Below are 49194 nucleotides of genomic sequence, written 5' to 3' on the forward strand. Positions count from 1 at the left end.
ACCGTCGCCGCCCTGGCCGCGGAGGAAGTGCTGCGAGGCTGGGGCTGCCGGCGCATCGAGTTCGTCGTGCCCGCCGACGCCACGCCCGCGCTGCGGCTCAGCGCGGCGCTCGGCTACACCGAACGCGCCCGCCGGATGCGCAAGGAGCTCACGACACCGCCCGCACTGCCTCCCGGCAGCGTCGACCGGCCGCTGGACGACGCGGAGTACCCGGCCTGGCTCGCGGCAGCCCAGGACGAGTACGTACAGGCCATGACCCGGCAGGGCGCTTCGGCCGAACGCGCCGCGGAGCTGGCGGACGCCGACCACCGGCTGCTGCTGCCCGACGGCCCGCACACCCCGGGGCAGAGCCTGCGCGTGCTGCGCCATGAGGGCACGGACGTGGGCACGGTCTGGACCGTGCTGCACGCACCGGGGCAGCCGGGCGGTTACGTGTACGACGTGCGGGTCGCGCCCGAGCACCGCGGCCGCGGCCACGGGCGCACCCTGATGGGCATCGCCGAGCGGGAGTGTCTGGCGGCGGGCAGCCGCCACCTCGGCCTCAACGTCTACGCCGACAACCCGACAGCCCGCGGGCTGTACGAGTCCCTCGGGTACCGCGTCATTGACCACCGGCTCTCGAAGCCGCTGCTGTGAGCGGCCGCCGGGCCGCTCGGCCGTGAGCCGCAGCCGAAGTCACTCGGCGGCCAGCAGCCGGTCGGCGATCTCCTCGACGCGGGCGCGCAGCCCCTCCTGGCTCTTGCCGCCGTCCAGCCGCTCGCCGCCGATGACGTACGTCGGCGTGCCCGTGACACCGATCGCCTTGCCCTCGGCCTGGTCCGCGTCGACGATCAGCAGGTGCCGGCCGTCGATCAGCGCGGTGTCCAGCTCCTCGGCGTCCAGGCCCACCTCCCCGGCCACTTTCACCAGCAGCTTCTCGCCCTGCTTCGCCAGCTCCTCGGTGCGCCCGAGGACGGCCTCCACGTACTCCCAGCCGCGGCCCTGCTCGATGGCTTCCTCGGCGGCCTGTGCGGCGGCGTAGGCGTGCTTGTGCTTCTCCAGCGGGAAGTGGCGCAGCCGGATCTCCAGCCGGTCGCCGTAGCGCTCGCGCAGCGCGCGCAGGTCGTCCAGGGCGGCGTGGCAGTCGGGACACTGCAGCTCGCACCAGACCTCCAGGACGGGAGAGGCGGGCGCGGCGGGGGAGGAGGCGTCGTTCATGGGGCCAGTCTTCCAGCCCGCGCGGCCTCCGCCGAACCCGCGCCCGGGCCCCGCCGGACCGGCACCTGAGGAGGATCCGGACCCCGAGATGACCCCGAGGGCGGGCCCGGCCGTGGCCCCTGCGCCGGGCGAGGGGGCAGGATGGAGGGAGAACCGTCCACGGCAGGAGGACCCGATGCTGACCTCGACCGTCTGCGCCGCGCTGTCGGCGGCCGGCCTGGGCATCGCCGCGCTGACCGCCTTCCGCCGGCGCTTCCTCGCCGCGACGCGCATCGCCGCCTTCGCGCTGATCCCGATCGGCCTGGTCATGACCGGTGTCATCGACTGGATCACCGGGCTGGTCCTCAAGCCGACGGTGTGGGCGGGCTTCGGCGTACTGGCGCTCTCGGCCCTGCTGTTCCTGCTGAGCCGCTTCGCCGAGCGCCGCTCCGGCCGGCGCAAGGAGCGCCGCGCGGCAGCCGCGGCACAGCACGGCGGTGCGGTGGCCCCCGGCGCCTCGGCGCCCTCCCTGGGCACCGGCCAGGAGACCGCCCCTCGCCCCGCGGCGAAACCGGCCCGGCAAGGCGGCGGCGCGAACGACGATTTCTCCGATATCGAAGCCATCCTGAAAAAGCACGGGATCTGAGGAACTCCCCCTCCTGCGGGGGAATCTCCCGCGCCTCGCGCCGATCACCTGCGCCATGATCTCCGCGAGATGAACGATGAGAGCCTGTGTCTGAGCCCTGGTCGGATCAGCGCACGTCGTCTGGTGCGTGCGATCGCAAGGCGCCGGAGCGCCCTCGTAGCGGAGCTACTAGGGCGTTTCGGCAACGCCGCGAGCGTGCGTGCCAGACGACGGACGCCCGGCCAGGGCTCAGATACAGGCTCTCAGTACGCCCTGACCCGGGAGAACACTCCCCGGGCCCCTGAAGCCCGCGGCTGTCTCTTCGCGCTGTCCCAGCCGCCCCTGATGCTCTTCCTCACCGTGATCGGCGTCCTGCTCCTGCTGGGCGCCGTGCACGACCTGTTCCTGCTGTGAGCGCCGGTGGCCGCGCCTCCGGCGGGCGGAGTCAGCTCGCGGCCTCGCGGCGGCGCGCCCGGTACGCGGCGACGTGCAGACGGTTGCCGCAGGTCCGGCTGTCGCAGTAACGACGCGAGCGGTTCCGGGAGAGGTCGACGAAGGCGTGCCGGCAGTCCGGTGCCTCGCAGCGCCGCAGCCGCTCCCGCTCCCCGGCGACGACCAGGAACGCCAGCGCCATCCCGCCGTCCGCCGCGAGGTGGTCGGCGACCGAGGCGCCGGGCGCGAAGTAGTGCACGTGCCAGTCGTACCCGTCGTGGTCGGTCAGCCGAGGGGTGGTGCCGGCCGCCGCCACCAGCGAATTCAGCAGCTCGGCCGCGCTGCGGTCGTCGTCCGCCGCGAAGACCTGGGCGAATCTGGACCGTACGGAGCGCACGGAGGCCAGGTCACGTTCGCCGAGCGTGCCCACATCGCTGAAGGCGTTGCGCGCGACGAACTCGTACAGGCCCGGCACGTCGGTGAGGGCGTCCGGGGCCGACGGGGCCCCGCCCTCGGGCGCGGTGTTCAGGAGGTCGACGACTGCCTCCAGCGCGCACCGGGTGTCATGGGTGATCATCACGGGTCGCTCCCAGGCCGGGAGGGGCGGATTCTGCCGCCCCCCGGGATCCATGTGCGGTGGCCGGTGATCTCCAGCGATCGGCCGGCCGCCCCCTTGCCGAATGGTCGCCGACTCTAGCGCCTCCAACAAGGCCCGGCGGCCACCGGTGCCGCAGGTTTCCCCGGCTCCCCGGTGCCCGTCCGGGCCGGTCAGTACGGAAGCGGCGCCGCCGCCGCGGTGGTCTCCGCGGCGACGGCGCCGGTGCTTGCCGTATGAACTTGTCCGTCCTGCGCCGTCTCCCCGAGTCGGACGGCGCGAGTGGTGAGCGGTTGACGCGGTACGCGGCCGCGGGTCTCCTCAGCTCTCCGCGAGGATGTGGGAGAGCTCTGTGTCGAGATCGAAGTGTCGGTGCTCGGTGCCGGGCGGGACCGCGGCATCCGTGCGCTTGAGGAAGGATTCCAGGGCCCGCGCCGGGGCTTCGAGCAGAGCCTCGCCCTCCGGAGAGCTCAGGGCGATGCAGACGACTCCCTGACCGTGGCTCCGGGACGGCCAGACGCGGACGTCGCCGGTGCCGGTGGGCCGGTGCAGGCCCTCGGCGAGGAGATCACGAGCGAAAACCCACTCGACGGTCTCCTCGGCTCCGGTGTGGAAGGTGGCGTGCACGGCATAAGGATCGGCCGTGTCATACCGCAGGCCCGCAGGTACAGGCAGTGAGGACTCGCTCGACACAACGAGGCGCAGGTGCAGCTCGCAGCTGACCGTGGTGTTCATACGCCAGGGCCTTTCGCTCAGTGTGCGCTCGGGGGTTCGCACGTCGGCGAAATCGACATGCCACCTACGGTGGCGTTGTAAACCCCTCTGACTGTTTTGGGTGGCTTCAGGTACCTCTTACGGCGGAGTCCGGGATCCTCCCGAGCGTTCATGCGAGGGTGCGGGACGTCGGGTAGGTTTGCCGGTATGAATGCGGAGAGTGACGAGCGTCAGGGTGCCGTCGGAGGCGCGTCGACACAGGGCGCGACGGCGATCCCGCAGAAGCTGGGGTCCAAGGCGCCGCATTTCGTGAAGCGCTCCCGGCCCCTCCACATGAGCTGGCAGGTCGGCATCTTCATCATCGGCCTCGCGGTGGTCGTCGGCGGCATCATCATGCTGCCGCTGCCGGGCCCCGGCTGGCTGGTGATCTTCGCCGGCATGGCGATCTGGGCGACCGAGTTCGTCTGGGCGCAGCTCGTGCTGCGCTGGACCAAGCGCAAGGTCACCGAGGCCGCCCAGAAGGCCCTGGACCCCAAGGTCCGCCGCCGCAACATCATCCTCACCTCGATCGCCGTGGTGATCGTCGTCGCGGCCCTCGCGGTGTACGTGTGGAAGTTCGGCTTCGAGATGCCCTGGCACATCACCGAGTGACCGCGGCCCGGCCGCACCCTGGTCAGGAGCCCCGCTGACATGCGGTAATGTTGGCGGTGCGCCGGGCCGAGAGGCACGGGCGCCCGGGGCGATTAGCTCAGTGGGAGAGCGCTTCGTTCACACCGAAGAGGTCACTGGTTCGAACCCAGTATCGCCCACCCGGATCGAAGGGCCCGGAGGTCTCGTACCTCCGGGCCCTTCGGCGTATCCGGCCTTCCGGTGCCCCCGGCGCGGCACACTGGATCCATGTCCGCCTGGCCGCTCCGCCCCCACCACTACCGCTTCCGCAGCGTCTGGCTGCTGGACGCGGCGCCCGGCGTCGTCTACGCCGTCCTCGAACGGACCGAGTCCTACCCCCGCTGGTGGCCTCAGGTCGCCGAGGTGCACCGGACCGACGACAGCTCCGGCACCGCCCGCATCCGCTCCGTACTGCCGTACAGCCTGCGCGTCACCGCCCGCGAGAGCCGCCGCGACCCGCGCGCCGGCGTCCTGGAGACGGCGCTGCACGGCGACATCGACGGCTGGGCGCGCTGGACGGTCCGCCCGTACGGCACCGGCACCCGCGCGCTGTACGAGCAGGAGGTCGAGGTCCGCAGGCCCTTCATGCGGCTGCTGGCCTACCCGGGACGCCCGTTCTTCCGCCTCAACCACACGCTGATGATGCGGGCCGGGCGGCGCGGACTGGCCGCCTGGCTGGCCCGCCACCAAGAAATTTGAAGTGAAGCCGCCGCGACCTGTATTGTTCAGGTCGTTCGCGAGGGACACCCTCCCCGAGAACCCCGGGCGATTAGCTCAGTGGGAGAGCGCTTCGTTCACACCGAAGAGGTCACTGGTTCGAACCCAGTATCGCCCACCCGGAGAGAAGGCCGGACCGTCAGCAACGGTCCGGCCTTCTGCGTATGTTCACGTCGCACTTCCTTGTACGGTCACGCCGCGGCAGGCAGGTCCGGGCGGAGCGGCCAGTGCGGGTCCACCGCCTCCTCCGTGCCGTTGCGCGCGAACCACGCCTGCAGGCCCCGCGCTTGGGCCGCGTGCCACACCGCCTGGAGTGCGTGCAGCTCCGCCACGCTCAGCCCTTCGAGCCGCGTCGCGAACGCCTGCCCCAGCGCCCGTACGACCTGCAGTGACGCCGTCGCGTCCGCCGCCGCCTCGTGCGCCCCCGACAGCTCGACGCCGTAGTGCTCGCACAGGTCCGTCAGCGTCCGGCGGCCCTTGCGGTACCGGTCCAGATGCTTGTCCAGCACCCGCGGATCCAGCACGCACAACGACTGCGTACCGAGATACGCCGCCAGCGACGACGCCCGGTGCCGGCGCAACTCGCGGTCCAGCAGCGTCAGATCGAACGGCGCGTTCATCACGACCAGCGGTCGCCCCGCCATCGCCTGCTCCGCCAGGGCCCGCGCTATCTCCTCCATCACCGGCGCCGGCCAGCGGCCGTTCATCGCCAGATGCCCGGCCGTCAGGCCGTGCACCGCCGTCGCCGCCTCCGGGATGTCCACACCCGGATTGACCAGCCAGCGCGTGACCCGCGGAGTCGAGCGCGGCGTCTCCTGGACGACCAGGGCCGCGGAGACGATGCGGTCCCGCTCCACATCGATCCCCGTCGTCTCGGTGTCGAAGGCAGCCAGCGGACCGTCGAACCAGCACGGCATAGTTTCAACTCCTCGTGCTCCTGCGGCGGGTGGCCTGCCCCGGGCCTCCCGAGCTGGTGATACCCGGCCGCCGCGGTTGTCGAACCGCCTTAGTTTGTTGACCACTTGACACGGAGACAACACAGAGGGGACCGCAGCCCCACGCGCGGTCCGCCGGACCGCCGTGCGGCCCGGACCTCCCCACACCCCCACGCACCCGACCGGCACCACCGCAACGCCCGGAAGGCACTGGAGCGATGACGCTCGCGCAGCCCGAACCGGGTGGGTTCCTGCCCGAGCGACCGGTACCGCTGCGCGGCCAGCTCGCCACCACCGCCTCCATGGAGACGCTCCAGGTGGGCTATCTCCACGCCGTGGCCGCGGCCGCCGGCTGCTCGCTCGCGCAGCCCTTCCCGGACAACGGCATCGACTGGCACGTCAGCCACGGCTCGTCCGGCCACACCATCGACGACGAAGTCACCATCAAGGTGCAGCTCAAGTGCACCTATCAGGTACCGCCCCGCCCGCCGGGGCCCAGCTTCGGCTTCACGCTGGACAACGACCACCTCGTGAAGCTCGCCCGTACCCCCGTCGCGGTGCACAAGATCCTGGTCGTGATGCTCGTACCGCGCACGCAGGAGGACTGGCTGCGCGCGAGCCACGACCGGCTCGAACTGCGGCACTGCTGTTACTGGATCAACCTGGCCGGCCAGCAGGCCACCGGCAGGCGCAAGACCACTGTGCGGATACCGACCACGCGGATCTTCGACGACCGTGCGCTCATCGAGATCATGACGCGGGTCGGGGCGGGAGGGAGACCCTGATGTACCGGCCGACCGACGAGCACCCGTTCCCCGTTCCGGACCCCGCCCGGGTCGATCCGGCCGTCCTCATCGCCCTTCTCGGCCGGAACGGCTGGCACCGCCGCGGCGGCATCCAGGGCCGGTACGGCCGCTGGACCCCGCCCGGCGGCACCGCCGGCACCAGCCTCCTCGTACCCGAGTCCGCCCGCTACCCCGACAGCGCCGACCTGCTCGCCGAGGCCCTGACCGCGCTCGCCCGCAGCGCCGCGCCCTCGGCCCGCGAAGTGCTGGTCGGTCTCGCGCTGCCCAGCGACGAGGTGCGCTGGGAGCGCGACATCCCCGACGAGGGCTCCGGCGCGACCCTGTGGACCGCACAGGAACAGCTGCGCGCCGCCGCCCGCTCCCTGCTGGCCGCCGGGGCGCTCGGCACGTACGCGCGGGCCGGCTACCACGGCGCCCGGCACAAGCGGCAGGCCGAGGCGCTCCTGGACCAGGTGCTGGTCGGCCCGGCCCCCGCGGGCCGCAGCCTCACCGCCTACGTGCCGGTCACCGCGGGGCGCGGCACGGTCGCGGGCCTCCAGCGGGCGCTGCACGCCGCCCGCGACGCCACGGACTACCAGCGCGCCACCGGCCGTATGGAGGCGTACCAGGCCGCCGTCGAGCTGGGCGTCTGCCACGAGCTGACCGAGGCGCTGATCTCTCTGGTGCGCGGCGCCGAAGGAGTACGCATCGTGATCCAGTGGTCACCCGCCGAGGGCCCGCCGCCGGGCTGCCCGGCCCGCCCCGAGCCCGTCGAGTTCACCCCCGGCGACCTGCCCGCGCTGCGGCAGGCCGCCCAGCGGTACGTACGGGACGAGCCCTCGCTCGCCGTGCGGGTGACCGGCACGGTCGTACGGATGCGCCGCGAGCGGCCCGACGGCGCCGGCGCGGTACGGCTGCGGGTGCTGGCCGGCGCGGACGTGGCGCAGGTCAGGGTCGCCCTCGGCGAGGAGGACTACCGGATCGCGGGCCACGCCCACCTGCTGGGGCTGCCGGTACGGGTGACCGGGCGGCTGGAGAGCCGCGGCGGCTTCCGCCGGATCACCGGGGCCGCCGGCGTCACACCCGTACAGGTCGACGAGGCGGAGCGGGACCGGCTGCTGAAGTCGCTCCAGGAGAACCTGGACCACTTCGAGGAGGCGTGCGGGGGAGAGTGAGCGCCGCGCCGCCGCCGCGCGTCAACGGTGCGCGTACAGATCACGCAACAGAGCGATCTCCGCGCCGTGGTGGATGACCTCGCGGTTGATGTGCAGCACCAGTGTGGCCATCGGGTACTCGGCGTACGGCCCTTCGGCGGGACCGCACGGCCGCGCCAGGTCCGCCTCGCCGAGCCCCCGCACGCCCGCGTGCCACGCCGCGTACACCTTGTCCAGCTGCTCCAGCGCCTCCCGGGCCGTACCCGCGTACGCGAATTCCTGGTACGTCATCGCCGGCCCGCCGAAGTGGTGGGCGACGCGCATGCCGAGCACGCCTACGATGATGTGGGCCAGCCGCCAGGCGATGGTCGTCACCGGCACGGGCGTCGGCGCGGGGAAGGCGAAGTCGACCGTGAAATCGCCGGAGCCACCGCCGACGGGCGCGCTGCCGGTGCCCCGCCGCCGTACGTTCCAGGCGCCCGGCGCCGGCTCCCAGAAGTACTCCTCGTCGCTCAGCCCGGACAGGCGTTCGCGCAGCTGGTAGCGCCAGTGAAAGTCGAGCTGCTCGGACAGCTGGTCGTTCCAGTCGATGGTCATGACGCGACAGTACGGGCGCGGGGCGCACGGCGCCCGGAAATGCCCAGGACGGGAGCCCGGCAAACAACCGTTTCGCGAGGCGGCCCTGTGGCTCGGTACGATTCGGGGAGCGCAGCGATCGCTGCCGCCCAGCAGACATACGTCAGGAGAGACCGGTGTCAGACGTCCGTGTGACCATCCAACGCGATTCCGAGCGGGAAGAACGCGTGGTGACCACGGGCACTACGGCCGCCGACCTCTTCCAGGGCGAGCGCGCCATCGTCGCCGCGCGGGTGGCCGGAGAGCTCAAGGACCTCGCGTACGAGGTCGCCGACGGCGAGACCGTCGAGCCCGTGGAGATCACCTCCGAGGACGGCCTGAACATCCTGCGGCACTCCACCGCGCACGTGATGGCCCAGGCCGTGCAGGAGCTGTTCCCGGAGGCCAAGCTCGGCATCGGCCCGCCCATCAAGGACGGCTTCTACTACGACTTCGACGTCGAGACCCCGTTCACCCCCGAGGACCTCAAGCGCATCGAGAAGAAGATGCAGGAGATCCAGAAGCGGGGCCAGCGCTTCTCGCGCCGGGTCACCACCGACGAGGACGCCCGCGAGGAGCTGGCCGCCGAGCCGTACAAGCTCGAGCTGATCGGCCTCAAGGGCAATGCCGGCGAGGCCGCCGAGGGCGCGGACGCCGAGGTCGGCGCGGGCGAGCTGACCATCTACGACAACCTCGACGCCAAGACCGGCGACCTGTGCTGGAAGGACCTCTGCCGAGGCCCGCACCTGCCCACCACCCGGAACATCCCGGCGTTCAAGCTGATGCGCTCCGCCGCCGCGTACTGGCGCGGCAGCGAGAAGAACAAGCAGCTCCAGCGCATCTACGGCACCGCCTGGCCGACCAAGGACGAGCTGAAGGCGTATCTGGAGTTCCTGGCCGAGGCCGAGAAGCGCGACCACCGCAAGCTGGGCGCGGAGCTGGACCTCTTCTCCATCCCCGAGGACATCGGCTCGGGCCTGGCGGTCTTCCACCCCAAGGGCGGCATCATCCGCCGGGTCATGGAGGACTACTCGCGGCGGCGCCACGAGGAGTCGGGGTACGAGTTCGTCTACACCCCGCACGCCACCAAGGGGAAGCTGTTCGAGAAGTCGGGCCACCTGGACTGGTACGCCGACGGCATGTACCCGCCCATGCAGCTCGACGAGGGCACGGACTACTACCTCAAGCCCATGAACTGCCCGATGCACAACCTGATCTTCGACGCGCGCGGCCGCTCGTACCGTGAACTGCCGCTGCGCCTCTTCGAGTTCGGGACCGTGTACCGCTACGAGAAGTCGGGTGTGGTGCACGGCCTGACCCGCGCCCGCGGCTTCACCCAGGACGACGCGCACATCTACTGCACCAAGGAGCAGATGGCGGACGAGCTGGACGCCACGCTCACCTTCGTCCTGGACCTGCTGCGCGACTACGGCCTCACCGACTTCTACCTGGAGCTGTCCACCAAGGACCCGGAGAAGTTCGTCGGCTCGGACGAGGTCTGGGAAGAGGCCACCGAGACGCTGCGCAAGGTCGCCGAGAAGCAGGGGCTGCCGCTGGTCCCGGACCCGGGCGGCGCCGCGTTCTACGGCCCGAAGATCTCGGTGCAGACCAAGGACGCGATCGGCCGTACCTGGCAGATGTCGACGGTCCAGCTGGACTTCAACCTGCCGGAGCGGTTCGACCTGGAGTACACCGCGCCGGACGGCTCCAAGCAGCGTCCCGTCATGATCCACCGTGCCCTCTTCGGCTCCATCGAGCGCTTCTTCGCGGTGCTGCTGGAGCACTATGCGGGCGCCTTCCCGGTCTGGCTCGCGCCCGTCCAGGCGACCGGCATCCCGATCGGCGACGCGCACGTGCCGTACCTGGAGGAGTTCGCCGCGGAGGCCAAGAAGCAGGGCCTGCGCATCGAGGTCGACTCGTCCTCGGACCGGATGCAGAAGAAGATCCGCAACGCCCAGAAGGCCAAGACCCCGTACATGATCATCGCGGGTGACGAGGACGTCGAGAAGGGCGCGGTCTCCTTCCGGTACCGCGACGGCTCGCAGGAGAACGGCATCCCGAAGGACGAGGCGATCGCCAAGATCCGCAAGGCGGTCGAGGAGCGCGCCCAGGTCTGACCCGGGCCACGACGCGAGGATTCGGGGGGCGGTCCACCAGGGCCGCCCCTCACCGCGTCCGTACCAGGGAATATGCTGCGTTTCATGACGACTGAGCCGGAGCAGCAGATCGGAGTCGGGACACAGGACGCCTTCCAGCGCCTGTGGACGCCGCACCGGATGGCCTACATCCAGGGTGAGAACAAGCCCACCGGCCCGGGAGCCGACGACGGCTGTCCGTTCTGCACGATCCCGTCGAAGTCCGACGAGGACGGCCTGGTCGTCGCCCGCGGCGAGCACGTGTACGCGGTGCTCAACCTCTACCCGTACAACGGCGGCCACCTGATGGTCGTGCCCTACCGCCACGTCGCCGACTACACCGAGCTGGACGACGCCGAGACGGCGGAGCTGGCGAAGCTCACGAAGCAGGCGATGGCGGCGCTGCGCGCGGCCTCCGGCGCGCACGGCTTCAACATCGGGATGAACCAGGGCGGGGTCGCAGGCGCCGGCATCGCCGCCCACCTGCACCAGCACGTCGTCCCGCGCTGGGGCGGCGACACGAACTTCATGCCGGTGGTCGGCCACACGCGGGTGCTGCCCCAGCTGCTCGCCGACACCCGCGCGATGCTGGCGGACGCCTGGCCGGCGGTGTAACGGCCGGTTCTCGCGCCCGGGGCCCGTACGGAAGCTTCCGTACGGGCCCCGGGCGTACCGCGCGGCGGTCACGCGTCGTAGACGTCGGCCTTCTTCGGAGCGACGTCCTGCACCGCGCCGCTGAGCACCAGCGAGCGGTTGTCGAAGCGCTCGGTGTCCACGCCGTACTCCTTCAGGACGCCCATCGCGGCGGAGTGCACCACGCGCAGTACGGGCGTGGCGGCGCGCAGCGCGTCGTCCGCCATGAAGCGGTGCCGCCAGGGCTTGTCGGCCCAGGCGTGGCGCAGCCCGAAGGGCTCGGGCAGGGTGAGCTTGCCGCCGAGGAAGTCCAGGACCGGCGGGAACCAGGTCAGCGGGGCGCGTGCGGCGAGGCGGACGACCTCGTCGGCGTCGATCAGCGGGAGCTGTCGCTCCTTGGTCTCCCAGAACTTCACGACCTTCGCCTCGGTCACGGTCTTGGCCTTGGGCTTGGTGGTGAACAGGCCGTGGACCGGGCCGAGGGCGTGCCCCGTGACCTCGATGCGCAGCGTCTCGTGCAGCACGGTCACGGTGATCATCAGGGTGAGGACGAGCTGGCCGTCCCAGAGGACGAACTGCACGCCGAGATAGTGGCGGTTGCCGCTGCCGAACTGCTGCTCGTTGCAGATCCGCTCTATCTCGTGCGGGCGGATCTGGAAGGCGTCGGTGTCGGTGCCCTCGGGGCGGGCGACGGCGTCGGCGTTCTCGCCGATGGGGGAGACGATCCAGTGGCGTACGGAGGGCGGCTGGCCGAAGCCGCCGGTGTGCAGCGGGCTGCGCTCCAGGAGCTTGAGCCGGTCGTGGATGGCGCGGATGACGTCCCAGCTGCGGAAGGGGTGGATCTCGCTGTCCGGGTCCGCGGGCCGCAGCTCCTCGGCGAGCTGCCAGCTGCCCCAGCGGGTGCCCATGCCGAGTATGCCCTTGGGGCCTGCGTAGAAGACGACGTTGGCGGCCTGCTCGGCGGTGAGCTTGGCGAGGTTCTGGCGGAGGCGCTCGGCGGCGGTCTGGTTCGGGTCCTGGGGCACGGCCTCGGGGATCTTCGCGCCGACGCCGCCGCCTTCCAGGAGACCCTTCCACGCGTCGCGCAGGTCGGTGGCGGTGCGCTCGCAGATCCGCTTGGCCCACCACCAGCCTATGACCGGGGCGATCAGCATCAGCCGGAGGTAGACCGTCCAGAAGCTGTTGAACGGGAGCTTGATCAGGAAGATCAGGGCGACGCCGCAGAGCGCCACGAGCAGCACCGTGCCCAGCGCGCTCTTGCCCTTGCTCGTGGCCTTGTCCAGGATCCGCTTGAGCTGGAAGCCGCCGAGCCAGAGGAGCACGCCGGGCAGGAAGAGCACCCCGAAGACGGCCATGAGGACCGTCAGTTTGGTGTCCCGCTCCTTGCGGATGCGGTTGGCGGCGAGGCAGTGCTCGACGACGGTCTGCGGCTCGGTGCCGAAGGACTGGATGAGCGGCTTGCGGCCGCCGCCGAGCATCCGGAGCTGTACGGCGCGCGAGAACGCCTCGCCGAGATTGGGCTCGAACAGCGAGAGCTTGGGCTTCTTGATGCCCGACTTGCCGGCCTCGGAGTCGGCGTCGGAGATCGTGGCGAGCTTGCTGTCCCGGTACGCGGCCGAGGCCAGCGCCTGGGTGGCGGCGGTCTGGCCCGCGCCGCCGGAGAGCGGGACCTGCGCTCCCGGGCTGAAATCGAAGCCGTCCATCGTCGTCACCAAGGCCCCCTCGCCGCCGTCTGCCCCTGCCGTTGGGCGTGCCCCGCCGAACGCCTTTAAGCGCCCTTCCCACCGGCCGCCCCCGGCACACCTCTGAGCTGCGCCCTCAGCGTACAGGCGACGTGCAGCCGGCGTACCGCCCAAGGGAGTTGAGTCCCCCTCGTCGGGCGGTACGCCGGTCCTTCCGCGGGTCGCCGGGGGCCGAACTAGCCGCCGTTCTCCGGCTTTTCCCGCTCTTCGCGGATTTTGACGGCGAGTTGCGGCGGCATCGGCTCGTGCCGCGCGTAACTGCGCTGGAAGCGCCCGGTGCCGTGCGAAAGTGACCGGAGATCGACGGCGTAGCGGCCGATTTCGATCTCCGGGACCTCGGCGCGCACCAACGTCCGGCCCGCGCCGGACTGTTCGGTGCCCACGACCCGGCCGCGGCGCCCCGACAGGTCGCTCATCACCGGGCCCACGTAGTCGTCGGGCACCAGGACGGTGACCTCGGCGACCGGCTCCAGCAGGTGGATGCGGGCGTCGGCGGCGGCCTCGCGCAGGGCGAGGGCGCCCGCGGTCTGGAACGCGGCGTCGGAGGAGTCGACGGAGTGCGCCTTGCCGTCCAGCAGCGTCACGCGGATGTCGACGAGCGGGTATCCGGCCGCGACCCCGCGCGCCGCCTGGGCCCGTACGCCCTTCTCCACGGACGGGATGAACTGCCGGGGCACGGCACCGCCGACGACCTTGTCGACGAATTCGATGCCGCTGCCGCCCGGGAGCGGCTCGACCTCGATCTCGCAGATCGCGTACTGTCCGTGCCCGCCCGACTGCTTGACGTGCCGGCCGCGCCCGGTGGCCTGCGCGCCGAACGTCTCGCGCAGCGAGACCTTGTGCGGTACGGCGTCGACCTGTACTCCGTACCGGGCGCGCAGCCGTTCCAGTGCCACGTCCACGTGCGCCTCGCCCAGGCACCACAGGACGACCTGGTGGGTGTGGGGGTTCTGCTCCAGGCGCATGGTGGGGTCCTCGGCGACGAGCCGCGCGAGGCCCTGGGAGAGCTTGTCCTCGTCGGGCTTGCTGTGTGCCTGGATGGCGACCGGCAGCAGCGGGTCGGGCATGTCCCAGGGCGCCATCAGCAGCGGCGCGTCCTTGGCGGAGAGGGTGTCGCCGGTCTCGGCGCGGGAGAGCTTCGCGACGCAGGCCAGGTCGCCGGCGACGACCTTGGTGACCTGGCGCTGCTGCTTGCCGAAGGGGGCCGACAGGGCGCCGATGCGCTCGTCGACGTCGTGGTCCTCGTGGCCGCGGTCGGCCAGCCCGTGCCCGGAGACGTGCACCGTCTCGTCGGGGCGCAGGGTGCCGGAGAAGACCCGTACGAGGGACAGCCGGCCGACGTAGGGGTCGGAGGAGGTCTTGACGACCTCGGCGGCCAGGGGCCCCGCGGGGTCGCAAGTGAGGGCGGGGCGTGGCTTGCCGTCGGGTGTGGTGACGGCGGGGGTGTCCCGCTCGGCGGGAGTGGGGAAGCCGCCGGTGATCAGCTCCAGCAGTTCGATGGTGCCCAGGCCCTCCTTGCTGCCGTCGGCGGCGGGCGCCGCGGCCAGTACGGGGTGGAAGGTGCCGCGCGCGACGGCGGTCTCCAGGTCGCCGATGAGGGTCTTGATGTCGATGTCCTCGCCGCCGAGATAGCGGTCCATGAGGGACTCGTCCTCGCTCTCGGCGATGATCCCCTCGATGAGGCGGTTGCGGGCCTCCTCGATGAGGGGCAGCTCGCCGGACTCCGGATCGCGCTCCTTCCTGCCGCCGCCGGAGTAGTCGTACACCCGCTGGGAGAGCAGCCCGATCAGGCCGTGCACGGGGCGGTGGCCGTCGGCGCCGGCCTCGCCGTACAGCGGGAGGTACAGCGGCAGCACGGCGTCGGGGTCCTCGCCCCCGAAGGCCGTGCGGCAGGTCTCGGTCATGCTGTCGAAGTCGGCGCGGGCCGCTTCGAGGTGGGTGATCACTATGGCGCGGGGCATTCCCACGGCCGCGCACTCGTCCCAGACCATTCGGGTGGCGCCGTCCACGCCGTCCGCCGCCGAGACGACGAAAAGGGCCGCGTCCGCTGCCCGCAGACCGGCCCTCAGCTCCCCGACGAAATCGGCGTATCCGGGGGTGTCCAAGAGATTGATTTTGATCCCGTCCCATTCGACCGGGACCAGGGAGAGCTGTACGGAGCGTTGCTGCCGGTGCTCGATCTCGTCGTAGTCGGAGAGGCAGCCGCCGTCCTCCACCCGGCCCGCCCTGTTGACCGCGCCCGACGCCAGCGCGAGGGCTTCGACCAGGGTGGTCTTCCCCGATCCGCTGTGGCCGACCAGCACCACATTCCGTACGGAGGAGGGGTGGTCGACCGCCGCTGCCCTGCCGGCGGCTCCTGGATGTGTGCTCGTCTTGTCGCCCATGTGTCTCGCCTCCAGGTCGACACTCTGCGGTGTTCCGAGCTTTCCACCGAGGTCATGGTGCGTCCATACATCGCACAAGGGACGATAGGGGATCTTGGGGGTGGCCGGGGATCATGCGGGACAAGCCCGAACGGGTGCACAGGGCACCCGTGTACGGCCGCCAACTGCCCCCTTCCGCCGTGGTCATGGCCTTCTGCGCGATCCGAGCCGGGTGCGCCGGGCGGGTGGCGGGGGAGGCTCCGGCGCGCCCCGGGGGCGGCCGTGAGCCGTGGTGCGTTCGCAAAGCGCCGAGGACGCCTGGCTACGATGGGCCAGCCGGTGGCCCCACTGACCGCGCGGCCCGCACACAACCTCCGGGAAGGCCATGCTGAACAAGTACGCGCGTGCGTTCTTCACGCGTGTTCTCACGCCGTTCGCCGCCCTGCTCATCCGCCTCGGCATCAGCCCCGACGTGGTCACCGTCCTCGGTACCGCCGGGGTGGTCGCCGGCGCGCTGGTCTTCTACCCGCTGGGCGAGTTCTTCTGGGGCACCGTCGTCATCACCCTGTTCGTCTTCTCGGACCTGGTCGACGGCAACATGGCGCGGCAGCTGGGCCGCTCCAGCCGCTGGGGCGCCTTCCTGGACTCCACCCTCGACCGCGTCGCCGACGCCGCGATCTTCGGCGGCCTCGCCCTCTGGTACGCGGGCCGCGGCGACGACCTGCTGCTCTGCGCGGTGACGATCTTCTGCCTCGCCTCAGGCCAGGTCGTGTCGTACACCAAGGCCCGCGGCGAGAGCATCGGCCTGCCGGTCGACGTCAACGGCCTGATCGAGCGCGCCGAGCGCCTGGTGATCTCGCTGGTGGCCTGCGGTTTCTCCGGCCTGCACAAGTTCGGCGTGCCCTGGATCCAGAATCTGCTGCCGATCGCCCTGTGGATCGTGGCCGTCGGCAGCGCGGTCACCCTGGGCCAGCGGGTGGTCACCGTACGCCGGGAGTCCGCCGAGGCGGACGCCGTGGGGGGAGAGGGCGCGTGAAGCTCGACATCGGAAAGCTGCTGGACACGGGGAAACTGACCGACGCGCTGTACGGCCTGGGCTGGGCCACGGTCAAGAAGCTGCCCGAGCCGGTCGCCGTACGGCTCGGCGAGCGCCTCGCCGACACCGTCTGGAAGCGGCGCGGCAAGGGCGTACAGCGCCTGGAGGCCAACCTCGCCCGCGTCGTCCCCGACGCCTCCCCGCAGGCCCTCTCCCGGCTCTCCCGGGCCGGCATGCGCTCGTACATGCGGTACTGGATGGAATCCTTCCGCCTCCCGGCCTGGAGCCGCGAGCGGGTGGCGAAGGGCGTGGACGTCACCGACGTGCACCACCTCACCGACGCGCTGGCCGGCGACCGCGGCGTCATCCTGGCCCTGCCCCACATGGGCAACTACGACCTCGCCGGCGTCTGGGTCACCCGCACCCTCGGCGTGCCCTTCACCACCGTCGCCGAGCGCCTGAAGCCCGAATCCCTCTACGACCGGTTCGTCGCCTACCGCGAGAGCCTGGGCATGGAGGTGCTGCCGCACAACGGCGGCGCGGCCTTCGGCATACTCGCCCGGCGGCTGCGCGCCGGCGGCCTGATCTGCCTGGTCGCCGACCGCGACCTGTCCAGCTCCGGCATGGAGGTGAAGTTCTTCGGCGAGGCCGCCAAGATGCCCGCCGGACCCGCGATGCTCGCGCTCCAGACCGGCGCACTGCTGCTGCCGGTCACCTTGTGGTACGACGGTACGCCCGTCATGCGGGGCCGTGTGCACCCCGGCATCGAGGTACCCGAGACCGGAACGCGCACCGACAAGGCCGCCGCGATGACCCAGGCCCTGGCCGACGCCTTCGCCTCGGGCATCGCCGAGCACCCGGAGGACTGGCACATGCTGCAGCGACTGTGGCTCGCCGACCTGGAGCCGCGCGGTGCGGGCGCCCGAGAGACGGAGACGTCTTGAGGATCGGGATCGTCTGCCCCTACTCGTGGGACGTCCCGGGCGGCGTCCAGTTCCACATCCGCGACCTCGCCGAGCATCTGATCCGGCTCGGCCACGAGGTCTCCGTACTCGCCCCCGCGGACGACGAGACACCGCTCCCGCCGTACGTCGTCTCCGCCGGACGTGCCGTACCCGTCCCGTACAACGGTTCGGTCGCCCGGCTCAACTTCGGCTTCCTCTCCGCCGCCCGGGTACGCCGCTGGCTGCACGACGGCGCGTTCGAGGTCATCCACATCCACGAGCCGGCCTCCCCGTCCCTCGGCCTGCTGGCCTGCTGGGCGGCCCAGGGCCCCATCGTGGCGACCTTCCACACCTCCAACCCGCGCTCCCGCGCCATGATCGCCGCGTACCCGATCCTGCAGCCGGCGCTGGAGAAGATCAGCGCGCGGATCGCGGTGAGCGAGTACGCCCGCCGGACGCTGGTGGAGCACCTGGGCGGGGATGCCGTGGTGATCCCCAACGGCGTCGACGTGGACTTCTTCGCCCGCGCCGAGCCCAAGAAGGAGTGGCAGGGCCGCACGATCGGCTTCATAGGCCGCATCGACGAGCCCCGCAAGGGCCTGCCCGTCCTGATGAAGGCCCTGCCCGCGATCCTCGCCGAGGTCCCCGACGCGCGCCTCCTCGTCGCCGGCCGCGGCGACGAGAAGGAAGCCGTCGCCGGTCTTCCCGCGGAGCTCCGCTCCCGCGTCGAATTCCTCGGCATGGTCACCGACGAGGACAAGGCGCGCCTGCTGCGCAGCGTCGACCTCTACGTCGCCCCCAACACGGGCGGCGAGTCCTTCGGCATCATCCTGGTCGAGGCGATGTCCGCTGCGGCGCCCGTCCTCGCCAGCGACCTCGACGCCTTCGCCCAGGTCCTGGACCAGGGCGAGGCGGGCGAACTTTTCACCAACGAGAACGCGCCCGCGCTCGCCGCGGCTGCCATTCGGCTTCTCCGCGACCCCGCCCGCCTCGCCGAACTACGCGAACGCGGCAGCCGCCATGTACGCCGGTTCGACTGGTCGACGGTGGGGGCGGACATCCTCGCCGTGTACGAGACGGTCGCCGACGGGGCGGCGTCGGTGGATACGGATGAACGGGTGGGACTACGGGCGCGGTGGGGCCTGGCCCGCGATTAGCGGGTCCAGGGGCGCGGGGAACTGCGCGACCGGCCACGACGGCGCGGCAGTCGGCCACGGCGCCCCGCGGCCACGGCGCGTGCCGGCTCGGAAAGCACCCCTGTGAGGCCACGGTAACGTGACGCCCCGTGACCTCTCTCATCTGGATCCTCGTGGCGGTCGTCGTCATCGGTGTGTACCTCAGCTGGACGGCGGGGCGGCTGGACCGGCTGCACGCGCGCATCGACGCGGCCCGCGCCGCGCTCGACGCGCAGCTCCTGCGCCGCGCCTCCGTGGCGCAGGAGCTCGGCACGTCCGGCGTCCTCGACCCCGCCGCCTCGATCGTCCTGTACGAGGCGGCCCACGAGGCACGGCAGGCCGAGGAGGACCAGCGGGAGGTCGCCGAGAGCGCGCTCAGCCAGGCGCTGCGCGCGGTCTTCGGCGAGGCGGAGCAGGTCGACGCCGTACGCGCGGCCCCCGGCGGCGAGCAGACGCTCGCGGAGCTGAACGCGGCCGTGCGGCGCGTCCCCATGGCCCGCCGCTTCCACAACGACGCCGTACGCGCGGCCCGCGCGGTCCGCAGGCACCGCGTCGTACGCTGGTTCCGGCTCGCGGGCCACGCCCCGTTCCCGCTGGCCTTCGAGATGGACGACGAGGCCCCGGCGGCGCTCGGGGAGCGCACGGCGGCCTGAGCTTCGTACCAGTACGGCGGCCTGAGCCCCGTACCAGTACGGCGGCCAAGGGGCGGCCCACCGGGTCGGGAGGGCCGCCGGGGCCGCTCCAAGAGCCACCGCCCTGCAATTGGCCCTTTCATCTCCCGTACACAAACGGTTCCCTAGGTGCAGTAGCACAGCCACCCGCACTTAGTGAGGTCAATCGTGAGCACGCCCACCACGCCCCAGTCCCCGGAGACCGGAACCGCCCGCGTCAAGCGCGGCATGGCCGAGCAGCTCAAGGGCGGCGTGATCATGGATGTCGTCACGCCGGAGGAGGCGAAGATCGCCGAGGACGCCGGTGCCGTGGCGGTCATGGCCCTGGAGCGCGTCCCCGCGGACATCCGCAAGGACGGCGGCGTGGCACGGATGTCCGACCCGGACATGATCGACGGCATCATCAACGCCGTCTCCATCCCCGTCATGGCCAAGTCCCGCATCGGCCACTTCGTCGAGGCCCAGGTCCTGCAGTCCCTCGGCGTCGACTACATCGACGAGTCCGAGGTCCTCACCCCGGCCGACGAGGTCAACCACTCCGACAAGTGGGCCTTCACCACCCCCTTCGTCTGCGGCGCCACCAACCTCGGTGAGGCCCTGCGCCGCATCGCCGAGGGCGCGGCCATGATCCGCTCCAAGGGCGAGGCCGGCACCGGCAACGTCGTCGAGGCCGTCCGCCACCTCCGCCAGATCAAGGCCGAGATCGCCAAGCTGCGCGGCTGCGACAACAACGAGCTGTTCGCCGCCGCCAAGGACCTGCGCGCCCCGTACGAGCTGGTCAAGGAGGTCGCGGAGCTGGGCAAGCTGCCGGTCGTCCTCTTCTCCGCCGGTGGCGTCGCCACCCCCGCCGACGCCGCGCTCATGCGCCAGCTCGGCGCCGAGGGCGTCTTCGTCGGCTCCGGCATCTTCAAGTCCGGCGACCCGGCCAAGCGCGCCGCCGCGATCGTGAAGGCCACCACCTTCTACGACGACCCCAAGATCATCGCGGACGCCTCCCGCGACCTCGGCGAGGCCATGGTCGGCATCAACTGCGACACCCTCCCCGAGGCGGAGCGGTACGCGAACCGCGGCTGGTGATCACTTCCATGACGAGCACCACCCCCACCATCGGTGTGCTGGCGCTCCAGGGCGACGTACGCGAGCACCTCACGGCGCTCGCGTCCGCCGACGCCCTGGCGCGCCCGGTGCGCCGCGCCGAGGAACTGGACGAGCTGGACGGCCTGGTCATCCCCGGCGGCGAGTCCACGACCATGTCCAAGCTGGCGGGCATCTTCGGCATGCTGGAGCCGCTGCGCGCGTTCATCCGTGCGGGCAAGCCGGTGTACGGCACCTGCGCGGGCATGATCATGGTCGCGGAGAAGATCCTGGACGGCCGCGCCGACCAGGAGACCTTCGGCGGCGTCGACATGATCGTGCGGCGTAACGCCTTCGGGCGGCAGAACGAGTCCTTCGAGGCGGCGGTCGACGTCGCCGGGATCGACGGCGGACCGGTCGAGGGCGTCTTCATCCGCGCGCCCTGGGTCGAGTCGGTCGGCGCCGAGGTCGAGGTACTGGCCGAGCACGGCGGCCACACGGTGGCCGTCCGGCAGGGTAACGTCCTCGCCACATCCTTCCACCCGGAACTCACCGGCGACCATCGCGTCCACGCGTTCTTCGTGGACATGGTGCGTCACACCGCGTGAGCGGGTCCCGGTAGGATCTAGGCGTTCGTTTTCAGAAATTGGTTACGCGAAGGAGACAGGCGGATGTCCGGCCACTCTAAATGGGCTACGACGAAGCACAAGAAGGCCGTGATCGATGCCAAGCGCGGCAAGCTCTTCGCGAAGCTGATCAAGAACATCGAGGTCGCGGCGCGCATGGGCGGCGTGGACATCGAGGGCAACCCGACCCTGTACGACGCCATCCAGAAGGCGAAGAAGCAGTCGGTCCCGAACAAGAACATCGACTCCGCGGTCAAGCGCGGCGGCGGCCTGGAGGCCGGCGGCGCCGACTACGAGACGATCATGTACGAGGGTTACGGCCCGAACGGTGTCGCGGTGCTCATCGAGTGCCTCACCGACAACCGCAACCGTGCCGCCTCGGACGTGCGCGTCGCCATGACCCGTAACGGCGGCTCGATGGCCGACCCGGGCTCGGTGGCGTACCTGTTCAACCGCAAGGGCGTCGTCATCGTCCCCAAGGGCGAGCTCTCCGAGGACGACGTGCTGGGCGCGGTCCTGGACGCGGGCGCCGAGGAGGTCAACGACCTCGGTGAGTCCTTCGAGGTGCTCAGCGAGGCCACCGACGTGGTCGCGGTCCGCACCGCGCTCCAGGAGGCCGGCATCGACTACGACTCGGCCGACACCAACTTCGTCCCGACCATGCAGGTCGAGCTGGACGAGGAAGGCGCGAAGAAGATCTTCAAGCTGATCGACGCGCTGGAGGACAGCGACGACGTCCAGAACGTCTTCGCCAACTTCGACGTCTCGGACGAGGTCATGGCGAAGGTCGACGCCTGAGGCGCCACGGCGACGGCTGAGGCGGACGGCCGGTACGTACACGGCCGGCACGGCTGACACGACGGGTCGGCAGGGGGACACACCCTGCCGGCCCGTCGGCGTTGTCAGTGCCACCCGATACTGTGCTGAGCAGGGGATCTCCGGCCCCCGTGGTGGGGGTGGAGGGCCGAAACGGTACGGCGCCGGGTGGTGACAGCGCGGCATGAGGGGAGGGGAACACCCGTGAAGGTGCTGGGCGTGGACCCGGGGTTGACGCGCTGCGGCGTCGGCGTCGTCGAGGGGGTGGCCGGGCGGCCGCTGACGATGGTGGGGGTCGGCGTGGTCCGCACCCCGGCCGACGCGGACATCGCGCACCGCCTCGTGCTCATCGAGCGCGGCATCGACGAGTGGCTCGACGAGCACCGGCCCGAGTACGTCGCCGTGGAGCGCGTGTTCAGCCAGCACAACGTCCGTACGGTCATGGGCACGGCCCAGGCCAGCGCGGTCGCCATGCTGTGCGCCGCGCGCCGCGGACTCCCGGTCGCGCTGCACACCCCCAGTGAGGTCAAGGCCGCCGTCACCGGCTCGGGCCGCGCCGACAAGGCGCAGGTCGGCGCGATGGTGACCCGGCTGCTGCGGCTGTCGGCGCCGCCCAAGCCGGCCGACGCGGCGGACGCACTGGCGCTGGCCATCTGTCATATCTGGCGCGCCCCCGCCGTCAACCGCCTCCAGCAGGCCCAGGCCCAGGCTCGGACCGCGGTGCGGCGCGCCCCGCCCGCCGCGCGCCCCGCCGGCACCCCCCGCGCCTCCGCGCCGGACCGCACCCCCGCCCCCGTACGCTCCACCCGCATCCCGAAGGGCACGTCATGATCGCCTTCGTCTCCGGCCCGGTCGCGGCCCTGGCTCCCGACGCCGCCGTCGTGGAGGTGGGCGGCATCGGCATGGCCGTCCAGTGCACGCCCAACACCCTGTCCGGGCTGCGCATGGGCGAGCGGACGAAGCTCGCCACCTCCCTCGTCGTACGCGAGGACAGCCTCACGCTGTACGGCTTCGCGGACGACGACGAGCGGCAGACCTTCGAGCTGCTGCAGACGGCGAGCGGCGTCGGCCCGCGGCTGGCGCAGGCGATGCTCGCGGTGCACTCCCCGGACGCGCTGCGCCGCGCGGTCGCCACGGGCGACGAGAAGGCGCTCACGGCCGTGCCCGGCATCGGCAAGAAGGGCGCGCAGAAGCTGCTGCTGGAGCTGAAGGACCGGCTCGGCGAGCCGGTCGGCAGCGCCGGGCCCGCGGTCGGCAGCCCGGTCACGGCCGGCTGGCGCGACCAGCTGCACGCCGCGCTGATCGGCCTCGGCTACGCCACCCGGGAGGCCGACGAGGCGGTGGGCACGGTCGCCCCGCAGGCCGAAGCGGCCGTGGCCGAGGGCGGCACGCCGCAGGTCCCGCAGCTCCTGAAGGCGGCCCTGCAGTCCCTGAACCGGGCCCGCTGACCGGCGCACGCGCCACCCGGCACTCCACCCACCCGACGACGCGAGGCAGTACGCAGTGAACTGGGACGACAGCACCGACACCGCGGACGGACAGGAGCCCGGCCTGCCGCCGGGCGGCGCCGACCGGCTGGTGGGCGCGGACGCCGACGGCGAGGACACGGCCGTCGAGGCCGCGCTGCGCCCGAAGGACCTGGAAGAGTTCGTCGGCCAGGAGCGGGTGCGCGAGCAGCTGGACCTGGTGCTGCGCGCCGCCCGGGCGCGCGGCGCCACCGCCGACCACGTACTGCTCTCCGGCGCCCCGGGACTCGGCAAGACCACCCTTTCGATGATCATCGCGGCCGAGATGGGCGCCCCGATCCGCATCACCTCCGGCCCCGCCATTCAGCACGCCGGCGATCTGGCCGCCATCCTCTCCTCGCTCCAGGAGGGCGAGGTGCTCTTCCTCGACGAAATCCACCGGATGTCGAGGCCCGCTGAAGAAATGCTCTATATGGCGATGGAGGATTTCCGGGTCGACGTGATTGTGGGGAAGGGGCCGGGGGCCACCGCCATTCCGCTCGAACTTCCGCCTTTCACGCTGGTCGGGGCCACGACGCGGGCCGGTCTGCTGCCGCCGCCGCTGCGCGACCGGTTCGGATTCACCGGGCACATGGAGTTCTACGCCCCGAATGAGCTGGAGCGGGTCATCCACCGCTCGGCAGGGCTGCTGGATGTCGACATAGAGGCGGAGGGCGCCGCCGAGATCGCCGGGCGGTCGCGCGGTACGCCCCGTATCGCCAACCGCCTGCTGCGCCGCGTACGGGACTACGCCCAGGTCAAGGCGGACGGCCTGATCACGCGCGAGATCGCGGAGCAGGCGCTGGACGTGTACGAGGTCGACGGGCGCGGCCTGGACCGGCTGGACCGCGCGGTGCTCACGGCGCTGCTCAAGCTGTTCAGCGGCGGTCCGGTGGGCCTGTCGACCCTGGCGGTGGCCGTGGGAGAGGAGCGTGAGACGGTCGAGGAGGTCGCCGAGCCGTTCCTCGTGCGCGAGGGGCTGCTCGCGCGTACGCCCCGCGGCCGCATCGCCACGCCCGCCGCATGGACGCACATGGGGCTGGTGCCGCCGCAGCAGATGACGGGCGGAAACGGACAGCAGGGGCTGTTCGGGACGTGACGGCGCGGGGACTCGCCGGGTCAGGAACTGCGGTGCCATCCTGGGCGTTGTTCCACTGGTGCGGACTCGCTTAGACTCCGCCGATGCCGTCCGTACGGTCCGGCATCCAACCCCCGTATACCAGGCCGCGGCTCCGCGGTCGTGCGAAGGAAATTCCGTCCCGTGAATATCGTGACTCTCCTCCCGTTCATCGTGCTCATCGGGGCCATGTTCCTGATGACCCGCTCTGCCAAGAAGAAGCAGCAGGCGGCCGCCCAGATGCGGAACGAAATGCAGCCCGGCACCGGCGTCCGCACGATCGGAGGCATGTACGCCACCGTCAAGGAGATCCACGACGACGCGGTCCTCCTCGAGGTGGCGCCGGGCGTCCACGCCCTCTTCGCGAAGAACGCCATCGGCGCCGTGCTGCCCGACGACGAGTACAACCGCATCATCGACGGCGCCGAGCAGGGCTCCGTCGTCCCGGACGACCTGTCCTCCCTGACCGGCGCCTCGGCCGTCAACGACGGCGACGACGACACCACCGGCAAGGGTGACGTCGCCGAGAAGATCGACCTGGGCAAGGAGACCCCCGCCGAGAAGGCCGCCGAGCCGAAGGCCGAGGAGCCGAAGGCCGACGAGACCCCGGCCGAGGACGCCGACGCCGAGGCCGCCGAGGCGAAGGACGCCAAGAAGGACGGCGGCGCCGACGCGAAGTAGGCGCGCACTTTCACGGAACCGCGGTGCACCGGGAGCGGTGCTCGCGGTTCCGGGACCGTCTAGGCTCCGGCGGGGGCACGTCCCCACAAGACTTCGTGGCCGTCCGGCACTGACCTGACGCGGGCGGTTGGACAGGGAGATACGAGAAGGTGGCAGCACCGAACAAGGGCCGAAGGTCGCCGGCGGCCCAGAGCAGGCCGGGGCGCGCCCTGATCCTGATCGTGGTCGTCATCGCGGCGCTGGTCGGGGGGATGTTCTACTCCGGCACCATGACGCCGCGACTGGGCATCGACCTCGCGGGCGGTACGAGCTTCACGCTGGCGGCACAGAACCAGCCGGGCAAGCCCAACGCGATCAACGAGACCAACATGAAGACCGCCGCGGGCATCATCGAGCGCCGTGTCAACGGTCTCGGCGTCTCCGAGGCCGAGGTCCAGACGCAGGGCACCAACCACATCATCGTGAACATCCCCAAGGGGACGGACGCGAGGCAGGCCCGCCAGCAGGTCGGTACCACCGCCCAGCTCGGCTTCCGTACGGTGCTGACCGCGGCGGCCGGCGCGAAGGCGCCCACGCCGGGCGCCTCCGAGAGCCCGAAGGCCGGCGGCGGCGAGAAGGAGAAGCAGGGCGGCGCCGGCAGCGCGTCGGCCACCCCCTCCGGCAAGCCCGCCCCGCAGGGCCGCGCCGTCGGCGACGCGCTCAAGAAGGACGACGCCCCCTCGGGCTCCGCCAAGCCCACCGGTTCCCCCAGCGCGCCCCCGGTCCAGCAGCCGCCCACGGGCGCCAACATCCCCGCCGCGCTGCAGAAGAAGCTCGCGGCGCTGAACTGCTCGACCAAGGAGAGCCGTTCCGCCGCGGCCGAGCAGGCCGCCCGAGCCAAGCCCAGCGACTCGATCGTGGCCTGCGAGGACGACGGCAAGACGAAGTACGCGCTCGGGCCGGTCAAGGTCGAGGGCACGGACGTGGACGACGCCAAGGCCAGCTTCGACCAGCAGGGCGGCCAGGGCTGGCTCGTCCAGATGAACTTCACCTCCGCCGGCGGCAAGAAGTTCGCCGACGTGACCGGTGACATCGCCACCAAGACCCCGCCGCAGAACCAGTTCGCCATCACCCTGGACGGCGAGGTCGTCTCGGCCCCGCAGGTGAGCAGCGCGATCGCGGGCGGCAACGCCCAGATCACCGGCGGCTTCACCCAGCAGTCCGCCGAGGACCTGGCGAACATGCTGTCCTACGGTGCGCTGCCGCTCTCCTTCAAGATCGCGGACGAGACCACCGTCACCGCGGCCCTGGGCGGCGAGCAGCTGAACGCGGGCCTGATCGCCGGCGCCATCGGCCTCGCGCTGGTCATCATCTACCTGATCGCCTACTACCGCGGCCTGTCCCTGGTCGCGCTGGCGAGCCTCGTGGTCTCGGCGGTCCTGACGTACACGATCATGACCTTGCTGGGCCCGGCCATCGGGTTCGCGCTGAACCTCCCGGCCGTCTGCGGTGCGATCGTCGCGATCGGCATCACGGCGGACTCGTTCATCGTGTACTTCGAACGCATCCGTGACGAGATCCGCGAGGGTCGTACGCTGCGGCCCTCCGTGGAGCGGGCCTGGCCGCGCGCCCGGCGCACGATCCTGGTCTCCGACTTCGTGTCGTTCCTGGCCGCGGCCGTGCTCTTCATCGTCACCGTCGGCAAGGTCCAGGGCTTCGCGTTCACGCTCGGCCTCACGACCCTGCTGGACGTCGTGGTGGTCTTCTTCTTCACCAAGCCGCTGATGACGCTGCTGGCCAAGCGGAAGTTCTTCTACTCGGGCCATCCCTGGTCGGGTCTGGACCCCACGCGTCTCGGCGCGAAGCCGCCGCTGCGCCGCGGCCGGCGCACCTCCGCCCCCATCGAGACGAAGGAGGCGTGAGATGTCCAAGCTCGGCAACATCGGCGCCCGGCTGTACCGCGGCGAGGTCGGCTACGACTTCATCGGCAAGCGCAAGATCTGGTACGCCGTCTCGATCCTGATCACCATCACGGCGATCGTGGGCCTCGGGGTCCGCGGTCTGAACATGGGCATCGAGTTCTCCGGCGGTGCGGTCTTCACCACTCCGAAGACCACCGTCTCGGCGAGCCAGGCCCAGCACGAAGCCGAGTCCGCGTCCGGCGGCAACCCGGCCACGGTCCAGAAGCTCGGCAACGGCGGCCTCCGCATCCAGATCAGTGAGCTGGACACCAAGGAGGCCGTGCCGGTCCAGGAGAAGCTGGCCAAGGACCTGAACGTCCCGGTCAAGGACGTCAACACCCAGCTGGTCGGCCCCAGCTGGGGCGAGGAGATCGCGAACAAGGCGTGGCTGGGCCTGGGGATCTTCATGGTCCTCGTGGTGCTCTACCTCGCCATCGCCTTCGAGTGGCGGATGGCGCTGGCGGCCCTGATCGCGCTGATCCACGACCTCACGATCACGGTGGGTGTGTACGCGCTGGTCGGCTTCGAGGTCACGCCCGGCACGGTCATCGGCCTGCTGACCATCCTCGGTTACTCGCTGTACGACACGGTCGTGGTCTTCGACAGCCTCAAGGAAGCGTCCCGGGGCATCACGAAGCAGACGCGCTACACCTACGGCGAGATCGCCAACCGGTCGATCAACTCCACGCTGGTGCGGTCGATCAACACCACGGTCGTGGCGCTGCTGCCGGTGGCGGGCCTGCTCTTCGTGGGCGGCGGCTTCCTCGGCGCGGGCATGCTGAACGACATCTCGCTCGCCCTGTTCGTGGGCCTCGCGGCCGGTGCGTACAGCTCGATCTTCATCGCCACCCCGCTGGTCGCCGACCTCAAGGAGCGCGAGCCGCAGATGAAGGCGCTGGCCCGCCGGGTCCGCGCCAAGCGTGCGGCGGCCGCCGCCAAGGGCGACTCCCGCGAGGAGCCGGCCGAGGGCGCGGCGGAGTCCGGCGAGGAGCCGCAGGACGGCGCTCCGGCGGCGGCCGGCAGCTCGGCGGCCGGCCCGCGCAGCCAGCCCGCGTCCCGCACTCGCGGCCGCGGCCGTCCGTCGGGCAAGCGCCGATGAGCGCCCCCGCGGAGCTGCGTGAGCTGCTGCTCGGCAAGATCGCGGACGTGCCGGACTACCCGCAGGCGGGGGTCGTCTTCAAGGACATCACCCCGCTGCTGGCCGACGCCGAGGCGTTCGGGAAGCTGACGGACGCGCTGGCCGGGATCTGCACCACGCTCGGCGCGACGAAGATCGTGGCGCTGGAGGCCCGCGGGTTCATCCTCGCGGCCCCGGTGGCCGTGCGGGCGGGCGTCGGCTTCGTGCCCGTGCGCAAGGCCGGCAAGCTGCCCGGCGCAACGCTCGGCCAGAGCTACGCGCTGGAGTACGGCCACGCCACGATCGAGATCCAGGCCGACGCGCTGGCCCCGGGGGACCGGGTGCTGGTGATCGACGACGTGCTGGCCACGGGCGGTACGGCCGACGCCTCGCTGACCCTGATCCGCCGCTCCGGCGCCGAGGTCGCGGGCGTGGCGGTCCTGCTGGAGCTGGGCTTCCTGGACGGCAGGGAGAAGCTGGCGGCGGGGCTCGACGGGGCGCCGCTGGAGGCGCTGATCACGGTCTGAGGCCGCGGCCGAGCGGCGTAGGGTACGCCATTCGGTACCGCGACCACCGCTCGAAAACCGAGCAAAGTGCAAGCAAAAGGGCATCCGGCATAAATGCGGATGCCCTTTTGCTGTGACCACAGGAGCATCGGCCCGCGAATGAGCCGGGGCAGCCGGCATGGATACCATGGCAGCCCGGCCACTCAGTGGACCGGTGGTCCGGCACCGCTCTTTTCCGCCCGTTCACCGGTGGGAAAGGTCCCAGCGAGGAGTTGCTCTTGCCAGACGAGGCCCAGCCGCTCTCCCCCCGTACGCCGGGGGGCAGCCCCGCCGCGCGCCCGGACGACCGTCCCGCGGACGGCGCCGCGGACGCGCCGAAGAACGGCGGGAAGGAAGCGCCGGCGGGGCCCGTCCCGGCGGTTTCCGGGCCTGCCGCCACGGCGCCCCGGCCCACCCCGCCGCCGTCGGCGCCCAAGCCGCTGCCGCCCGGCCACACCGGCCAGCCCGGCGGCCGCTCCGGCTCCTCCAACCGCGTCCGCGCCCGCCTGGCCCGCCTCGGCGTGCAGCGGCAGAGCCCGTACAACCCGGTACTGGAGCCGCTGCTGCGCATCGTGCGCGGCAACGACCCCAAGATCGAGGCGGCCACGCTGCGCCAGGTCGAGCGGGCCTACCAGGTCGCCGAGCGCTGGCACCGCGGCCAGAAGCGCAAGAGCGGCGACCCGTACATCACGCACCCGCTCGCGGTGACCACGATCCTGGCCGAGCTGGGCATGGACCCGGCGACGCTGATGGCGGGCCTGCTGCACGACACCGTCGAGGACACCGAGTACGGCCTCGACACCCTCCGCCGGGACTTCGGCGACCAGGTCGCGCTGCTGGTCGACGGCGTCACCAAGCTGGACAAGGTCAAGTTCGGCGAGGCCGCGCAGGCCGAGACGGTGCGCAAGATGGTCGTGGCGATGGCCAAGGACCCGCGGGTCCTGGTGATCAAGCTCGCCGACCGGCTGCACAACATGCGCACGATGCGTTACCTCAAGCGGGAGAAGCAGGAGAAGAAGGCCCGCGAGACGCTGGAGATCTACGCCCCGCTGGCGCACCGGCTGGGCATGAACACCATCAAGTGGGAGCTGGAGGACCTCGCCTTCGCGATCCTCTACCCCAAGATGTACGACGAGATCGTCCGGCTGGTCGCCGAGCGGGCGCCCAAGCGGGACGAATACCTCGCGATAGTGACCGACGAGGTCCAGGCCGACCTGCGCTCCGCGCGGATCAAGGCCACCGTCACCGGGCGGCCCAAGCACTACTACAGCGTCTACCAGAAGATGATCGTCCGCGGGCGCGACTTCGCGGAGATCTACGACCTGGTGGGTATCCGTGTCCTCGTCGACACGGTCAGGGACTGTTACGCCGCCCTCGGCACCGTGCACGCGCGATGGAATCCGGTCCCCGGCCGGTTCAAGGACTACATCGCGATGCCCAAGTTCAACATGTACCAGTCGCTGCACACGACGGTCATCGGGCCCAACGGCAAGCCGGTCGAGCTGCAGATCCGCACCTTCGACATGCACCGCCGCGCCGAGTACGGCATCGCGGCGCACTGGAAGTACAAGCAGGAGGCCGTGGCCGGCGCCTCCAAGATCCGCACCGACGTGCCCAGGGGCAAGGCCGGCAAGGACGACGCGGTCAACGACATGGCGTGGCTGCGGCAGCTGCTGGACTGGCAGAAGGAGACGGAGGACCCGGGCGAGTTCCTGGAGTCGCTGCGCTTCGACCTCTCGCGCAACGAGGTCTTCGTCTTCACGCCCAAGGGCGACGTCATAGCGCTGCCGGCCGGTGCGACGCCCGTGGACTTCGCGTACGCGGTGCACACCGAGGTCGGCCACCGCACGATAGGCGCGCGCGTCAACGGCCGCCTCGTACCGCTCGAATCGACCCTCGACAACGGCGACCTGGTGGAGGTCTTCACCTCCAAGGCGCCGGGCGCGGGGCCGTCTCGCGACTGGCTGGGCTTCGTCAAGTCCCCGCGGGCCCGCAACAAGATCCGCGCGTGGTTCTCCAAGGAGCGCCGCGACGAGGCGATCGAGCAGGGCAAGGACGCCATCGCGCGGGCCATGCGCAAGCAGAACCTGCCGATCCAGCGCATCCTGACCGGCGACTCGCTGGTGACGCTCGCGCACGAGATGCGGTATCCGGACATCTCGTCGCTGTACGCGGCGATCGGCGAGGGCCACGTCACCGCGCAGTCCGTCGTGCAGAAGCTGGTGCAGGCGCTCGGCGGCCAGGACGAGGCCACCGAGGACATCGCCGAGTCCACGCCGATCCGCCGCTCCAAGCGGCGCTCCAGCGCGGACCCGGGCGTGGTCGTCAAGGGCGTCGAGGACGTCTGGGTCAAGCTCGCGCGCTGCTGTACGCCGGTGCCGGGCGACCCGATCATCGGCTTCGTGACCCGCGGCTCCGGCGTCTCGGTGCACCGCGCGGACTGCGTCAACGTCGACTCGCTGTCCAAGCAGCCGGAGCGGATCCTGGAGGTCGAGTGGGCGCCCACCCAGTCCTCGGTCTTCCTGGTCGCCATCCAGGTCGAGGCGCTGGACCGCTCCCGCCTGCTCTCGGACGTCACACGGGTCCTGTCCGACCAGCACGTCAACATCCTGTCCGCGGCCGTCCAGACCTCCCGCGACCGGGTGGCCACCTCCCGCTTCACCTTCGAGATGGGCGACCCCAAGCACCTGGGGCACGTCCTGAAGGCGGTACGGGGCGTGGAGGGCGTGTACGACGTGTACCGCGTGACGTCTGCGCGTCGGCCCAACTAGCCGCCGTAGCACGCGAGGAGGGCCCCGGTACCGCGGTACCGGGGCCCTCCTCGCGTGCGGGGCGCTCGCTCAGCCGCCGAACTCCTGGAGGCCCTTCTGGGCCTGGTCCAGCAGGGCCTGGCGGCCCTCCAGCTCGCGGGCGAGCTTGTCGGCCTTGGCGTCGTTGCCGGCGGCACGGGCCGTGTCGATCTGCTTCTGGAGCTTGTCGACGGCGTCCTGGAGCTGGCCGGACAGCCCCGCGGCACGCGCCCGCGCCTCGGGGTTGGTCCGCCGCCACTCGGCTTCCTCGGCCTCCTGGATGGCGCGCTCGACGGCGTGCATCCGGCCCTCGATCTTCGGGCGGGCGTCCCGCGGCACGTGGCCGATGGCCTCCCACCGCTCGTTGATCGAACGGAACGCGGCGCGCGCGGCCTTGAGGTCCGAGACGGGGAGCAGCTTCTCGGCCTCGACGACCAGCTCCTCCTTGCGGGTGAGGTTCTCCCGCTGCTCGGCGTCCCGCTCCGCGAAGACCTCGCTGCGGGCCTGGAAGAAGACGTCCTGGGCGCCGCGGAAGCGGTTCCACAGGTCGTCCTCGTGCTCGCGCTGCGCGCGGCCCGCGGCCTTCCACTCCTGCATCAGCTCGCGGTACCGGGCGGCCGTCGGGCCCCAGTCCGTCGAGCCCGAGAGCGCCTCGGCGTCCGCGACCAGCTTCTCCTTGACCTGCCTGGCCTGCTCGCGCTGCGCGTCCAGCGACGCGAAGTGCGCCTTGCGCCGCTTGGAGAAGGCGGAGCGGGCGTGCGAGAAGCGGTGCCACAGCTCGTCGTCGGACTTGCGGTCCAGCCGCGGCAGCCCCTTCCACGTGTCGACCAGGGCACGCAGCCGCTCGCCGGCCGCCCGCCACTGCTCGCTCGCCGCCAGCTCCTCGGCCTCGACGACCAGCTTCTCCTTGGCCGTCCTGGCCTCGTCGGCCTGCCGGGCCTTGGCCGCCTTGCGCTCCTCGCGGCGGGCCTCGACCGTCCGGACGAGCGCGTCCAGACGCTTCCGCAGGGCGTCGAGGTCGCCCACCGCGTGGTGCTCGTCGACCTGCTGCCGCAGGTGGTCGATCGCGGTCATGGCGTCCTTGGCCGACAGGTCGGTGGTCCTGACCCGCCGCTCGAGGAGGCCGATCTCGACGACCAGGCCCTCATACTTGCGCTCGAAGTAGGCGAGGGCCTCGTCGGGCGATCCCGCCTGCCACGATCCGACGACCTGCTCGCCGTCGGCGGTACGCACGTACACGGTCCCCGTCTCATCGACGCGGCCCCATGGGTCGCTGCTCACAGCGCCTCCTCCACATGATGCCGGCGGGACACCGGGGCCCCGGGCATCGTCCACAGTTTCTGTCCGGCGGGACCGCGCCCCGGCCGGTCCGACGGACTGTTCTTGCGGGCGAGGGTGGCAGCCGTCGGAGCAGGCACCCTACCCAACGCCAATCTAGGCGACCGGCGGCCCGGCTGTCCGCATCCCGCACGACCGAAATTCCGTGGTCCCGGCACGGACGGCCGGGACACGTCGGGCACCGGCTCTCAGGACTCGGTGACGCGGGCGCGGTCGATGACGACGGTGGCGTTGGGCGCCGTGTTCTGCGTCTGCGGATCGGTCGTGAAGCCCGCCTTCGCGATCTTCTTCAGGACGTCCATGCCCTGCGTGATCGTGCCGAACGGCGTGTAGTTGGGCGGCAACTGACTGTCCTGGAAGACCAGGAAGAACTGGCTGCCGCCGGTGTTCCGGGTCTTCTTGTCCTGCCCGTCGTAGCGGTTGGCCATCGCGACCGTGCCCGCCGGGTAGACGCCGCCCTTGAGCCGCGGGTCCTTGAGGTTCTCGTCCGGAATGGTGTAGCCGGGGGTGCCCTGGCCGGTACCGGTCGGGTCGCCGCACTGCAGGACGTGGAGGCCGTCGTCGACCAGGCGGTGGCACTTGCTGTGGTCGAAATAGCCCTGTGCCGCCAGGAAATTGAACGAGTTGACCGTGTGCGGGGCCTTCTTCGCGTCCAGCTTCAGCGCGAGGTCGCCGCAGGTGGTGGAGAGCTTCGCGGTGTACGAAGCGGCGGTGTCCACCGTCAGCTTCGGCTCCTTCTTCCACCGCTTCTTCGACGGCTCGCCCTTGGCGGGCGTGCCGCACGGGTCCTCGGTCCGCTGCTCGGCCGCCGCCGCGTTCTTGTTGTCGCCGCCGACCAGCCCCGCCGTCGCGTACACGGTCGCGCCCGCGGCGAGCACCACCGCGAGCACCGACGCGATGATCACGGTGCGGCGCCTGGCCTTCCGCTGCGCGGCCGTCCGCCGCTGGAGCTGACGCTCGTACTTCTGGCGCGCGAGCTGCTTGCGCCGCTGATCCCCCTTGACCACCAGGCCGTCTCCTTGGTCCGCATGATCTGCCGTGGCCCGTACCGTATACGGGTTCGCTCCGGCGGGAGTCCCGCCGGTAGGCTCTGAACAGCAGAGATCTTGCAGCATGTTTCTGTGAGATCCGCCAGGGCCGCATCCAGGGCCTGCCAGGATCTGTCCGCCGGACGATTGATGAGGACGAACGTGCTGATTGCCGGATTCCCCGCCGGGGCCTGGGGCACCAATTGCTACTTGGTCGCCCCCGCCGCCGGTGAGGAGTGCGTGATCATCGACCCCGGCCACCAGGCCGCCGACGGCGTCGCGGAAGCGGTGAAGAAGCACCGCCTCAAGCCCGTCGCCGTCGTCCTCACCCACGGCCACATCGACCACGTCGCCTCGGTGGTGCCGGTCTGCGGCGCGCACGACGTCCCCGCCTGGATCCACCCCGAGGACCGCTACATGATGAGCGACCCGGAGAAGGCGCTGGGCCGCTCCATCGGACAGCAGCTCATGGGCGAGCTGACCGTGGGGGAGCCGGACGACGTCAAGGAGCTGGCGGACGGTGGCACGCTGGAACTGGCCGGACTGGAATTCTCCGTCGCGCACGCCCCGGGCCATACCAAGGGGTCGGTGACCTTCAGGATGCCCGAGCAGGCCGACATTCCGCCGGTCTTCTTCTCGGGCGACCTGCTCTTCGCCGGCTCCATCGGACGCACCGACCTGCCCGGCGGCGACCACGCCGAGATCCTCCGGTCGCTGGAGCGCGTATGCCTCCCGCTGGACGACTCGACCGTGGTGCTGTCAGGACACGGCCCCCAGACCACCATCGGCCAGGAACGCGCCACCAACCCCTTCCTTCGGGAGGTGGCCGCCGGCCTCGGAACGGGCCCCCAGAGCCCGGCTCCGCGACGAGGAATGTGACGAAAGCTTCCGTGAGCACCTTCAAGGCCCCCAAGGGCACCTACGACCTGATCCCGCCGCAGTCCGCGACCTACCTGGCGGTCCGTGACGCGATCTCCGGACCCCTCAAGCGCTCCGGCTACGGCTACATCGAGACGCCCGGCTTCGAGAACGTCGAGCTGTTCGCGCGCGGCGTCGGCGAGTCCACCGACATCGTCACCAAGGAGATGTACGCCTTCGAGACCAAGGGCGGCGACAAGCTCGCGCTGCGCCCCGAGGGCACCGCCTCCGTGCTGCGCGCCGCGCTGGAGGCCAACCTCCACAAGGCGGGCAACCTCCCGGTCAAGCTCTGGTACTCCGGCTCGTACTACCGCTACGAGCGCCCGCAGAAGGGCCGCTACCGCCACTTCTCGCAGGTCGGCGCGGAGGCCATCGGCGCGGAGGACCCGGCGCTGGACGCCGAGCTGATCATCCTGGCCCACGACGCGTACCGCTCGCTGGGCCTGCGGAACTTCCGCATCCTGCTCAACAGCCTCGGCGACCAGGAGTGCCGCCCCGCCTACCGGGCCGCGCTGCAGGACTTCCTGCGCGCCCTGGACCTGGACGAGGACACCCGCCGCCGGATCGAGATCAACCCGCTGCGGGTCCTCGACGACAAGCGCGCGGACGTGCAGAAGCAGCTGGCCGGCGCGCCGCTGCTGCGCGACCACCTCTGCGAGAACTGCAAGGCGTACCACGAGCAGGTGCGCGGGCTGCTGACCGCGGCGGGCGTGGCGTACGAGGACGACCCCAAGCTGGTGCGCGGCCTGGACTACTACACCCGTACCACCTTCGAGTTCGTCCACGACGGGCTGGGCTCGCAGTCGGCTGTGGGCGGCGGCGGCCGGTACGACGGCCTGTCCGAGATGATCGGTGGCCCGGCGCTGCCGTCCGTCGGCTGGGCGCTCGGCGTGGACCGCACGGTCCTGGCGCTGGAGGCCGAGGGCGTCGAGCTGGAAATCCCCGCCAGCACGGCCGTCTTCGCGGTGCCGCTGGGCGAGGAGGCCCGCCGGGTGCTCTTCGGTACGGTCACCGAGCTGCGCCGGGCCGGTCTCGCCACCGACTTCGCGTACGGCGGCAAGGGTCTGAAGAACGCCATGAAGTCCGCGAACCGCTCCGGCGCGCGGCTCGCGATCGTGGCCGGCGAGCGGGACCTGGCCGAGGGCGTGGTCCAGCTCAAGGACCTGGAGAGCGGCGAGCAGTCGCCGGTCGCGCTGGACGCGGTGGTGCAGGAGGTTCAGCGCAAGCTGGGCTGAGTGCCCCCCTTTGCGGCTAAACCGCCGCCGCTCTCGCGGAGCTGGTTGCTCGCCATGTGGGTTCCTCAATTGATGGCTGATGTGCCGGATGCGAGGAGGGCCTGGCACGAGATGCCGGGCCCTTCGTCGTACAAAAGCACTGTTCGCGTGCGGGTGGCTTTATGTCCTTCCGACGGTGCCCGGCGCGCCTGTTGGGGCACAATGTGAGGCTCCAACGGGCGGATTCACCAAGGGACCGACGGAACGGCATATGACGACGACTACGCTTGATGACGTGTCCACCACCGACCATGGCCGTACGGACGGCGACGGCGCCATCGGGGCGGGTCGCCCCTTCGCCCTGCTCCTGGTGATCACCGGCGCGCTCGGCCTGCTCGCGGCCTGGGTCATCACCCTCGACAAGTTCAAGCTGCTCGAGGACCCGAGTTTCAAGCCGGCCTGCAGCATCAACCCGATCATCTCCTGCGGCAACATCATGAAGAGCGCGCAGGCCGGGGTCTTCGGCTTCCCGAACCCGATGGCCGGCCTCGTCGGCTTCGGCGTCGTCATCGCCGTCGGCATGGCCGTCCTCGCGGGAGCCCGCTTCAAGGCCTGGTACTGGATCGGCCTGAACATCGGCACGCTGCTCGGCACGGTCTTCTGCATGTGGCTGATGAGCCAGTCGCTGTACGTCATCAACTCGCTGTGCCTGTGGTGCACGCTCACCTGGCTCGTCACGATCCTGATGTTCTGGTACACCACCGTCCACAACATCAAGCACCGCATCATCCCGGCGCCCGCCGGCCTGCGGAACGCCGTCCTGGAGTTCCACTGGGTCGTGCCGGTGCTCTGGTACGGAGTGATCGCGCTGCTCATCCTCACCAAGTGGTGGACGCAGTACTGGAGCACGCTGCTCTAGGCGGCAGCTCTGGGCGGCAGCCGCGTTGTCAGTGGGGTGACATAGTCTCGGGAGCGTGGAGCCCGACCTGTTCACCGCCGCTGCCGAAGACCGCCAGGAGAAGGACCCCGCGGGGTCCCCGCTCGCCGTACGGATGCGTCCGCGCACCCTGGACGAGGTGGTCGGCCAGCAGCATCTGCTCAAGCCCGGGTCGCCGCTGCGGCGGCTGGTGGGCGAGGGGGAGGGCGGCCCGGCCGGCCCCTCCTCGGTGTTCCTGTGGGGTCCGCCCGGCATCGGCAAGACCACCCTCGCGTACGTCGTCAGCCAGGCGACCAACAAGCGCTTCGTGGAGCTCTCCGCGATCACCGCGGGCGTGAAGGAGGTGCGGGCCGTCATCGACGGCGCCCGCCGCGCCTCCGGGGGATACGGAAAAGAGACCGTCCTCTTCCTGGACGAGATCCACCGCTTCAGCAAGGCCCAGCAGGACTCCCTGCTCCCGGCGGTGGAGAACCGCTGGGTGACGCTCATCGCGGCGACGACGGAGAATCCGTACTTCTCCGTGATCTCCCCGCTGCTCTCCCGCTCGCTGCTGCTGACGCTGGAGCCGCTCACCGACGACGACCTGCGCGGGCTGCTGAAGCGTGCGCTGACCGACGCGCGCGGGCTGGCGGGCGCGGTGACGCTGCCCGAGGACACCGAGGCACATCTGCTGCGCATCGCGGGCGGCGACGCGCGCCGGGCGCTGACGGCGCTGGAGGCCGGTGCCGGGTCCGCGATCTCCAAGGGCGAGAAGGAGATCACGCTCCGGACCCTGGAGGAGTCCGTCGACCGGGCGGCGGTGAAGTACGACCGGGCCGGTGACCAGCACTACGACGTGGCCAGCGCGCTGATCAAGTCCATCCGCGGCTCTGACGTGGACGCCGCGCTGCACTATCTGGCGCGCATGATCGAGGCGGGCGAGGACCCGCGGTTCATCGCCCGGCGGCTGATGATCTCCGCGAGCGAGGACATCGGGCTGGCCGACCCGAGCGCGCTGCAGACGGCGGTGGCCGCCGCGCAGGCCGTCGCGATGATCGGCTTCCCCGAGGCCCGGATCACGCTCAGCCAGGCGACGATCGCGCTGGCCCTCGCGCCCAAGTCGAACGCGGCATACATGGCGATCGACGCGGCCCTGGCCGACGTCCGCGCGGGCCTCGCCGGGCCGGTGCCGGCGCATCTGCGCGACAGCCACTACCAGGGCGCGAAGAAGCTCGGCCACGGCAAGGGATACCAATACCCGCACGACCTCCCGGGCGGCATCGCGGCGCAGCAGTACGCGCCGGACGAGGTGCACGGCAAGCGGTACTACACCCCGACGCGGTACGGCTCGGAGGCGCGGTACTACGACGTGGTGGAGCGGGTGCGCGGCAGGCTGGCGGGGGAGGCGGGGCCGTCGGGGGAGTGAGGCGCGTACGGAAGCGGCCGTTCCGGCACCGCGCGGCAGGGCCCTGTCGAACGGGGGCCGCTCACGAGATATCTTGATGTCGAGCAATGTTGCAGACGTGGAGCGGAGCACCGGTGACTGACTCGACCATCATCTATACGCACACCGACGAGGCCCCGGCCCTGGCGACGTATTCGTTCCTGCCGGTGATCGAGGCCTACGCCTCGACCGCGGGTGTCGCCGTGGAGAGCCGTGACATCTCGCTGGCGGGCCGGATCATCGCCAGCTTCCCCGAGCGTCTTCGGGAGGACCAGCGCATCGAGGACGCGCTGGCCGAGCTCGGCGAGCTGGCCAAGACGCCCGAGGCGAACATCATCAAGCTGCCGAACATCTCGGCCTCGATCCCGCAGCTCAAGGCCGCGGTCGCCGAGCTGCAGCAGCAGGGCTACGCGCTGCCGGACTACCCGGACGACCCGAAGACCGACGAGGAGCGCGACATCCGCGCCCGGTACGACAAGGTCAAGGGCAGCGCCGTCAACCCGGTCCTGCGCGAGGGCAACTCCGACCGCCGCGCCCCCGCGTCGGTCAAGAACTACGCCAAGGCCAACCCGCACCGCATGGGCGCCTGGTCCGCCGACTCCAAGACGAACGTCGCGCACATGACCGGCGACGACTTCCGCTCCACCGAGAAGTCCGTCGTCATCGCCGAGGACGGCGCGCTGCGCATCGAGCTGGTCGGTGACGACGGCTCCACCACCGTGCTGCGCGAGTCGGTGCCGGTGCTGGCGGGCGAGGTCGTGGACGCCTCCGTCATGCGCGTCGGCGCGCTGCGCGAGTTCCTCAAGGAGCAGGTCGCCCGCGCCAAGGCCGAGGGCGTGCTGTTCTCGGTGCACCTCAAGGCCACGATGATGAAGGTCTCCGACCCGATCATCTTCGGTCACGTCGTGCGTGCCTTCTTCCCGAAGACCTTCGCGAAGTACGGTGACGTGCTCGCCACCGCGGGCCTGACGCCGAACGACGGCCTCGGCGGCATCTGGAAGGGCCTGGAGTCGCTGCCCCAGGGCGAGGAGATCAAGGCGTCCTTCGACGCCGAGCTCGCCGAGGGCCCGGACCTGGCGATGGTCGACTCGCACCGCGGCATCACCAACCTGCACGTCCCGAGCGACGTCATCGTCGACGCCTCCATGCCGGCCATGATCCGCACCTCGGGCCACATGTGGAACAAGGACGACCAGGAGCAGGACACCCTGGCGGTCATCCCGGACAGCTCGTACGCCGGCATCTACCAGGCCGTCATCGACGACTGCAAGGCCAACGGCGCGTACGACCCGTCGACCATGGGCTCGGTGCCGAACGTCGGCCTGATGGCGCAGAAGGCCGAGGAGTACGGCAGCCACGACAAGACCTTCGAGGTGCCCGCCACGGGCACCGTGCGGGTCGTCGACGGCAACGGCGACGCCGTGCTGGAGCAGACGGTCAGCGCCGGCGACATCTTCCGCATGTGCCAGACCAAGGACGTGCCGATCCAGGACTGGGTCAAGCTGGCCGTCACCCGCGCCCGCGCGACCGGCACCCCGGCCGTGTTCTGGCTGGACGAGGGCCGCGCGCACGACGCGAACCTCATCGCCAAGGTCAAGCAGTACCTCCCGGAGCACGACACGGAGGGCCTGCAGATCGAGATCATGTCCCCGTTCGAGGCGACCAAGTTCTCCGTGGAGCGCATCCGCCGCGGCGAGGACACGATCTCCGTCACCGGCAACGTACTGCGTGACTACCTCACCGACCTGTTCCCGATCCTGGAGCTCGGCACGAGCGCCAAGATGCTCTCGGTGGTGCCGCTCATCAACGGCGGCGGCCTGTTCGAGACCGGCGCCGGCGGCTCCGCTCCCAAGCACGTCCAGCAGCTGGTCAAGGAGGACTACCTGCGCTGGGACAGCCTGGGTGAGTTCCTCGCGCTCGCGGTGAGCTTCGAGCACCTCGCGCAGAAGACGGGCAACGCGCGCGCCCAGGTGCTCGCCGACACCCTCGACCGCGCGACCGGCACCTTCCTCGCGGAGAACAAGTCGCCCAGCCGCAAGCTCGGCGGCATCGACAACCGCGGCAGCCACTTCTACCTCGCCCTGTACTGGGCGCAGGAGCTGGCCAAGCAGACCGAGGACGCGCAGCTCGCCGAGGCGTTCGCGGCGCTGGCCAAGACGCTGGCCGAGCAGGAGCAGACGATCGTCGACGAGCTGGTCGCCGTTCAGGGCAAGCCGGTCGACATCGGCGGCTACTACCAGCCCGACCCGGCCAAGGCCGCGGCCGTCATGCGTCCGTCCGCCACGCTGAACAAGGCGATCGCCTCGCTCAGCGCCTGACGCGACCCGCGGGCGGCTGCCCGTACGCGTACCGCCCCGGCCGGTCCCACGACCAGCCGGGGCGGTCCCGTATCCGCCCTCACGCCGCCGCGTCGAAGAGGTGGTGCATCGCCCGCCGCAACTCCATCAGGTCGCGCACGGGCGCGGGGAAGTCGAAGCGGGCGTCGAAGACCTGGTGGCCGGGGTCGGCGAAGCGGACCCGCAGCCCGAAGCGGTCCAGCGCCACCGGTGTGACGGTGCCGCGCGCCGCGCACACCCGCTCGGCCCGGTCGCCGAGCAGCCCGCACAGGTCGCGCACCTGCTCGCCGTGCGAGGAGTGCAGGTGCTGCAGCAGCTCGGCCTCGTGGCCCGCGACGGGGTCCGGGGCCGCCTGCGCGAATTCCTCCGGCTCGATGGACTCCGCGCCCCACAGGTCGTCCACGGTGGCCTCGCCGACCTCCAGGCGCAGCATCATCCAGGCGGCCCGCCCCTCGGTGCCGGGCAGCGGGTCGGGGCGCAGCGCCTCGCCGATGCCCAGCAGCTCGCCGACGGGGTGCCGCTCGGCGAGCAGCCGGGCGGCGTGCGCCCGGTCCTCGCCGCGTACGGGGGTGAGCCAGCCGGCGACCCAGGCGCGGCCGCGGACGCGGTGCGGTACCGAGACGGGCGCGACGTCCGTGAGTTCCATCACGGCGGTGACGTCGTCGTCCTGGGCGTAGGAGGCGGCTCGGGCGGCGGCACAGTCGCCAGGAACCAGGATGAGCACGTCTCCTGAGGCGTCGACCGTTCTGCAGGCGGGCGCGGCGAAGCCGGCTTCGTCGGGATCGTGGACTCCGGGAATGGTCAGGGACGCCATAGCATGGGAATCCACGAGGGTTCGCACACGCTCGGCGGCGGTCGGCTGCTGGGCGTCTTCCGTGGGACGCGGCTGACCCGCCTCTGTGCTCTCGCCAGCACTGGGCAGGGGGTTCCCAGGTCGATACATGCGGTCTCCTCGCGCTGCTAAGGTAAGCCTCACCTAACTTACATGGAGGTCCGTTCCACGTGAACCAGTCGCGTCCCAAGGTCAAGAAGTCCCGCGCGCTCGGCATCGCGCTGACTCCGAAGGCCGTCAAGTACTTCGAGGCCCGTCCGTACCCGCCCGGCGAGCACGGCCGCGGCCGCAAGCAGAGCAGTGACTACAAGGTCCGGCTGCTGGAGAAGCAGCGGCTGCGCGCCCAGTACGACATCAGCGAGCGCCAGATGGCGCGGGCCTACGACCGCGCCCGCAAGGTCGACATGAAGACCGGCGAGGCGCTGATCATCGAGCTGGAGCGCCGCCTGGACGCCCTCGTCCTGCGCTCCGGCCTGGCCCGCACGATCTACCAGGCCCGCCAGATGGTCGTGCACGGCCACATCGCGGTCAACGACCGCAAGGTCGACAAGCCGTCCTTCCGCGTCCGCCCCGGCGACGTGGTGATGGTCCGCGAGCGCAGCCGCGAGAAGCACCCCTTCCAGGTCGCCCGCGAGGGTGGCTACGACACCGAGGGCGAGACCCCGCGCTACCTGGAGGTCAACCTCCCGGCGCTGGCGTTCCGCCTGGACCGGGACCCCAACCGCAAGGAAATCCCGGTCATCTGCGACGAGCAGCTGGTCGTCGAGTACTACGCGCGCTGAGCGAGCAGCCCGGCAGCGCACGGCCCGCGCGCCGCTTCAACGGCGCGCGCTGCCTCAGCCCGCCGTCTCCCCGCCGTTCACGGCAGGGGACACGGCGGGCTCGCCGGTTTCCGGGGGTCTGCCGCCCGACCCGCCGCGCGGGCGCGGCAGACCGCCCAGGATCCGCGTGACGGCTCCGTCCAGGTCCAGCGCCCGGCCCCGCCGCACGGCCGCTTCGTACTCCGCGTCGCCCAGCTCCCCGCGGGCCCGCCGCTCGCACAGTTCGTGCGGCTGGTTGTAGTACCGGGAGCCGAACAGCGGCGGCCCGACCGACGGCCAGATCCGCGCCGCGACCCCCTGCAGCACCGCCGCCTCCGCGGCGTCCCCCTCGTCCAGCGTGACCAGCGCCAGCAGCTCCACCGCCAGCACCACGCCCAGCAGGTCGTGGAAGGCGTGATCGATCAGCAGGCACTCGGTCAGCAGCCGGTGCGCGCCCGCCAGGTCCCCGCGCGTCCAGGCCGCGTACGCCAGGACGTACAGCGCGTACGCCTGTGCCCACCGCTCCCCGTGGTCCGCGCACACCTCCCGCACCTCGGCGCACAGCTCCTCGGCCGCCGCCAGATCGCCGCCGAAGGCCACCGCCATCGCCAGTTCGACCTGCGCCATCAGCACGTTGCTGTTCAGCTCGCCGACCTCGCGGTAGGCCGCCAGCGACGCGCGCAACAGCGTCTCGGCGCGCGGCATGTCGTCGCCGGTCAGCGCCAGGCAGCCCAGGCGGTGCTGGGCATAGGCGGCGGCCCGCGCGTTCCCCGCGCGCTCCGCCTCCGTACGGCACTGCTCCAGCGCGAGCAGCGCACCGGCCGGGTCGCCCTGGAGCACCGCGACGTAGCCGGTCACCCACAGCGCCTTCAGCCGCGCGTCCTGATGGTCGGCCGGCATCGCCAGGGACCGCTCCAGCCAGTGCCGCCCCTCCGACAGGCGGCCGCAGCCGACCCAGAAGAACCACAGCGTCCCGGCCAGGAACTGCCCCAGATACGCCTCCTCCGGCACCTCCAGGCTGTGTTCCAGCGCCAGCCGCACATTGGGCAGTTCCACGTCGATGCGGGCGGCCACCTCGTCCTGCCGGGGCCCGAACCAGTCCAGCTCGCACCAGGTGGCCAGTCCCACGTACCAGTCGCGATGGCGGCGCCGCAGCCGCGCGGTGTCGCCCAGCGCCGCCAGCCAGTCCGCGCCGTAGGCCCGTACGGTGTCCAGCATCCGGTAGCGCACCCCCACCGGGGTCTCCTCGCGGACCACCACCGACTGCGCGACCAGCTCGGTCAGCACGTCCAGCAGCTCGTCGGCGGGCAGGTCCGGTCCCGAGCAGACGTACTCGGCCGCCTCCAGGTCGAACTGCCCGGCGAACACCGTCAGCCGCGCCCACAGCAGCCGCTCCTGCGGCGTGCACAGCTCGTGGCTCCAGCCGATCGCCGTGCGCAGCGTCCGGTGGCGGGGCAGGGCGGTCCGGTCGGTGCCGGTCAGCAGCCGGAAGCGGTCGTCCAGGCGGCGCAGCACCTGCTCCACGGAGAGGGCGCGCAGCCGGCCGGCGGCCAGCTCCAGGGCGAGCGGGATGCCGTCGAGCCGGTGGCACAGCTCGGCGACCGCCGCGCTGTTGGCCTCGTCGACGGTGAAGTCCGGGACCACACAGCCGGCCCGGTCGGCGAACAGCTCGCCCGCCGCCGCGTCGGGCAGCGGCGGCAGCGGGTAGGTCCGCTCCCCGGGCAGGCCCAGCGGGCGCCGGCCCGCTGCCAGCACCCGCACGCCGGGCGCCCGCCGCAGCAGCTGCGCGACCAGCGGCGCACAGTCGTCGACCAGCTGCTCGTAGCCGTCCAGCACCAGGAGCAGGTCGCTGTCGGCGAGGTCGTCGCAGAGCGCCTCGCGGGCCGGGCGGCCGCTGTGGTCGGCCAGCGCCAGCGACTCGGCGACGGCGTGGTCCAGCAGGTGCGGCTCCTGCACAGTGGACAGCTCGATCAGCCACACCCCGTCGCGGAACCGTTCCGTCAGGGCCCTGCCGGCCTGTGTGGCGAGCCGGGTCTTGCCGACCCCGCCCATGCCCGTGAGCGTGACCAGCCGCGTGGCCGCCACCATGTCGGTCAGCTCGGCGAGTTCGGCCTCGCGTCCGAAGAACCGGTTCAGCTCCGCGGGCAGATTGCCCGGGGCCGGCGAGCGGTGGCAGCGGTCTCGGAAAGCAGCGGGGTCCGGTCCCCGGGATCGTCGCATGGCACACGGAGCGTACTCGGAGGTGTGCAGACCGTACAATCGCGCCGCCCTGTCCCGGTACGCGGTCCGCCGTACCGCCGCAGCGCCGGAAACCCGCGGTGGCACACGGGAACACGGTGCGGAGCGGGAGCCCCGGCGCGATAAGGTCGAAGTCTGCCGATCGAGCAGGACGAGACAAGCAGAGAACCAGTCGGAAAGTGGTGTGCGCGTGTCCGGTGGAGAGGTGGCCGGGATCCTCGTGGCCGTCTTCTGGGCGATCCTCGTGTCGTTCCTCGCCCTCGTGCTGGTGAGGCTCGCGCAGACGCTCAAGGCGACCACCAAGATGGTCTCCGAGGTGTCCGAGAAGGCCGTGCCGCTGCTCGCCGACGCCTCCGCGACCGTCCGCTCCGCGCACACCCAGCTCGCCCGCGTCGACGCCATCGCCTCCGACGTCCAGGAGGTCACGGCCAACGCCTCCGCGCTCTCCTCGACCGTCTCCTCCGCCTTCGGGGGCCCGCTGGTCAAGGTCGCGGCGTTCGGCTACGGCGTCCGCCGCGCGCTCGGCAAGAAGGGCGCGCCCGAGCCCGAGCACCCCGTCGTCGTCGGCCGCACCCTGCCCGCCGCCCGCCGGGGCGGGCGCCGCACCCGTCGCTCCAAGGACTGATCACGCGATGTTCCGCCGCGCATTCTGGTTCACCACCGGCGCAGCCGCCGGAGTGTGGGCCACCAACAAGGTCCACCGCAAACTGCGCAAGCTCCAGCCCGACAGTCTCGCGGCACAGGCCGCGGACAAGGCGGTGGAGACCGGACACCGGCTGCGGCAATTTGCATTGGACGTACGCGACGGAATGGCGGACCGTGAAGAGCAGTTGCACGAAGCGCTCGGTCTGACGGAGACCGGAGCGGCGCGCGAGCTGCCGCCCGCCCGCCGGACCGCGGCGCTCGAACCGCACCACCCCACGACACGTAACACCCGGACAACCGGACCGAACCGAAACGAGGACCACTGATGGAGTCGGCTGAAATCCGCCGCCGCTGGCTGAGCTTCTTCGAGGAGCGTGGGCACAAGGTCGTGCCGTCGGCGTCGCTCATCGCGGACGACCCGACGCTGCTCCTGGTCAACGCGGGCATGGTCCCCTTCAAGCCGTACTTCCTCGGTGAGGTCGCCCCGCCCGCCCCGACGGCCACCAGCGTCCAGAAGTGCGTCCGTACGCCGGACATCGAAGAGGTCGGCAAGACCACCCGGCACGGCACGTTCTTCCAGATGTGCGGCAACTTCTCCTTCGGCCAGTACTTCAAGGAAGGCGCCATCAAGTACGCCTGGGAGCTGCTGACCGGCTCCGTGGCCGACGGCGGCTTCGGCCTGGACCCGGAGAAGCTCTGGATCACCGTCTATCTGGAGGACGACGAGGCCGAGCGCATCTGGCACGAGGTCGTCGGCGTGCCCAAGGAGCGCATCCAGCGCCTCGGCAAGAAGGAGAACTACTGGTCCATGGGCGTCCCGGGCCCCTGCGGCCCGTGCTCCGAGATCAACTACGACCGCGGCCCGGAGTTCGGCGTCGAGGGCGGCCCGGCCGTCAACGACGAGCGGTACGTGGAGATCTGGAACCTGGTCTTCATGCAGTACGAGCGCGGCGCGGGCACGGGCAAGGAGGACTTCGAGATCCTCGGCGAGCTGCCCAGCAAGAACATCGACACCGGCCTCGGTCTCGAACGCCTCGCCATGATCCTGCAGGGCGTACAGAACATGTACGAGACCGACACCCTGCGCGTGGTCATCGACAAGGCCACCGACCTGACCGGCGTCGCCTACGGAGCCGCGCACGACAGCGACGTCTCGCTGCGCGTCGTCTCCGACCACATCCGCACGTCCGTGATGCTCATCGGCGACGGCGTCACCCCCGGCAACGAGGGCCGCGGTTACGTGCTGCGCCGCATCATGCGCCGCGCCATCCGCAACATGCGCATCCTGGGCGCCACCGAGCCGGTCGTCGGCGACCTGATCGACGTGGTCATCAAGACGATGGGCCAGCAGTACCCGGAGCTGATCCAGGACCGCAAGCGCATCGAGACCGTCGCGCTCGCCGAGGAGGCCGCCTTCCTCAAGGCCCTCAAGGGCGGCACGAACATCCTCGACACCGCCGTCACGGAGACCAAGGCCGCCGGCGGCAAGGTGCTGGCCGGCGAGAAGGCCTTCCTGCTCCACGACACCTGGGGCTTCCCGATCGACCTCACCCTCGAAATGGCCGCCGAGCAGGGCCTGTCGGTGGACGAGGCCGGGTTCCGCCGCCTGATGAAGGAGCAGCGGGAGCGCGCCAAGGCCGACGCCCAGGCCAAGAAGCACGGCCACGCCGACCTGTCCGCCTACCGCCAGGTCGCCGACGCCTCCGGCGCGACCGTCTTCACCGGCTACACCAACACCCAGGGCGAGTCCGCCGTGGTCGGCCTGCTGGTCGACGGCGTCTCGGCGCCGGCCGCCCACGAGGGCGACGAGGTCGAGGTCGTCCTGGACCGCACGCCGTTCTACGCCGAGGGCGGCGGCCAGCTCGCCGACACCGGCCGCATCAGGACCGACTCCGGCGCCGTGATCGAGGTCCGCGACGTCCAGCAGCCGGTCCCGGGCGTCACCGTCCACAAGGGCTCGGTGCAGGTCGGCGAGGTCGTCGTGGGCTCGCCCGCGTACGCCACCATCGACGTCACGCGCCGCCGGGCCATCGCCCGTGCCCACAGCGCCACCCACCTGACCCACCAGGCGCTGCGCGACGCCCTCGGCCCCACGGCCGCCCAGGCCGGTTCGGAGAACTCCCCGGGCCGCTTCCGGTTCGACTTCGGCTCGCCGACCGCCGTGCCCGGCACGGTCCTCACGGACGTCGAGCAGAAGATCAACGAGGTCCTCTCGCGCGAACTGGACGTCACCGCCGAGGTGATGAGCATGGACGACGCCAAGAAGCAGGGCGCCATCGCCGAGTTCGGCGAGAAGTACGGCGAGCGCGTGCGCGTCGTGACCATCGGCGACTTCTCCAAGGAGCTGTGCGGCGGCACGCACGTCCACAACACCGCCCAGCTGGGCCTGGTGAAGCTGCTCGGCGAGTCCTCCATCGGCTCCGGCGTGCGCCGCGTGGAGGCCCTGGTCGGCGTCGACGCGTACAACTTCCTGGCCCGCGAGCACACGGTCGTCTCGCAGCTGACCGAGCTGGTCAAGGGCCGGCCCGAGGAACTGCCCGAGAAGATCTCCGGCGTGCTGGCCAAGCTCAAGGACGCCGAGAAGCAGATCGAGCAGTTCCGCGCGGAGAAGGTCCTGCAGGCCGCCGCCGGGCTCGCCGAGGGCGCCAAGAACGTGGGCGGCATCGCGCTGGCCTCCGGCCAGGTGCCCGACGGCACCTCCGCCGACGACCTGCGCAAGCTCGTCCTCGACGTGCGCGGCCGCATCCCCGGCGACCGCCCCGCCGTGGTCGCCCTGTTCTCGGTGGCCAACGGCCGCCCGCTGACCGTGATCGCCACCAACGAGGCGGCCCGCGAGCGCGGCATCAAGGCCGGTGACCTGGTCCGTACGGCCGCCAAGACCCTCGGCGGCGGTGGCGGCGGCAAGCCGGACGTCGCCCAGGGCGGCGGCCAGAACGCCGCGGCCGTGCCCGAGGCCCTCGAGGCCGTCGAGCGCCTCGTCGCCCAGGCGGGCTGAGGTACGTGAGCTCCATGCGACGTGGCAGGCGGATCGCCGTCGACGTCGGGGACGCCCGCATCGGGGTCGCCTCGTGCGACCCCGACGGGGTCCTCGCGACACCGGTGGAGACCGTGCCGGGACGCGACGTCCCGGCCGCCCACCGGCGCCTGAAGGCGATCATCGAGGAGTACGAACCGCTGGAGGTCGTCGTCGGCCTGCCCCGCTCCCTGAACGGGGGAGAGGGGCCGGCCGCGGCCAAGGTGCGGGCCTTCGCGCAGCAGATGGCGGCGAACATCGCGCCGGTGCCGGTACGGCTGGTGGACGAGCGGATGTCGACGGTCACCGCGGCCCAGGGGATGCGCGCCTCCGGTGTGAAGGCCAAGAAGGGACGTTCCGCCATCGATCAGGCGGCGGCCGTGGTCATTCTGCAGAGCGCCCTGGAAACCGAACGCACGTCCGGACAGGTCCCTGGTGAGAGCGTCGAGGCGGGCGGCTGATCGCGGTACGGTAACGTTCCGCGCGACCGGCCGCGTTCGAACAGTGGCGCGCGCAAGAAGAGGCGGTCAGTAGTACGTCAGGCGCGCTGCCGACCACGGAGCGCACCGCCTCGCGGCTCTAGGGGATCGATGACTGAGTACGGCCGGGGCTACGGCTCCGAACCCTGGCATCCCGAGGACCCTCTCTACGGAGAGTCCTACGGCGACCAGGGTGCCTACGGCGGCCAGGCTTCCTACGGGAACCAGGACCCTTACGCGGGGCAGCAGCAGCCGGGCTGGGACGCCCCCGGGCCGGAGCAGCAGCACCAGTACCAGTACGACGCGTACGGCCAGGCCGGGCAGCCCGGCGGCGTGCCGTACGACCCGTACGGCGGGCAGCAGCCCGACCCCTACGGCCGGCAGCCGGACCCCTACGGCGGCGCGGCGCCGGACTACTACGGCACGCACGACGGCTACCCGCCCCCGCACCAGCCCCAGCAGCTGAGACACGACCAGACGGCGCCGATGCCCGTCGTGCCCCCGGGCCCGCAGGGCGACGACTGGCAGCCGGCGGGGCACGACGCGCCCTGGCAGGACGAGGCGGAGTCGGCCCGGCCCGAACCGGAGCCGGAGCACGCCTTTTTCTCCGGCGGCGACGCGGACGCGGACGCCGAGGACGACGCCCCCGCACCGCGCGAGAACCGCC

Annotated in this window: 45 protein-coding genes, 2 tRNA genes and 1 pseudogene; 37 read left to right on the forward strand and 11 right to left on the reverse strand. The window is 71.4% G+C overall.

The genetic code is table 11. The features are described from left to right. The coding region (locus tag ABT381_RS14130; protein WP_351592761.1) for a GNAT family N-acetyltransferase at nt 1-636 on the forward strand (636 nt) is incomplete at its 5' end. A 39-nt stretch (nt 637-675) separates the two neighbouring features. Here ABT381_RS14130 and ABT381_RS14135 read toward each other — a convergent pair. Further along, nucleotides 676-1197 (reverse strand): DsbA family protein, encoded by a 522-nt coding sequence (locus ABT381_RS14135; protein WP_351592764.1) that lies wholly within the window; start codon nt 1195-1197, stop codon nt 676-678. A 175-nt stretch (nt 1198-1372) separates the two neighbouring features. On the opposite strand from ABT381_RS14135, the gene ABT381_RS14140 reads away from it, so the two are divergent. Continuing rightward, a complete protein-coding gene (locus ABT381_RS14140) occupies nt 1373-1822 on the forward strand; it encodes a hypothetical protein (RefSeq protein WP_351592767.1) in 450 nt (149 codons plus the stop codon). A 195-nt stretch (nt 1823-2017) separates the two neighbouring features. Further along, nucleotides 2018-2215: a hypothetical protein gene (locus tag ABT381_RS14145; RefSeq protein WP_351592886.1), complete on the forward strand. Its 198-nt coding sequence runs from the start codon at nt 2018-2020 to the stop codon at nt 2213-2215. 31 nt (nt 2216-2246) lie between these two features. Here the strand turns inward: ABT381_RS14145 and ABT381_RS14150 are convergent, their stop codons facing one another. Both ABT381_RS14150 and ABT381_RS14155 read right to left on the reverse strand, forming a co-directional pair. After that, nucleotides 2247-2813, reverse strand: coding sequence for a CGNR zinc finger domain-containing protein (locus tag ABT381_RS14150; protein WP_351592770.1), 567 nt, complete (start codon nt 2811-2813; stop codon nt 2247-2249). A 336-nt stretch (nt 2814-3149) separates the two neighbouring features. Continuing rightward, entirely contained in the window at nt 3150-3563 is a 414-nt protein-coding gene (locus tag ABT381_RS14155) for an SsgA family sporulation/cell division regulator (RefSeq protein ID WP_003959770.1), read from the reverse strand. Nucleotides 3564-3749: 186 nt separating this feature from the next. Between ABT381_RS14155 and ABT381_RS14160 the strand changes: the two genes are divergently transcribed. The 4 genes from ABT381_RS14160 (at nt 3750) to ABT381_RS14175 (ending at nt 5046) form a co-directional block, all read left to right on the forward strand. After that, a complete protein-coding gene (locus tag ABT381_RS14160; RefSeq protein ID WP_351592773.1) occupies nt 3750-4193 on the forward strand; it encodes a TIGR02611 family protein in 444 nt (147 codons plus the stop codon). A gap of 86 nt (nt 4194-4279) precedes the next feature. Beyond that, nucleotides 4280-4351 (forward strand) — tRNA-Val (locus tag ABT381_RS14165). A gap of 88 nt (nt 4352-4439) precedes the next feature. After that, nucleotides 4440-4910, forward strand: a complete 471-nt coding sequence (locus ABT381_RS14170; protein WP_351592776.1) for an SRPBCC family protein — start codon at nt 4440-4442, stop codon at nt 4908-4910. A 64-nt stretch (nt 4911-4974) separates the two neighbouring features. Further along, a tRNA-Val gene (locus ABT381_RS14175) sits at nt 4975-5046 on the forward strand. Nucleotides 5047-5119: 73 nt separating this feature from the next. On the opposite strand, the gene ABT381_RS14180 is transcribed toward ABT381_RS14175, so the two are convergent. Then, nucleotides 5120-5845: a 3'-5' exonuclease gene (locus tag ABT381_RS14180; protein ID WP_351592779.1), complete on the reverse strand. Its 726-nt coding sequence runs from the start codon at nt 5843-5845 to the stop codon at nt 5120-5122. A gap of 236 nt (nt 5846-6081) precedes the next feature. Here ABT381_RS14180 and ABT381_RS14185 point away from each other — a divergent pair, with 236 nt between their 5' ends. Further along, nucleotides 6082-6648, forward strand: coding sequence for a DUF4365 domain-containing protein (locus ABT381_RS14185; RefSeq protein ID WP_351592782.1), 567 nt, complete (start codon nt 6082-6084; stop codon nt 6646-6648). Continuing rightward, entirely contained in the window at nt 6648-7823 is a 1176-nt protein-coding gene (locus ABT381_RS14190) for a hypothetical protein (protein ID WP_351592785.1), read from the forward strand. Before ABT381_RS14185 ends, ABT381_RS14190 begins: the two co-directional genes overlap by 1 nt. 21 nt (nt 7824-7844) lie before the next feature. Here the strand turns inward: ABT381_RS14190 and ABT381_RS14195 are convergent, their stop codons facing one another. Further along, nucleotides 7845-8399, reverse strand: coding sequence for a DinB family protein (locus ABT381_RS14195; RefSeq protein ID WP_351592788.1), 555 nt, complete (start codon nt 8397-8399; stop codon nt 7845-7847). Between the two features lie 155 nt (nt 8400-8554). Here ABT381_RS14195 and thrS point away from each other — a divergent pair, with 155 nt between their 5' ends. Both thrS and ABT381_RS14205 read left to right on the forward strand, forming a co-directional pair. Continuing rightward, nucleotides 8555-10534, forward strand: coding sequence for a threonine--tRNA ligase (thrS, locus tag ABT381_RS14200; RefSeq protein ID WP_351592791.1), 1980 nt, complete (start codon nt 8555-8557; stop codon nt 10532-10534). A 72-nt stretch (nt 10535-10606) separates the two neighbouring features. Next, complete coding sequence (locus ABT381_RS14205) at nt 10607-11167, forward strand: HIT family protein (protein ID WP_351592794.1); 561 nt, start codon at nt 10607-10609, stop codon at nt 11165-11167. Nucleotides 11168-11235: 68 nt separating this feature from the next. Here the strand turns inward: ABT381_RS14205 and ABT381_RS14210 are convergent, their stop codons facing one another. Both ABT381_RS14210 and ABT381_RS14215 read right to left on the reverse strand, forming a co-directional pair. Further along, complete coding sequence (locus ABT381_RS14210; protein ID WP_351592877.1) at nt 11236-12888, reverse strand: AbeC-like domain-containing protein; 1653 nt, start codon at nt 12886-12888, stop codon at nt 11236-11238. Between the two features lie 215 nt (nt 12889-13103). Beyond that, complete coding sequence (locus ABT381_RS14215; RefSeq protein WP_351592797.1) at nt 13104-15311, reverse strand: elongation factor G-like protein EF-G2; 2208 nt, start codon at nt 15309-15311, stop codon at nt 13104-13106. Nucleotides 15312-15675: 364 nt separating this feature from the next. On the opposite strand from ABT381_RS14215, the gene pgsA reads away from it, so the two are divergent. The 15 genes from pgsA (at nt 15676) to ABT381_RS14290 (ending at nt 31308) form a co-directional block, all read left to right on the forward strand. Further along, complete coding sequence (gene pgsA / locus ABT381_RS14220) at nt 15676-16326, forward strand: phosphatidylinositol phosphate synthase (RefSeq protein WP_351592800.1); 651 nt, start codon at nt 15676-15678, stop codon at nt 16324-16326. Continuing rightward, on the forward strand, nt 16323-17270 hold the full coding sequence (locus ABT381_RS14225; protein ID WP_351592803.1) for a phosphatidylinositol mannoside acyltransferase: 948 nt from the start codon (nt 16323-16325) through the stop codon (nt 17268-17270). The genes pgsA and ABT381_RS14225 overlap by 4 nt, the downstream gene beginning before the upstream one ends. Continuing rightward, the gene (locus tag ABT381_RS14230) at nt 17267-18427 is read left to right on the forward strand and encodes a glycosyltransferase family 4 protein (protein ID WP_351592806.1); all 1161 of its coding nucleotides are present in this window, start codon (nt 17267-17269) and stop codon (nt 18425-18427) included. Before ABT381_RS14225 ends, ABT381_RS14230 begins: the two co-directional genes overlap by 4 nt. Nucleotides 18428-18555: 128 nt before the next feature. Then, nucleotides 18556-19098, forward strand: coding sequence for a LemA family protein (locus tag ABT381_RS14235; RefSeq protein ID WP_351592809.1), 543 nt, complete (start codon nt 18556-18558; stop codon nt 19096-19098). Nucleotides 19099-19281: 183 nt separating this feature from the next. Beyond that, a complete protein-coding gene (pdxS, locus tag ABT381_RS14240) occupies nt 19282-20193 on the forward strand; it encodes a pyridoxal 5'-phosphate synthase lyase subunit PdxS (protein ID WP_351592880.1) in 912 nt (303 codons plus the stop codon). Nucleotides 20194-20201: 8 nt separating this feature from the next. Then, a complete protein-coding gene (pdxT, locus tag ABT381_RS14245; RefSeq protein WP_351592812.1) occupies nt 20202-20798 on the forward strand; it encodes a pyridoxal 5'-phosphate synthase glutaminase subunit PdxT in 597 nt (198 codons plus the stop codon). Between the two features lie 63 nt (nt 20799-20861). After that, nucleotides 20862-21614: a YebC/PmpR family DNA-binding transcriptional regulator gene (locus tag ABT381_RS14250; RefSeq protein WP_351592815.1), complete on the forward strand. Its 753-nt coding sequence runs from the start codon at nt 20862-20864 to the stop codon at nt 21612-21614. A gap of 222 nt (nt 21615-21836) precedes the next feature. Beyond that, nucleotides 21837-22463 carry a crossover junction endodeoxyribonuclease RuvC gene (gene ruvC, locus ABT381_RS14255; protein WP_351592818.1) on the forward strand — a complete coding sequence of 209 codons (627 nt, stop codon included), beginning with the start codon at nt 21837-21839 and terminating at the stop codon, nt 22461-22463. Further along, nucleotides 22460-23080 (forward strand): Holliday junction branch migration protein RuvA, encoded by a 621-nt coding sequence (gene ruvA, locus ABT381_RS14260; protein ID WP_351592821.1) that lies wholly within the window; start codon nt 22460-22462, stop codon nt 23078-23080. The genes ruvC and ruvA overlap by 4 nt, the downstream gene beginning before the upstream one ends. 55 nt (nt 23081-23135) lie before the next feature. Further along, nucleotides 23136-24236: a Holliday junction branch migration DNA helicase RuvB gene (gene ruvB / locus ABT381_RS14265; protein ID WP_467754482.1), complete on the forward strand. Its 1101-nt coding sequence runs from the start codon at nt 23136-23138 to the stop codon at nt 24234-24236. Between the two features lie 162 nt (nt 24237-24398). Continuing rightward, a complete protein-coding gene (gene yajC, locus ABT381_RS14270; protein ID WP_351592824.1) occupies nt 24399-24935 on the forward strand; it encodes a preprotein translocase subunit YajC in 537 nt (178 codons plus the stop codon). A gap of 149 nt (nt 24936-25084) precedes the next feature. Next, nucleotides 25085-26836 carry a protein translocase subunit SecD gene (gene secD / locus ABT381_RS14275; protein ID WP_351592827.1) on the forward strand — a complete coding sequence of 584 codons (1752 nt, stop codon included), beginning with the start codon at nt 25085-25087 and terminating at the stop codon, nt 26834-26836. Nucleotide 26837: 1 nt separating this feature from the next. Further along, entirely contained in the window at nt 26838-27974 is a 1137-nt protein-coding gene (gene secF, locus ABT381_RS14280) for a protein translocase subunit SecF (RefSeq protein WP_351592829.1), read from the forward strand. Further along, entirely contained in the window at nt 27971-28519 is a 549-nt protein-coding gene (locus ABT381_RS14285; protein WP_351592832.1) for an adenine phosphoribosyltransferase, read from the forward strand. Before secF ends, ABT381_RS14285 begins: the two co-directional genes overlap by 4 nt. A 257-nt stretch (nt 28520-28776) precedes the next feature. After that, complete coding sequence (locus ABT381_RS14290; RefSeq protein ID WP_351592835.1) at nt 28777-31308, forward strand: RelA/SpoT family protein; 2532 nt, start codon at nt 28777-28779, stop codon at nt 31306-31308. 69 nt (nt 31309-31377) lie between these two features. On the opposite strand, the gene ABT381_RS14295 is transcribed toward ABT381_RS14290, so the two are convergent. Together ABT381_RS14295 and ABT381_RS14300 are read right to left on the reverse strand one after the other, a co-directional pair. Then, nucleotides 31378-32607 (reverse strand): DUF349 domain-containing protein, encoded by a 1230-nt coding sequence (locus ABT381_RS14295; protein ID WP_351592838.1) that lies wholly within the window; start codon nt 32605-32607, stop codon nt 31378-31380. A 245-nt stretch (nt 32608-32852) separates the two neighbouring features. Further along, complete coding sequence (locus ABT381_RS14300) at nt 32853-33671, reverse strand: peptidylprolyl isomerase (protein WP_351592840.1); 819 nt, start codon at nt 33669-33671, stop codon at nt 32853-32855. Nucleotides 33672-33854: 183 nt separating this feature from the next. On the opposite strand from ABT381_RS14300, the gene ABT381_RS14305 reads away from it, so the two are divergent. The 5 genes from ABT381_RS14305 (at nt 33855) to ABT381_RS14325 (ending at nt 40502) form a co-directional block, all read left to right on the forward strand. Further along, entirely contained in the window at nt 33855-34571 is a 717-nt protein-coding gene (locus ABT381_RS14305) for an MBL fold metallo-hydrolase (RefSeq protein WP_351592843.1), read from the forward strand. 11 nt (nt 34572-34582) lie between these two features. Beyond that, complete coding sequence (gene hisS / locus ABT381_RS14310; protein WP_351592846.1) at nt 34583-35845, forward strand: histidine--tRNA ligase; 1263 nt, start codon at nt 34583-34585, stop codon at nt 35843-35845. Nucleotides 35846-36095: 250 nt separating this feature from the next. Beyond that, nucleotides 36096-36743 carry a vitamin K epoxide reductase family protein gene (locus ABT381_RS14315; protein WP_351592849.1) on the forward strand — a complete coding sequence of 216 codons (648 nt, stop codon included), beginning with the start codon at nt 36096-36098 and terminating at the stop codon, nt 36741-36743. A gap of 55 nt (nt 36744-36798) precedes the next feature. Continuing rightward, nucleotides 36799-38166 carry a replication-associated recombination protein A gene (locus tag ABT381_RS14320; protein ID WP_351592852.1) on the forward strand — a complete coding sequence of 456 codons (1368 nt, stop codon included), beginning with the start codon at nt 36799-36801 and terminating at the stop codon, nt 38164-38166. Between the two features lie 113 nt (nt 38167-38279). Further along, a complete protein-coding gene (locus ABT381_RS14325; protein WP_351592855.1) occupies nt 38280-40502 on the forward strand; it encodes an NADP-dependent isocitrate dehydrogenase in 2223 nt (740 codons plus the stop codon). A 79-nt stretch (nt 40503-40581) separates the two neighbouring features. Here the strand turns inward: ABT381_RS14325 and ABT381_RS14330 are convergent, their stop codons facing one another. After that, nucleotides 40582-41334, reverse strand: a complete 753-nt coding sequence (locus ABT381_RS14330) for a DUF2470 domain-containing protein (protein WP_351592857.1) — start codon at nt 41332-41334, stop codon at nt 40582-40584. A 188-nt stretch (nt 41335-41522) separates the two neighbouring features. Between ABT381_RS14330 and rpsD the strand changes: the two genes are divergently transcribed. Next, nucleotides 41523-42134, forward strand: coding sequence for a 30S ribosomal protein S4 (gene rpsD / locus ABT381_RS14335; RefSeq protein ID WP_351592859.1), 612 nt, complete (start codon nt 41523-41525; stop codon nt 42132-42134). Nucleotides 42135-42188: 54 nt separating this feature from the next. Here rpsD and ABT381_RS14340 read toward each other — a convergent pair whose 3' ends face one another. Beyond that, the gene (locus tag ABT381_RS14340) at nt 42189-44372 is read right to left on the reverse strand and encodes an ATP-binding protein (protein ID WP_351592862.1); all 2184 of its coding nucleotides are present in this window, start codon (nt 44370-44372) and stop codon (nt 42189-42191) included. A 208-nt stretch (nt 44373-44580) separates the two neighbouring features. Here ABT381_RS14340 and ABT381_RS14345 point away from each other — a divergent pair, with 208 nt between their 5' ends. The 5 genes and pseudogenes from ABT381_RS14345 to ABT381_RS14365 all read left to right on the forward strand — a co-directional run. Beyond that, the gene (locus ABT381_RS14345; protein WP_351592865.1) at nt 44581-45015 is read left to right on the forward strand and encodes a DUF948 domain-containing protein; all 435 of its coding nucleotides are present in this window, start codon (nt 44581-44583) and stop codon (nt 45013-45015) included. 7 nt (nt 45016-45022) lie between these two features. Then, nucleotides 45023-45361, forward strand: a complete 339-nt coding sequence (locus ABT381_RS14350; protein ID WP_351592868.1) for a DUF6167 family protein — start codon at nt 45023-45025, stop codon at nt 45359-45361. Continuing rightward, nucleotides 45361-48030, forward strand: coding sequence for an alanine--tRNA ligase (gene alaS / locus ABT381_RS14355; RefSeq protein WP_351592871.1), 2670 nt, complete (start codon nt 45361-45363; stop codon nt 48028-48030). Before ABT381_RS14350 ends, alaS begins: the two co-directional genes overlap by 1 nt. 14 nt (nt 48031-48044) lie before the next feature. Beyond that, nucleotides 48045-48509, forward strand: a complete 465-nt coding sequence (gene ruvX / locus ABT381_RS14360) for a Holliday junction resolvase RuvX (protein WP_351592874.1) — start codon at nt 48045-48047, stop codon at nt 48507-48509. A gap of 129 nt (nt 48510-48638) precedes the next feature. Further along, nucleotides 48639-49194 (forward strand): annotated as a pseudogene (locus tag ABT381_RS14365) (hypothetical protein); the annotation flags it as partial.

The organism is Streptomyces sp. NPDC000151 (genome assembly GCF_040301705.1).
Taxonomy (GTDB): Bacteria; Actinomycetota; Actinomycetes; order Streptomycetales; family Streptomycetaceae; genus Streptomyces.

Coding starts and splice junctions, on each gene's coding strand:
- ABT381_RS14135 (WP_351592764.1), bottom strand. CDS start 1,197: ATGAACGACGCCTCCTCCCCCGCCGCGCCCGCCTCTCCCGTCCTGGAG.
- ABT381_RS14140 (WP_351592767.1), top strand. CDS start 1,373: ATGCTGACCTCGACCGTCTGCGCCGCGCTGTCGGCGGCCGGCCTGGGC.
- ABT381_RS14155 (WP_003959770.1), bottom strand. CDS start 3,563: ATGAACACCACGGTCAGCTGCGAGCTGCACCTGCGCCTCGTTGTGTCG.
- ABT381_RS14160 (WP_351592773.1), top strand. CDS start 3,750: ATGAATGCGGAGAGTGACGAGCGTCAGGGTGCCGTCGGAGGCGCGTCG.
- ABT381_RS14170 (WP_351592776.1), top strand. CDS start 4,440: ATGTCCGCCTGGCCGCTCCGCCCCCACCACTACCGCTTCCGCAGCGTC.
- ABT381_RS14180 (WP_351592779.1), bottom strand. CDS start 5,845: ATGCCGTGCTGGTTCGACGGTCCGCTGGCTGCCTTCGACACCGAGACG.
- ABT381_RS14185 (WP_351592782.1), top strand. CDS start 6,082: ATGACGCTCGCGCAGCCCGAACCGGGTGGGTTCCTGCCCGAGCGACCG.
- ABT381_RS14190 (WP_351592785.1), top strand. CDS start 6,648: ATGTACCGGCCGACCGACGAGCACCCGTTCCCCGTTCCGGACCCCGCC.
- ABT381_RS14195 (WP_351592788.1), bottom strand. CDS start 8,399: ATGACCATCGACTGGAACGACCAGCTGTCCGAGCAGCTCGACTTTCAC.
- ABT381_RS14205 (WP_351592794.1), top strand. CDS start 10,607: ATGCTGCGTTTCATGACGACTGAGCCGGAGCAGCAGATCGGAGTCGGG.
- ABT381_RS14210 (WP_351592877.1), bottom strand. CDS start 12,888: ATGGACGGCTTCGATTTCAGCCCGGGAGCGCAGGTCCCGCTCTCCGGC.
- ABT381_RS14215 (WP_351592797.1), bottom strand. CDS start 15,311: ATGGGCGACAAGACGAGCACACATCCAGGAGCCGCCGGCAGGGCAGCG.
- pgsA (WP_351592800.1), top strand. CDS start 15,676: ATGCTGAACAAGTACGCGCGTGCGTTCTTCACGCGTGTTCTCACGCCG.
- pdxT (WP_351592812.1), top strand. CDS start 20,202: ATGACGAGCACCACCCCCACCATCGGTGTGCTGGCGCTCCAGGGCGAC.
- ABT381_RS14250 (WP_351592815.1), top strand. CDS start 20,862: ATGTCCGGCCACTCTAAATGGGCTACGACGAAGCACAAGAAGGCCGTG.
- ruvA (WP_351592821.1), top strand. CDS start 22,460: ATGATCGCCTTCGTCTCCGGCCCGGTCGCGGCCCTGGCTCCCGACGCC.
- secF (WP_351592829.1), top strand. CDS start 26,838: ATGTCCAAGCTCGGCAACATCGGCGCCCGGCTGTACCGCGGCGAGGTC.
- ABT381_RS14285 (WP_351592832.1), top strand. CDS start 27,971: ATGAGCGCCCCCGCGGAGCTGCGTGAGCTGCTGCTCGGCAAGATCGCG.
- ABT381_RS14315 (WP_351592849.1), top strand. CDS start 36,096: ATGACGACGACTACGCTTGATGACGTGTCCACCACCGACCATGGCCGT.
- ABT381_RS14330 (WP_351592857.1), bottom strand. CDS start 41,334: ATGGCGTCCCTGACCATTCCCGGAGTCCACGATCCCGACGAAGCCGGC.
- ABT381_RS14340 (WP_351592862.1), bottom strand. CDS start 44,372: ATGCGACGATCCCGGGGACCGGACCCCGCTGCTTTCCGAGACCGCTGC.
- ABT381_RS14350 (WP_351592868.1), top strand. CDS start 45,023: ATGTTCCGCCGCGCATTCTGGTTCACCACCGGCGCAGCCGCCGGAGTG.
- alaS (WP_351592871.1), top strand. CDS start 45,361: ATGGAGTCGGCTGAAATCCGCCGCCGCTGGCTGAGCTTCTTCGAGGAG.
- ruvX (WP_351592874.1), top strand. CDS start 48,045: ATGCGACGTGGCAGGCGGATCGCCGTCGACGTCGGGGACGCCCGCATC.